This window comes from Elioraea thermophila (ex Habib et al. 2022), from assembly GCF_003336755.1.
GTDB lineage: Bacteria > Pseudomonadota > Alphaproteobacteria > Acetobacterales > Acetobacteraceae > Elioraea > Elioraea thermophila.
Genome location: NZ_QMDI01000005.1, coordinates 170,716 through 227,312 on the forward strand (window position 1 = coordinate 170,716; position 56,597 = coordinate 227,312).

General features: G+C 70.5%; 51 protein-coding genes, 2 tRNA genes and 3 pseudogenes (1 of these 56 running past the window's edge). 30 read left to right on the forward strand and 26 right to left on the reverse strand.

The genetic code is table 11. The annotated features are described in order from the left end of the window. Positions 1-76: 76 nt before the first annotated feature. Positions 77-163, forward strand: a tRNA-Leu gene (locus DWB05_RS08950). A 25-nt stretch (positions 164-188) separates the two neighbouring features. After that, entirely contained in the window at positions 189-839 is a 651-nt protein-coding gene (locus DWB05_RS08955; protein WP_114376857.1) for a ribonuclease D, read from the forward strand. A gap of 15 nt (positions 840-854) precedes the next feature. Here DWB05_RS08955 and DWB05_RS08960 read toward each other — a convergent pair whose 3' ends face one another. The 4 genes from DWB05_RS08960 to secD all read right to left on the reverse strand — a co-directional run bounded on the left by DWB05_RS08960 (position 855) and on the right by secD (position 4,747). Beyond that, positions 855-1,874, reverse strand: coding sequence for a YeiH family protein (locus tag DWB05_RS08960; protein ID WP_114376858.1), 1,020 nt, complete (start codon positions 1,872-1,874; stop codon positions 855-857). Positions 1,875-2,013: 139 nt separating this feature from the next. Further along, positions 2,014-2,103: transfer RNA gene (locus DWB05_RS08965), tRNA-Ser, on the reverse strand. An 84-nt stretch (positions 2,104-2,187) separates the two neighbouring features. Then, on the reverse strand, positions 2,188-3,132 hold the full coding sequence (secF, locus tag DWB05_RS08970) for a protein translocase subunit SecF (protein WP_114376859.1): 945 nt from the start codon (positions 3,130-3,132) through the stop codon (positions 2,188-2,190). A gap of 13 nt (positions 3,133-3,145) precedes the next feature. Beyond that, entirely contained in the window at positions 3,146-4,747 is a 1,602-nt protein-coding gene (secD, locus tag DWB05_RS08975) for a protein translocase subunit SecD (protein WP_114376860.1), read from the reverse strand. Between the two features lie 160 nt (positions 4,748-4,907). Here secD and DWB05_RS08980 point away from each other — a divergent pair, with 160 nt between their 5' ends. Continuing rightward, entirely contained in the window at positions 4,908-6,149 is a 1,242-nt protein-coding gene (locus DWB05_RS08980; protein ID WP_114376861.1) for a Coenzyme F420 hydrogenase/dehydrogenase, beta subunit C-terminal domain, read from the forward strand. Between the two features lie 9 nt (positions 6,150-6,158). Here the strand turns inward: DWB05_RS08980 and DWB05_RS08985 are convergent, their stop codons facing one another. After that, positions 6,159-7,943: a patatin-like phospholipase family protein gene (locus tag DWB05_RS08985; RefSeq protein ID WP_114376862.1), complete on the reverse strand. Its 1,785-nt coding sequence runs from the start codon at positions 7,941-7,943 to the stop codon at positions 6,159-6,161. Between the two features lie 89 nt (positions 7,944-8,032). Next, the gene (locus DWB05_RS08990) at positions 8,033-8,677 is read right to left on the reverse strand and encodes a glutathione S-transferase family protein (protein WP_114376863.1); all 645 of its coding nucleotides are present in this window, start codon (positions 8,675-8,677) and stop codon (positions 8,033-8,035) included. Positions 8,678-8,775: 98 nt separating this feature from the next. On the opposite strand from DWB05_RS08990, the gene DWB05_RS08995 reads away from it, so the two are divergent. Continuing rightward, positions 8,776-10,299, forward strand: a complete 1,524-nt coding sequence (locus DWB05_RS08995; protein ID WP_114376864.1) for a protein adenylyltransferase SelO family protein — start codon at positions 8,776-8,778, stop codon at positions 10,297-10,299. Between the two features lie 27 nt (positions 10,300-10,326). On the opposite strand, the gene DWB05_RS09000 is transcribed toward DWB05_RS08995, so the two are convergent. After that, the gene (locus tag DWB05_RS09000; protein WP_114376865.1) at positions 10,327-11,052 is read right to left on the reverse strand and encodes a response regulator transcription factor; all 726 of its coding nucleotides are present in this window, start codon (positions 11,050-11,052) and stop codon (positions 10,327-10,329) included. Positions 11,053-11,299: 247 nt separating this feature from the next. On the opposite strand from DWB05_RS09000, the gene ribA reads away from it, so the two are divergent. Both ribA and DWB05_RS09010 read left to right on the forward strand, forming a co-directional pair. Next, positions 11,300-12,463: a GTP cyclohydrolase II gene (gene ribA / locus DWB05_RS09005; RefSeq protein ID WP_114376866.1), complete on the forward strand. Its 1,164-nt coding sequence runs from the start codon at positions 11,300-11,302 to the stop codon at positions 12,461-12,463. Between the two features lie 136 nt (positions 12,464-12,599). Continuing rightward, positions 12,600-13,217, forward strand: coding sequence for a hypothetical protein (locus tag DWB05_RS09010; RefSeq protein WP_114376867.1), 618 nt, complete (start codon positions 12,600-12,602; stop codon positions 13,215-13,217). Between the two features lie 10 nt (positions 13,218-13,227). Here the strand turns inward: DWB05_RS09010 and DWB05_RS09015 are convergent, their stop codons facing one another. Both DWB05_RS09015 and hemF read right to left on the reverse strand, forming a co-directional pair. Beyond that, entirely contained in the window at positions 13,228-13,629 is a 402-nt protein-coding gene (locus DWB05_RS09015; RefSeq protein ID WP_114376868.1) for an OsmC family protein, read from the reverse strand. 66 nt (positions 13,630-13,695) lie between these two features. Then, positions 13,696-14,562 (reverse strand): oxygen-dependent coproporphyrinogen oxidase, encoded by an 867-nt coding sequence (gene hemF, locus DWB05_RS09020; protein ID WP_114376869.1) that lies wholly within the window; start codon positions 14,560-14,562, stop codon positions 13,696-13,698. A gap of 284 nt (positions 14,563-14,846) precedes the next feature. Between hemF and petA the strand changes: the two genes are divergently transcribed. The 6 genes from petA (at position 14,847) to DWB05_RS09050 (ending at position 19,660) form a co-directional block, all read left to right on the forward strand. Next, on the forward strand, positions 14,847-15,398 hold the full coding sequence (petA, locus tag DWB05_RS09025; RefSeq protein ID WP_114376870.1) for a ubiquinol-cytochrome c reductase iron-sulfur subunit: 552 nt from the start codon (positions 14,847-14,849) through the stop codon (positions 15,396-15,398). A 12-nt stretch (positions 15,399-15,410) separates the two neighbouring features. Continuing rightward, positions 15,411-16,676 (forward strand): cytochrome b, encoded by a 1,266-nt coding sequence (locus DWB05_RS09030; protein WP_114376871.1) that lies wholly within the window; start codon positions 15,411-15,413, stop codon positions 16,674-16,676. Further along, the gene (locus tag DWB05_RS09035) at positions 16,676-17,455 is read left to right on the forward strand and encodes a cytochrome c1 (RefSeq protein WP_114376872.1); all 780 of its coding nucleotides are present in this window, start codon (positions 16,676-16,678) and stop codon (positions 17,453-17,455) included. Before DWB05_RS09030 ends, DWB05_RS09035 begins: the two co-directional genes overlap by 1 nt. Before the next feature lie 88 nt (positions 17,456-17,543). Further along, entirely contained in the window at positions 17,544-18,452 is a 909-nt protein-coding gene (locus DWB05_RS09040; RefSeq protein ID WP_114376873.1) for an S-methyl-5'-thioadenosine phosphorylase, read from the forward strand. A gap of 3 nt (positions 18,453-18,455) precedes the next feature. Beyond that, entirely contained in the window at positions 18,456-19,364 is a 909-nt protein-coding gene (locus DWB05_RS09045) for a DnaJ C-terminal domain-containing protein (RefSeq protein WP_114376874.1), read from the forward strand. Then, positions 19,364-19,660 (forward strand): chaperone modulator CbpM, encoded by a 297-nt coding sequence (locus tag DWB05_RS09050; protein WP_114376875.1) that lies wholly within the window; start codon positions 19,364-19,366, stop codon positions 19,658-19,660. The genes DWB05_RS09045 and DWB05_RS09050 overlap by 1 nt, the downstream gene beginning before the upstream one ends. A 4-nt stretch (positions 19,661-19,664) precedes the next feature. Here DWB05_RS09050 and DWB05_RS09055 read toward each other — a convergent pair whose 3' ends face one another. Genes DWB05_RS09055 through DWB05_RS09065 form a run of 3 tightly spaced genes read right to left on the reverse strand, consistent with a single transcriptional unit; the run spans position 19,665 to position 23,485 of the window. Next, on the reverse strand, positions 19,665-20,198 hold the full coding sequence (locus DWB05_RS09055) for a YqhA family protein (protein WP_114376876.1): 534 nt from the start codon (positions 20,196-20,198) through the stop codon (positions 19,665-19,667). Positions 20,199-20,213: 15 nt separating this feature from the next. After that, positions 20,214-20,837, reverse strand: a complete 624-nt coding sequence (locus DWB05_RS09060) for an HAD family hydrolase (RefSeq protein ID WP_114376877.1) — start codon at positions 20,835-20,837, stop codon at positions 20,214-20,216. Positions 20,838-20,887: 50 nt separating this feature from the next. Then, the gene (locus DWB05_RS09065; protein ID WP_114376878.1) at positions 20,888-23,485 is read right to left on the reverse strand and encodes an AMP-binding protein; all 2,598 of its coding nucleotides are present in this window, start codon (positions 23,483-23,485) and stop codon (positions 20,888-20,890) included. A gap of 104 nt (positions 23,486-23,589) precedes the next feature. Between DWB05_RS09065 and DWB05_RS09070 the strand changes: the two genes are divergently transcribed. From DWB05_RS09070 to DWB05_RS09080, 3 genes are read left to right on the forward strand one after another with little or no spacing between them, the layout of a single operon-like run. After that, complete coding sequence (locus DWB05_RS09070) at positions 23,590-25,260, forward strand: cation:proton antiporter (protein WP_114376879.1); 1,671 nt, start codon at positions 23,590-23,592, stop codon at positions 25,258-25,260. A gap of 58 nt (positions 25,261-25,318) precedes the next feature. Beyond that, positions 25,319-26,290 carry an NAD-dependent epimerase/dehydratase family protein gene (locus DWB05_RS09075; protein WP_114376880.1) on the forward strand — a complete coding sequence of 324 codons (972 nt, stop codon included), beginning with the start codon at positions 25,319-25,321 and terminating at the stop codon, positions 26,288-26,290. Next, positions 26,287-27,426 carry a DegT/DnrJ/EryC1/StrS family aminotransferase gene (locus DWB05_RS09080; RefSeq protein ID WP_114376881.1) on the forward strand — a complete coding sequence of 380 codons (1,140 nt, stop codon included), beginning with the start codon at positions 26,287-26,289 and terminating at the stop codon, positions 27,424-27,426. Before DWB05_RS09075 ends, DWB05_RS09080 begins: the two co-directional genes overlap by 4 nt. Positions 27,427-27,432: 6 nt before the next feature. On the opposite strand, the gene DWB05_RS15080 is transcribed toward DWB05_RS09080, so the two are convergent. The 4 genes and pseudogenes from DWB05_RS15080 to DWB05_RS15240 form a co-directional block, all read right to left on the reverse strand. Beyond that, positions 27,433-27,831, reverse strand: a complete 399-nt coding sequence (locus tag DWB05_RS15080) for a GMC oxidoreductase (RefSeq protein WP_232818477.1) — start codon at positions 27,829-27,831, stop codon at positions 27,433-27,435. A 376-nt stretch (positions 27,832-28,207) separates the two neighbouring features. Next, a pseudogene (locus DWB05_RS15230) lies at positions 28,208-28,306 on the reverse strand (GMC family oxidoreductase N-terminal domain-containing protein); the annotation flags it as partial. Between the two features lie 134 nt (positions 28,307-28,440). Further along, positions 28,441-28,605, reverse strand: a pseudogene (locus DWB05_RS15235) (GMC family oxidoreductase); the annotation flags it as partial. A 103-nt stretch (positions 28,606-28,708) separates the two neighbouring features. Further along, a pseudogene (locus tag DWB05_RS15240) lies at positions 28,709-29,014 on the reverse strand (GMC family oxidoreductase N-terminal domain-containing protein); the annotation flags it as partial. Between the two features lie 142 nt (positions 29,015-29,156). On the opposite strand from DWB05_RS15240, the gene DWB05_RS09095 reads away from it, so the two are divergent. Next, complete coding sequence (locus DWB05_RS09095) at positions 29,157-31,940, forward strand: phosphoenolpyruvate carboxylase (RefSeq protein WP_114376884.1); 2,784 nt, start codon at positions 29,157-29,159, stop codon at positions 31,938-31,940. Between the two features lie 41 nt (positions 31,941-31,981). Here DWB05_RS09095 and DWB05_RS09100 read toward each other — a convergent pair whose 3' ends face one another. The 5 genes from DWB05_RS09100 to DWB05_RS09120 form a co-directional block, all read right to left on the reverse strand. Further along, on the reverse strand, positions 31,982-33,265 hold the full coding sequence (locus tag DWB05_RS09100; protein WP_114376885.1) for a hypothetical protein: 1,284 nt from the start codon (positions 33,263-33,265) through the stop codon (positions 31,982-31,984). Next, positions 33,262-34,371 (reverse strand): hypothetical protein, encoded by a 1,110-nt coding sequence (locus DWB05_RS09105; RefSeq protein ID WP_114376886.1) that lies wholly within the window; start codon positions 34,369-34,371, stop codon positions 33,262-33,264. The genes DWB05_RS09100 and DWB05_RS09105 overlap by 4 nt, the downstream gene beginning before the upstream one ends. A 104-nt stretch (positions 34,372-34,475) precedes the next feature. Then, positions 34,476-35,282 (reverse strand): enoyl-CoA hydratase/isomerase family protein, encoded by an 807-nt coding sequence (locus tag DWB05_RS09110; RefSeq protein WP_114376887.1) that lies wholly within the window; start codon positions 35,280-35,282, stop codon positions 34,476-34,478. Further along, entirely contained in the window at positions 35,279-35,944 is a 666-nt protein-coding gene (locus DWB05_RS09115) for a DNA-3-methyladenine glycosylase family protein (protein ID WP_198669122.1), read from the reverse strand. The genes DWB05_RS09110 and DWB05_RS09115 overlap by 4 nt, the downstream gene beginning before the upstream one ends. 47 nt (positions 35,945-35,991) lie before the next feature. After that, positions 35,992-36,456: a hypothetical protein gene (locus DWB05_RS09120; protein ID WP_157967143.1), complete on the reverse strand. Its 465-nt coding sequence runs from the start codon at positions 36,454-36,456 to the stop codon at positions 35,992-35,994. Between the two features lie 197 nt (positions 36,457-36,653). On the opposite strand from DWB05_RS09120, the gene DWB05_RS09125 reads away from it, so the two are divergent. Both DWB05_RS09125 and DWB05_RS09130 read left to right on the forward strand, forming a co-directional pair. Further along, a complete protein-coding gene (locus DWB05_RS09125; RefSeq protein WP_114376889.1) occupies positions 36,654-37,376 on the forward strand; it encodes a response regulator in 723 nt (240 codons plus the stop codon). Further along, a complete protein-coding gene (locus DWB05_RS09130) occupies positions 37,373-38,704 on the forward strand; it encodes an ATP-binding protein (RefSeq protein ID WP_114376890.1) in 1,332 nt (443 codons plus the stop codon). Before DWB05_RS09125 ends, DWB05_RS09130 begins: the two co-directional genes overlap by 4 nt. Positions 38,705-38,707: 3 nt before the next feature. Here the strand turns inward: DWB05_RS09130 and DWB05_RS09135 are convergent, their stop codons facing one another. After that, positions 38,708-39,142: a hypothetical protein gene (locus DWB05_RS09135; protein ID WP_157967144.1), complete on the reverse strand. Its 435-nt coding sequence runs from the start codon at positions 39,140-39,142 to the stop codon at positions 38,708-38,710. A 151-nt stretch (positions 39,143-39,293) separates the two neighbouring features. Here DWB05_RS09135 and DWB05_RS09140 point away from each other — a divergent pair, with 151 nt between their 5' ends. Next, positions 39,294-39,884 (forward strand): YqaA family protein, encoded by a 591-nt coding sequence (locus DWB05_RS09140; protein ID WP_114376892.1) that lies wholly within the window; start codon positions 39,294-39,296, stop codon positions 39,882-39,884. 3 nt (positions 39,885-39,887) lie between these two features. Here DWB05_RS09140 and DWB05_RS09145 read toward each other — a convergent pair whose 3' ends face one another. The 4 genes from DWB05_RS09145 to DWB05_RS09160 all read right to left on the reverse strand — a co-directional run bounded on the left by DWB05_RS09145 (position 39,888) and on the right by DWB05_RS09160 (position 44,101). After that, the gene (locus tag DWB05_RS09145; RefSeq protein ID WP_114376893.1) at positions 39,888-40,217 is read right to left on the reverse strand and encodes a hypothetical protein; all 330 of its coding nucleotides are present in this window, start codon (positions 40,215-40,217) and stop codon (positions 39,888-39,890) included. A gap of 219 nt (positions 40,218-40,436) precedes the next feature. Further along, a complete protein-coding gene (locus tag DWB05_RS09150; protein ID WP_232818478.1) occupies positions 40,437-41,105 on the reverse strand; it encodes a PEP-CTERM sorting domain-containing protein in 669 nt (222 codons plus the stop codon). Between the two features lie 227 nt (positions 41,106-41,332). Continuing rightward, on the reverse strand, positions 41,333-42,076 hold the full coding sequence (locus DWB05_RS09155) for a PEP-CTERM sorting domain-containing protein (RefSeq protein WP_157967145.1): 744 nt from the start codon (positions 42,074-42,076) through the stop codon (positions 41,333-41,335). A 141-nt stretch (positions 42,077-42,217) separates the two neighbouring features. Then, positions 42,218-44,101 (reverse strand): propionyl-CoA synthetase, encoded by a 1,884-nt coding sequence (locus tag DWB05_RS09160; protein WP_114376896.1) that lies wholly within the window; start codon positions 44,099-44,101, stop codon positions 42,218-42,220. Positions 44,102-44,274: 173 nt separating this feature from the next. Between DWB05_RS09160 and DWB05_RS09165 the strand changes: the two genes are divergently transcribed. From DWB05_RS09165 to DWB05_RS09220, 11 genes are all read left to right on the forward strand, one after another. After that, the gene (locus DWB05_RS09165) at positions 44,275-45,000 is read left to right on the forward strand and encodes a 3'-5' exonuclease (RefSeq protein ID WP_114376897.1); all 726 of its coding nucleotides are present in this window, start codon (positions 44,275-44,277) and stop codon (positions 44,998-45,000) included. A gap of 111 nt (positions 45,001-45,111) precedes the next feature. Continuing rightward, on the forward strand, positions 45,112-45,924 hold the full coding sequence (locus DWB05_RS09170; RefSeq protein ID WP_232818479.1) for an ABC transporter ATP-binding protein: 813 nt from the start codon (positions 45,112-45,114) through the stop codon (positions 45,922-45,924). Further along, positions 45,921-47,858 (forward strand): long-chain fatty acid--CoA ligase, encoded by a 1,938-nt coding sequence (locus tag DWB05_RS09175; protein WP_114376899.1) that lies wholly within the window; start codon positions 45,921-45,923, stop codon positions 47,856-47,858. Before DWB05_RS09170 ends, DWB05_RS09175 begins: the two co-directional genes overlap by 4 nt. Before the next feature lie 76 nt (positions 47,859-47,934). After that, positions 47,935-48,828, forward strand: coding sequence for a branched-chain amino acid ABC transporter permease (locus tag DWB05_RS09180; RefSeq protein WP_114376900.1), 894 nt, complete (start codon positions 47,935-47,937; stop codon positions 48,826-48,828). Positions 48,829-48,929: 101 nt separating this feature from the next. Further along, complete coding sequence (locus DWB05_RS09185; protein WP_114376901.1) at positions 48,930-50,000, forward strand: branched-chain amino acid ABC transporter permease; 1,071 nt, start codon at positions 48,930-48,932, stop codon at positions 49,998-50,000. 47 nt (positions 50,001-50,047) lie between these two features. Beyond that, entirely contained in the window at positions 50,048-51,538 is a 1,491-nt protein-coding gene (locus tag DWB05_RS15090) for an ABC transporter substrate-binding protein (protein ID WP_232818480.1), read from the forward strand. Between the two features lie 53 nt (positions 51,539-51,591). Next, a complete protein-coding gene (locus tag DWB05_RS09200) occupies positions 51,592-52,428 on the forward strand; it encodes an ABC transporter ATP-binding protein (RefSeq protein ID WP_114376902.1) in 837 nt (278 codons plus the stop codon). Between the two features lie 23 nt (positions 52,429-52,451). Further along, positions 52,452-53,687, forward strand: a complete 1,236-nt coding sequence (locus DWB05_RS09205; protein ID WP_114376903.1) for a phenylacetate--CoA ligase family protein — start codon at positions 52,452-52,454, stop codon at positions 53,685-53,687. Positions 53,688-53,720: 33 nt separating this feature from the next. Next, positions 53,721-54,896, forward strand: a complete 1,176-nt coding sequence (locus tag DWB05_RS09210) for an isovaleryl-CoA dehydrogenase (RefSeq protein ID WP_269815569.1) — start codon at positions 53,721-53,723, stop codon at positions 54,894-54,896. Continuing rightward, positions 54,893-56,500 carry a carboxyl transferase domain-containing protein gene (locus DWB05_RS09215; protein ID WP_114376904.1) on the forward strand — a complete coding sequence of 536 codons (1,608 nt, stop codon included), beginning with the start codon at positions 54,893-54,895 and terminating at the stop codon, positions 56,498-56,500. The genes DWB05_RS09210 and DWB05_RS09215 overlap by 4 nt, the downstream gene beginning before the upstream one ends. A gap of 8 nt (positions 56,501-56,508) precedes the next feature. Then, on the forward strand, positions 56,509-56,597 hold the 5' end (the start) of the coding sequence (locus DWB05_RS09220; RefSeq protein WP_114377010.1) for an ATP-binding protein. 1,930 nt of this gene lie beyond the right edge of the window; 89 of the gene's 2,019 nt are visible here — the first part of the coding sequence; the start codon lies at positions 56,509-56,511; its stop codon lies off the right edge, out of view.

Genomic DNA, 56,597 nt, shown 5'->3' on the forward strand with positions numbered 1-56,597 from the left:
CGGCGCGGCAAGGCCGCCTCGGGCCGTTGACGCCGCCGTCCCGGGGCTCTATGCACACGCGCTCGCCAGAGCCCGTGCCCAGGTGGCGGAACTGGTAGACGCGCAGGTTTCAGGTACCTGTGGCCGCGAGGCCGTGGAAGTTCGAGTCTTCTCCTGGGCACCAGGCGACCCTCCGCCGCGAGACCGGCATGGACACGCTCTTCCTCGGTGGCGCCACCGTCCACCTGCATCGGCACGACTTGCCGCCCGGTCTCGATCTCGGCCCCGTGATCGCCGTCGATACCGAGACGATGGGGCTCAACCCGCATCGCGACCGGCTCTGCCTCGTCCAGCTTTCCGCCGGCGACGGGGTGGCGCACCTCGTCCAGCTCATCCCGCCCGCCTTGGGCGGGCGAGGGGCGGACTGCCCGAACCTGAAGGCCCTGCTCGCCGACCCCACACGCCTCAAGCTGTTCCATTTCGCGCGCTTCGATCTCGCGATCCTGCGCCACGCCCTCGGCGTCGCCGCCGCGCCTTGCTGGTGCACCAAGGTGGCCGCCAAGCTCACCCGCACCTTCACCGACCGGCACGGACTGAAGGATCTCTGCCGCGACCTGTTGGGGATCGAACTCTCCAAGCAGCAGCAATCCTCCGACTGGGGAGCGGTCGATCTCTCGCCGGAACAGCTCGCTTATGCCGCCTCCGACGTGCTGCACCTGCATGCGTTGAAAGCCAGGCTCGAGGGCCTGCTCGAGCGGGAGGGACGGCTCGCGCTCGCCGAGGCGTGCTTCCGCTTCCTGCCCGCCCGCGCCGAACTCGATCTCTTGGGCTTCGACTCACCCGACCTGTTCGAACACTGAGCGCAGCGCCCTCGCTCAGGCCGCGACGAGGGCCATGCCGGCGAGGCCGATGAACGCCGTTTCGGCGACCATGAGCAGGATCGCCGGCCGCCCGACCTCGACGAGCGAGGCAAGCGACGTCTTCACCCCGAGCGCGGCGATGGAGACGACGATGCACCAGCGCGACGCATCGGCGAGCAGCGCCTGAACCGCGCGCGGCACGGCTCCAGCGCTGTTGGCCGCGACCAGAGCCAGGAAGACGAGCAGGAAGGCGGGCAGGAGCGGGGGGCGCTTCGTCCCCATCGTCGCCTCGCTCGTCACCCGTCGGCTGACCAGCGCGACGACGAACACCACCGGCACAAGCAGGGCGACGCGGAGCATCTTCACCACCGTCGCCGCCGTGCCGGCCTCGGCCGAGACGCTGAAGCCGGCGCCCACCACCTGTGCGACATCGTGGATGGTGGCGCCCAGAAACACGCCCGCCGTGCGGTCGTCGAAGCCGAGCACGCCGGTGAGCACGGGGTAGAGCACCATCGCCACGGTGGAGAGCGTGGTCACGCCCACGATGGTGAAGGCGGTGTCGCGCTCCGCCCCCGCGCGCGGCGGCAGCACGGAGGCGATCGCCACCGCCGCCGATGCGCCGCAGATGGCGACCGCCCCGGCGGTGAGGGTACCGAACGCGGCGCCGAGCCCCATCGCGCGCGCAAGCACGAGGCCGAACAGGATGGTCGCGGCAACGATCAGCGCGACCGACGCGAACGTGCCCCACCCGAGCCCCGCCACTTCGTCGAGCGTGATGCGCGCGCCGAGCAGCGCCACCCCGACCCGCAGCACGGCACGCGACGCGAAGCCAAGCCCCGGCGCGAACCATGCTTCGGCGCCGAGGAAGTTGAACGCCATGCCGATGAGGAGCGCGAACAGCACCACCGGCCCGCCATGGGTGCCCGAAATGAACGCGGCGGCGAGCGCGACGACCAGAGCGAAGGCCACGCCGGGCAGGAGGGGAGCCAAGCGGTTGACCAGGAGCGAGGAAGAGAGGTGCGGTCGGCGCAGCATGGTCGGGGCGCGGTTATGCACGAAGCGGCGGCCAGCAGGACCGCCTCACCCATTCCGCCGCGGCCGCAGCGAAACCCTCATCACGGGGCGAAAACGCCGTCGCTGCGACAGCAATCATTCACCGCAAGTCGCCGTGAGATGGCGGAGGGGGTGGGATTCGAACCCACGGTACGGAAACCCGTACACCGGTTTTCGAGACCGGCCCGTTCGACCGCTCCGGCACCCCTCCGAAACCCGCGCGCTCCTACACCGGCGCATCCGCCCGCGCAACGGAGCCCCTCGGCAGCCCAGCCCCGTCGCTTCCGTGCGACCGTCAGCCGGCCGACCCCGCCGGCGCCGCCGGCGCCTCGACCCCGCGGCGCAGCCTGTGCTCGCCCAACAGCAGCACGATCGGCGAGGCGATGAAGATCGAGGACGAGGTGCCGACCACGATGCCGAACAGCATCGTCCAGGCGAAGCCTTCGACCGAACCCGTGGTCAGCAGCGCGAGCGGCAGCACGGTGAGGAAGGTGGTGGCCGAGGTGCCGATGGTGCGCGACAGCGTCTCGTTGATCGACAGGTCCATCAGCTCGCGCAATGGCATCGTCTTGTACTTGCGGAGGTTCTCCCGCATGCGGTCGTACACGACGACCTTGTCGTTCACGCTGTAGCCGATGATGGTGAGCAGGGCGGCGACGGTGGCGAGGTCGAACTCGATCTGCGTCAGCGCGAGGAACCCGACCGCCTTGGTGACGTCGAGCACCAGCGTGACGACGGCACCGACCGCGAACTGCCATTCGAAGCGGAACCAGATGTAGAGCAGGATGGCGAGCAGCGCCATGCCGAGCGCGGTCATGCCGGCGACGAAAAGTTCGGCCGACACCCGGCTGCCCACCGCCTCGACGCGCACCACGCGCGCCCCCGGGATCGACTGTTCGAGGGCGGAACGGACGGCGGCGACCGCGCGCTGCTGTGCGGCTTCGTCCGGCTGCGCCTCCATCCGCACCAGCACCTCGGAGGGGCTGCCGAATTGCTGCAGCGAAGCACCTCCCACACCCGCTTCGGCGATCGCGGCGCGCATCGCCGGGAAATCAGCCGGGCCTTGCGTGCGCACCTCGAGCACGATGCCGCCCTTGAAGTCGATGCCCCAATTGAGCCCCGGCCAGACCGCCAGCACGAGCGAGGCAAGCGAAATCAGCGCGGACAGCGCGAGGCCCACATGGCGCCCCCGCATGAACGGGATCTTGGTACCGTCGGGAACCAGGCGAAGCAGCGGCATGGCCGGCCCTCCCTCAAACCGGCAGGGCGGCGGGCCTGCGCCCGCGATACCACTGCACCATCAGGAGACGGACGAACACCAGGGCGGAGAACATCGAACAGACGATGCCCACCGAGATGGTGACCGCGAAGCCGCGCACCGGCCCCGAACCGAAGGCGTAGAGCATCGCCATCGCGAACAGCGTGGTCAGGTTGCTGTCGAGGATGGTTGCGTAGGCGCGTTTGAACCCGGCCTCCATCGCATTGAGCGGCGTGCGTCCGCGCTTGACCTCCTCGCGGATGCGCTCGTTGATCAGGATGTTCGCATCCACCGCCATGCCGAGCGTGAGCAGGATGCCGGCGATACCCGGAAGAGTGAGTGTGGCCTCCATCAGCGACAGGGCGGCGAGCAGCAGGATCATGTTGACCACGAGCGCCACCACCGCGAAGGCGCCGAACAGGCCGTAGAACAGCAGCATCCAGGCGACGACGAGGACGAAACCGATGGCGAGCGCGATCATGCCGGCCCGGATCGCGTCCGCCCCCAGCTCAGGCCCCACCGTGCGTTCCTCCACCACCGTAAGCGGGGCCGGCAGCGCGCCGGCGCGCAGCAGGACCGCGAGGTCGTTGGCGGAGGCGGCGGTGAAGTTGCCGCTGATCTGACCCCGCCCGCCGGTGATCGGTTCGCGGATGACGGGGGCGGTGATCACCTTGTCGTCGAGCACGATGGCGAAGGGGCGCCCGACGTTGTTGCGCGTGACTTCGGCGAAGCGTCGCGTGCCGATCGAATCGAAGCTGAAATTGACCACCCACTCGCCGGTCTGCGGGTTCTGCCCCGCCCGTGCATCCGTCAGATTGGCGCCATCCACCTCGACCCGACGGCGCACGGCGTAGCGTTCGGGCGCACCACCGCGGCCGCGATCGCCCTCGAGGAACATCACCCCCGGCGGTGGCGTGCGCGCGGTGACGTCCGCCGTCTCGTCCAACAGGTGGAAGGTCATGCGGGCCGTCTTGCCGATCAGCTGCTTGATCCGCTCCGGGTCCTGCACGCCGGGGAGCTGGACGAGAATGCGGTTCGCACCCTGGCGCGCGATCAGCGGATCGACCACGCCCGTCTCGTCGATGCGGCGGCGAATGATCTCGATCGATTGCTGCACGGCTTGCGTCGCCTTCTCGCGCAACAACGGTTCGGAGAGGGCGAGGGTGACGAGGCCGTCGGGCGTGGCGGTGACCTCCAGGTCGGGCTGCTGCGCGCCCATCCCGGTGGTGATCGGGTTGGCGAGCTCGCGCAGGAGCCTGAGCGCCTCCGGCGCGCGGGAGGGGTCGGTGAGACGCAAGGTGACGGCGCGGTCGGCGGCGGCGAGGTTGGTGTAGCCGATGCCCGCACCGCGCAGCCGTGTGCGCGCCCCGTCCGCGATGTTGTCGAGGCGCTCGCGGATCACCGCAGCCATGTCGACCTCGAGGAGGAGGTAGGAGCCGCCCTTGAGGTCGAGCCCGAGGTGGATCTGTCGCCAGGGCAGCCACTCCGCGGCGGCCCCGAGCCGCGCCTTGTCCACGAAGGACGGCACGGCGAGCAGGGCGGCGAGCAGGATGCCGCCGACGATCGAGGCGATCTTCCACGGCGCGAAGTACATCATGGCGCGAGGCGCACTCCCGGTCGGGGGCCGGGCGAGAGGGCCCGCCCGGCACGTGCGCGTGGTATGCCCCCGGGGGCGGGGCGAGGCAACGCCGCTCGCCCACGGGTGAAGGGCGCGGCGACGCTGGCCTTGAGCGCGAGTGTCAGGCTAGCCTGACAGAATGGACAGCCGCCCGCCGCGCGAGGGGCCCTGGGGCCCGGGGGTCGAAACCATACCCCTGCGCGCCGCCCCGTATCGCGACCTCTGCACCGACTGCGGGGTGTCGCGGCTTGCCGACGCCAAGGCCTGCGGGACCGCCTGCCAGTTCATCCGTCCCGACTATGCGGGGCTCGAGGCGGCAGTGCATGGCCGAGCGCGCGATCCGGCACGGGCGGATGAAGACCATTTCGGCGTCTTCCTTCGCCTCGTGCGGGCCCGCCTGCGCGCGCCCCGCCCGGGCGCGCAGTGGACGGGCATCGCGACCCGGCTGGCCGAACGCCTGCTCGAGACGGGGATGGTCGAGGCGGTGCTCACCGTCGCCCCCGACCCGGATGACCGCTGGCGCCCCGTGCCGGTGCTGGTGACGCGGGCCGAGGGCATGGCCGCCTGCCGCGGCATGCGCATGGGCTATGCGCCGCTCCTTGCCCTGCTCGAACCCGCTCTCGCGCGCGGCCATCGCCGCCTCGCCGTCATCGGCATTCCCTGCCAGGTCTACGCCCTGCGCGCGCTGGAACGGCGCCTCGGGCTCGAGCGTCTCTATGTCATCGGCACGCCCTGTTCGGACAATACGACGACGGAGAACTTCCACCGCTTCCTCGCCAACCTCGACGAGGACCCTTGTTCCATCACATACCTCGAGTTCCGCGCCGACATGCTGGTCGAGCTCCGTTACGCGGATGGGCGGGTGCGCACGATCCCGTTCCTGATGCTGCCGATCGCCGACCTGCCGGCCGATTTCTTCCCCCTCACCTGCCGCACCTGTGTCGATTACGTGAATGCGCTCGCCGATCTCGTCGTCGGCTACATGGGGGGAGAGGGGCGGCAGTGGCTGATCATGCGCAACGCACGCGGCGAGGCGTTGCTCGACTTGCTCGGCGACGAGGTGGAGCTCGGCGCCCCGACCGATCGCGGCAGGCGCGACGGCCCGGTGAAGGCGTTTCTCGAGAACACGCGCCGTGCGGCGGGGGGGCTTCCGTTGCGGCGGATGCCGAAGTGGCTCAGGCCCATCGTCGGCCGGATCATGCCCCTTGTGGCGCCGAAGGGGCTCGAGTTCGCGCGTGCGCGGGTGGAGATGAAGGCGATCGAGACGGCGCTCCTCGTGCCGCGCGCGCGGCCCAGGCGCGTGCGGCACATGGTGCCGCCGCATGTGTGGCGGCTGGTGGCGCGATACGGGATTCAACCGCCGGATCGGCCTTCGGGCTGAGGGAGGCCGTCAGCGGCGGGCTTCCAGTGACCTGATCGCCGCCTCGATGCGGGCGCGCGCGACGGCGCCGATGTGATCGGCCACGCCGTTGGAGAGGAGCCAGCCGCCGATCGGCAGCCGACCCAGCCCCAGACGATGCAAGACGCGGCGAAGACGCGGCGTTAGGTCACCGCCGAGCACACTCAGGTGCCGCAAGTCACGGGCGTCTCGCGGATCGTCGAATGGCCAGGGCGGCTGTTGGACGTGCCCAAGATGGTGCTGGACGATGGGAATGATCTGGACCCCCTGAACACCTTTGTAGTCTTCGATCTTTCGAGGAGGAAAATAATCGCGAACGAGGGGGTGGTTCACGGGCATGGTGAAGTGCCGGCGCAGCCATCCCCGCATGTTCCAGCGCCCAAGCAGAAAGTCGTGCAGGCGAAGCGCGGGGTGAAGAAAGCCGAGGAAGGCTTCGAGCCCAGAGCCGCAGAGCGCGTCCTCGCCCCAGTACTCGTGGTCTTGCCTCGCCGAGCTCTCGCGTTTTGGGAGAAAGAGATGACGGCTCGCGACGTCGTCCCGCGACGCCAGGAGGAGTTCCGAGGCGGAGTAGCGCCCGTGCGCCACCAGGGCGCCGATCAACCGCCCCCCAACCGAGATGACGTCCCCGGGCGGTGTCCAGGCCGGGGCAGCGGCACCGGCGGCGAGCGGGCTGATGATCACGATCGCCGCCTGGGCCTTGCTTTCGTCGCGCTCCAGCACCCCGCCCAACCCCGCCATGCGGTCGTGCACGAGCCGAAACGGACTGTTGTTCAAGGCACCGCCGTCGACGGCGACATACGTGTAGTCCTGGTCGAGTCGTTCGTCCGCGGGCCAATCCGGCTCGAGTAGGGCAGGCTCGAACACGCGCGCGCCGGCGGCACCATCCGCCGTTCTGGCCGATGGAACCATGACGGCGCGCCAATGGTAGTGCGCGTAGGGGCGGCTCAAGGTCACCGCCGGAAACACCACCGGAAACGCGCCGGAGGCGCGCGCATGGCGGGCGAGCGTGGTCCACCACCCGTTCGACGCGTAGGGCAGCCTCGCATCGATGAAAAACTCATCGGAGCGGGGACGATCACTGTCCTTACGCTCCTTACGCTGATCCTTGGGTGGATCCTTGCTACCCAACACGAAGGTGACGTGATCGGCGTGCGAGACGAAGCGTGTACTCCGCGGGTTGTTGTTGGCATCCGGCCGCAACGACAGTCGGTAGGGAACGCCGCGCAGGTTCGTTAGCGTCATCAGCACGCGAAACGGGTCGCGGATCCAGGGCCGCTCGACCTCCCCTGCGCCGTGCCAACGGAGCAAGGCGGCCATCGCGTTCTCGATCGCTTTCGCGGCCAGAATGCTCTCGACTGAGCGGCGGCTGTCGGCAAGGTCATCGCGGACCAGCATGTCACGCGCATCGAGCGCGTTGACCCAGAGATCGAAGAACGGATTGCCGGGCGTCGCGCCGTAGGGAAACTTCCGGCGTGCGGCGCGCATCATCAGCGCGGCGCACACCGCGCCGCCCGAGGCCCCGCCGGCGATCTCGATGACGACGCGATGTCGGGGCACCGCCTCGCCGGCGTCCTTCGCGGCCTGCCAAGCGTCCAGCACCTCGAACAGCGCATCGAGCGCTCCGGCCGTCCAGGCGCCAGCGGAGACGGTGCCGTCCAGCACCAGACCGAGCCGAAAGAGATCCGGTTCAGGTCGTTCGACGAGCGGCCTGCGGAGTTCGTCTAGAATGTCCCGCCGGTCCGCTTCTGAAAGCCGACGCTCCGCCGATCCGACCATCGCCGACCCTCCCCCAAGCCATCGGGCAGCGAGGCTAGGAAAGCGGCGGACCGTCCTTCAACCCGAACCACATTGCGGAGAACCGATGCTCAAGCCGCCTCGGCTCGGCGCAGCGGCACCGCGAAGCCGCGCTGCACCGCGGGCCGCCCCATCATCCGCTGATACCACGCCTGCACGTTCGGATAGTCCTCCAGGCTCACCCGGTGCCGCTCGTGCCGCCACGCCCAGCCGAGGATGGCGAAATCGGCGATCGAAGGCTCGCCCTCCGTCGCCACGAACTCCCGCCCCGCCAGCCGCCGATCAATCACGCCGTAGAGCCGATTGGTCTCCTTCTGATAGCGCTCGAGCGGGTGACGCCGGTCGGCCTCGTTCTCCACCAGGAGGTAGGCGTGCACCTGGCCCGGCATCGGGCCGAATCCGCCCACCTGCCACATCAGCCACTCCCACACCGGCACCCGCGCGCGCAGCTCCTTGGGCAGGAACCTGCCGGTCTTCTCGGCAAGATAAAGCAGGATCGCCCCGCTCTCGAACACGCTGATCGGCGCTCCCCCGGGCCCGTCGTGGTCGACGATGGCGGGGATCTTGTTGTTCGGGCTGATCTTCAGGAACTCGGGCGCGAACTGCTCGCCTTTGGTGATGTCGACGATGTGCACGCGGTAGGGCAGGCCCATCTCCTCGAGCGCAACGGTGATCTTGCGGCCGTTCGGGGTGTCGAAGGCGTAGAGGTCGATCATCGTGGTCTCCGGGGGTCGAAGCGCGACGCACCCTAACCAAGGCCACGCATGGGACAAGCCCTTGCGGCGGAAATCCCGAGTGCCATAGTCGGATAGCCATGGACGCCTCGGCCGCCCCGCCCCTCACCCAGCCGCGCAAGGCGGACCCAGGGATTTCGTTCGACAACACCTATGCCCGCCTGCCCGCGCGCTTCTATGCCCGCCTTCCCCCCACCCCGGTCGCCGAACCCACGCTGATCGCGCTGAACGAGGGCCTCTGCCGCAGCTTGGGCATCGACCCCGAGGCGGTGGACGAGACGACCTGGGCGGCGATCCTCGCCGGCAATCGCCTGCCCGCCGGGGCTGAGCCGCTCGCCCAGGCCTATGCCGGGCATCAGTTCGGCGTCTTCGTCCCCTCGCTCGGCGACGGGCGGGCGATCCTGCTCGGCGAGGTGGTGGGCACGGACGGCGTGCGGCGCGACCTCCAGCTGAAGGGCTCGGGCCGCACCCCCTTCTCGCGCATGGGCGACGGCCGTGCGCCGTTGGGCCCCGTGCTGCGGGAGTTCCTGGTTTCCGAAGCCATGGCCGCCCTCGGCATCCCCACCACGCGCAGCCTCGCCGCGGTCGCTTCCGGCGAGGCGGTCTATCGCGACCGCGTGCTGCCCGGGGGGGTGCTGACGCGCGTCGCCTCCTCCCACCTCCGGGTCGGCACGTTCCAGTACTTCGCCGCGCGGAACGATATCGAGGCGGTGCGACTCCTCGCCGATTACGCGATCGCCCGCCACGACCCAGACCTGGCGGACATGCCCGCCCCGGAACGCTACCGCGCCTTCCTCGAGCGCGTCGCGCTCCGCCAGGCCGACCTCGTCGCCGCTTGGCTGATGGTCGGCTTCGTGCACGGGGTGATGAACACCGACAACTGCGCGATCTCCGGCGAAACGATCGATTTCGGCCCCTGCGCCTTCCTCGACGCCTATGAGCCGGGCGCGGTGTTTTCCTCGATCGACCATGGCGGGCGCTACGCCTACGCCAACCAGCCGCGGATCGCGGCTTGGAACCTCGCCCGGCTCGCCGACTGTTTGCTTCCCCTGCTCGCCGAGCCACAGGAGGAGGCGATCGCGATCGCCGAGGACGCCCTCGCCGCCTTCGGCGAACGCTTCCGCACCGCATATCGTGCGGGAATCGTGCGCAAGATCGGGATTGCGCGCCCGCGCGAGGGCGACGCCGAACTCGCCGCCGATCTGCTGGCACGAATGGCGGAGAACGGGGCGGATTTCACCCTCACCTTCCGCCGCCTGGCCGAGGCCGTAGGCGACCCGGCGGCCGACGGAGCGATCCGCCCGCTGTTCGCCGACCCTGCGGCCTTCGATTCTTGGGCAGAACGGTGGCGGGCGCGGCTTGTCGAGGAGGGCCCAGCGGAGGAGGTGGCGGCGCGGATGAAGCGCACCAACCCCGCGGTGATCCCGCGCAATCACCTGGTCGAGGGGGCGATCGCGGCGGCGGTGGAGCGCGGCGACCTCGGCCCCTTCGCTTGCCTGCACGCGGCGCTGATCGACCCTTACGCCGACCGCACGCCGGACGACCGCTACACCCTGCCGCCCGCGCCGCACGAACGCGTCACGGTCACCTTCTGTGGCACCTGACGACCGTGGCGGCAGATGCCCTCGCGGTCAACCCGCTTGCGCCGGGGCAGGGCTCCACTGCGCGTTCAGCTTGTAACCCCCGCCCTCGGTGACGAGCAGGCGCACGTTGGACGGATCGGGCTCGATCTTCTGACGCAGACGATAGATGTGCGTCTCCAGCGTGTGCGTCGTGACGTTGGCGTTGTAGCCCCACACCTCGTTCAGCAGCACCTGGCGCTGCACCGGCTTGTTGTTGGCGCGATAGAGATATTTCAGGATCGCGGCCTCCTTCTCGGTCAGCCGGATCTTGCGGTTCTTCGTCGGCTCGATCAGCAGCTTGGCGGCCGGGCGGAAGGTGTAGGGCCCGATCGAGAACACCGCATCGTCGGAGTTGTCGAAGATCGCGAGGTGCCGGCGCAGCCGCGCGAGCAGCTCGCCGTAGCGGAACGGCTTGACGATGTAGTCGTTGGCGCCTGCGGTGAGCCCCTTGATCGTGTCGGCCTCGGTGTCCGCCCCCGTCAGCATGATGATCGGCACCTTGATGCCGGCCTTGCGCACCTTCTCGGTGAACTCCCGCCCATCGCCGTCCGGCAGGCCGACGTCGAGCAGGATCGCATCCACCCGCGCGTCCTTGCCGGTGAGGATCGCCTCCGCCTCGGCGAGCGAGCCGGCCTCCAGGGGTTCGAACTCGCCCTCGCCCTTCAATTGTTCGGCAAGGGTGGCGCGCAGGGCGCGGTCGTCGTCGACGATCAGGATGGGTCTGGCGAGCGCCATGGCTCAGCATGTCCTCCGGCTTGAGATGCGGCAGAATGCCAGCGCATGGGCGAGGGCGGCAAGGAAGGGCTCCCCTCGCCCGCGCGCCACGCCCCCTGGCGAGGTGCGCAGCTTCCCCCGATATCTGAGCACGGAGCACGTTCGGCGCTCCGTTCCGACGGTTTTTCGCAACTGTCTCCGGCCTGCCATGATGGCGCCCCTTTCGCGGCGCCGTCTTGGTGGCTGACAGCAGACGGACTGGAGGGTCATGCGCACCATCTCGCCGCTCGCCGCCTCTCCCGCCGCCGCCACCACCGCCCAGTGCGCCGGGGAACGCCGCCTCAGGCAGGTGCATCGTGCTGTGGCGGAACTGCGCCGCGGCGCGCCGGCTCTTCTGGCGACGGCCGACGGCGGCTGGCTCGTCGCAGCTGCCGAACTCGCCGGCCTGGCGGCGCTCGACTGCCTGGCCCGGCTGGGGCGCGAGCCGGCAGTGCTGCTGCTTGCCCCGACGCGGGCGGCGGCGGTGCTGCACCGCCCCGCCCCCGGGGCGGCGGATGATCCCGCCGTCGCGCTCCGTCTCCCCGCCGGCGTCACGCCGGCCGTGCTGCGCTCCCTGGCCGACCCGACCGCCGAGCCCGTGCCGTTCCGTCCCGAACCCGTGTCGCCGCCGCCGCAGCCGGTCGGGGCGGCGGCGATCGCGCTCGCCAAGCTCGCCCGCCTGTTGCCCGCCGTACTGGTCGCCCCGGCCGCGGCCGACGGCGACCTCGGTCGTTTCGCGCAATCGCACGACCTCGTCGTCGTGCCGGGCGAGGACGTGCTCGGCTACCCGGACACGGTGGCCGCCACCCTCACGCGGGTGGCGGAGGCGCGCGTGCCGACAGAGGATGCGCGGGAACTCCGCATCATCGCCTTCCGCCCGGCCGACGGCGGCACCGAACACCTCGCCATGGTGGTGGGCGACCCTTGGGCCGACGGTCAGGCCCCGCTCATACGCCTGCACAGCGAGTGCTTCACCGGCGACCTGCTCGGGTCGCTCCGCTGCGATTGCGGGCCACAGTTGCGCGGTGCCCTCGCCCGCATGCAGGAGGAAGGGGCGGGGGTGCTGCTCTATCTCGCGCAGGAGGGGCGGGGGATCGGCCTCGTCAACAAGCTGCGCGCCTACACGCTGCAGGATCAGGGGGCGGATACGCTCGAGGCCAACACCCGCCTCGGCTACGGGCCGGACGAGCGCAACTTCCTCATCGCCACCGCCATGCTGCGCGAACTGGGCCTCTCGCGCGTCCGCCTGCTCACCAACAACCCGGACAAGGTCGAGGCGCTGGCCGCCTGCGGGGTCGAGGTGGTGGCGCGGGTGCCGCACGCCTTCCCGGCCAACGAGCACAACGTGCGCTACCTTGCCACCAAGGCGGAGCGGTTCGGCCACCTGTTCTGATGCGCTGACGGCGCCAATCCGTTCCGCCGGGAAGGATTTGCCCGGCAGGAGCGGGCGAGCGCGCCGGTGCGCCGGCAGACGAACCGCAGTCGCCTGGGATCGAGGCACCGGCACGACAGTTGCTGCCCATCAGGGCATGAGCATCGAGGCAGCCTGGTCGCGCTTCACGCCGGCGCACGCCATCTCGCCGCCCGGGCTTCGCCCGGCGCCGGACGGCGGCCCCCCCTTGCGCGAGGACGAGGCGGTGCCGATGCCGGCCGAGCTCTCCTTCGGCGCCTTCCTCGCCAACCTCAACCCGCTGCATCACATCCCGGTGGTGGGCTGGATTTACCGCGCGGTCACGGGCGAGACCGCGCACCCGGCGTTTCGCGGCCTCGGCGGCTTCCTGTTCGGCGGGCCGATCGGCGCGATCGTCTCCGCCGTCACGGCCATGGTCGAGACGATCGTCTCCGGCCGGACCGAGGCAGGCGGCGTGGTGGCGAAGGCGGAACCGACTGCCCCCGGCCCGATCGCCTCCCCATCGCCGGATGCAGCACCGGCGGGGCCGCTTGCCGCCCGGCTCGGCGCCCGCGCGCACCCTGCCCCTGCCCAGGCTGCGCTGCCGACGCTGGCGGCCGCCAAATCTCCTGCCCCGGCCGCCGGCGACCCCGAGTTCGCGCAGAAGATGCTGCGCGGGCTCGAGGCTTACGAGCGCACCTTGCGCGCCCGCCAGGGTCTGCCGCCGCCCGAGCCCGCGCGGCCGGCCGGCTCCTGAGCCGGCGCGCTCAGGCCAAGCGCTTGCTCACGTTCGCCCCCTCGGACAGCGCCCGGTTCACCGGGCAGCGACCGGCGATCTCGAGGATGCGCGCCCTCTGCTCGTCGTCGAGCGCGCCCTCGAGCGCGATCGCCACCTCGAAGGAGTGCTTCGGGTGCTCCTCGCGAAAACTGACGGTCACGCTCACGCGCGCCAGCGGCCAGCCCTTGCGCTGCACGTACATGCGGATCGTCTGCGCGGTGCAGGAGGCGAGCGCCGCGGCGAGGATCTGGAACGGCGTGGGGCCGGTGTCCTTGCCGCCGAGCGCCTCCGGCTGATCCGCCGTCAGCACGTGCCGCTCCGCAACGATGATCTGGCCGAAGGGGCCGAGCCCGGATTCGCCGCTGACCACCGTTCCCGTCTTGCCGCTCATGCGCCCTTTCCTTCGCGGTTGCGAAGGCAGCGTTAGCCGGCCGCACCGCCGGCGGCAAGCGGGGGCTCAGGGCCAGCGCACCTCGGGCGGCAGGCTCATCAGGATCGCCTCCGGGTTGCCGCCGGTCTTCAGCCCGAACACCGTGCCGCGATCGTAGAGCAGGTTGAACTCGACGTAGCGTCCGCGCCGGACGAGCTGGCGTTCGCGTTCCTCCGCCGTCCAGGGCTCGTGCATGCGCCGGCGCACGATCGCCGGATAGACTTCGAGGAAGGCAAGCCCGACGTCGCGGGTGAAGGCGAAGTCCCGCGCCCAGTCGCCGCTATCGAGGTAGTCGTAGAAGATGCCCCCCACGCCGCGCGGTTCGTTGCGGTGTGGCAGGAAGAAGTAGCGATCGCACCACTCCTTGAACTTCGGATAGTAGCTGGGGTCGTGGCGATCGCAGGCTTGGCGGTAGGCGGCGTGGAAGGTCTCCTTGTCCTCGGCCGTCTCGGGCGTCTCGAGCAGCATCGGGGTGAGATCGCCGCCGCCGCCGAACCACGATTTGGTGGTCACGATCATCCGCGTGTTCATATGCGCGGCCGGCACGCGCGGGCTGCGCAGATGGGCGACAAGCGAGATGCCCGACGCCCAGAACCGCCCGTCCTCCTCCGCCCCCGGGATCTGGCGACGGAACTCCTCCGAGAACTCGCCCCAGACGGTGGAGACGTTCACCCCCACCTTCTCGAACACCCGCCCGCGCATCACGCTCATCACCCCGCCGCCGCCGCCCGGCCTGTCCCAAGCGGTGCGGACGAACCGACCCGGCGGCAGATCGGCGTGCGGGCCGGCGGCGAGTTCGTCCTCGATCGCCTCGAAGGCGGCGCAGATGCGGTCGCGCAGCTCCTCGAACCAAGCGCGGGCGGCCTCCTTGCGGGCATCGAGCACGGGCGTCATGCGGCGACGATCCCTCGCGCCCCGGCGAGCGTCAACCGCCTTGCCCCCTTGCGAAGCGGCGGAGCGCGCCCAGGCTTAGGAGTGGCGCGCGTCGGCAGGGCGTTGCCGGCCGGCGGCCCGCTGGTATATGGCGAGGCTGGCAGACGGGGCGGGTCCTCTCTGTACGGCCGGCGAAGGGGAGAGCGCGGGGCTGCAGCGCAAACGCGCTCGTTTCGGCTTGCCTCGCCACGCGTTACGTTCCCGGCCGCCTGCCGGCCGGGACAACCGAGGAGCGACAGGGAACGATGGCAGACACTCTCCCCCAGAGCGGCGCCGCCGCCGAAGAGGCGACCCGCCGCGACTTCCTCTCCCTCACCACCACCGCCGTCGCTGCGGTCGGCGTTGCGGCCTTCGCCTGGCCGTTCATCGACAGCATGAATCCGGCCGCCGACACCCTCGCCGTCGCCTCGACCGAGGTCGATCTCGCCCCCATCGCCGAGGGCATGGCGATCACCGTCATGTGGCGCGGCAAGCCGATCTTCATCCGCCACCGCACGGCGGAGGACATTCGGCTCGCCCGCGAAACCCCGCTTTCCGCCTTGCCCGATCCGCAGCGCGACCAGGATCGGGTGCAGAAGGACCAGTGGCTGATCATGGTCGGCATCTGCACGCATCTCGGCTGCGTGCCGCTCGGCCAGCGCCCGACCGACAACAAGGGCGAGTATGGTGGCTGGTTCTGCGTCTGCCACGGCAGCCACTACGACACCTCGGGCAGGATCAGGAAGGGCCCCGCCCCGCGGAACCTTGAGATTCCGCCCTACACCTTCACATCCGACACCACGATCCGGATCGGCTGAGGAGCACGCTCCATGGTCGGACTGCACAAGAGCGAGATGAAGAACCCGGTGGTGCGCTGGATCGACGAGCGCCTGCCGGTGTTCACCCTGATGGACAAGGAATATTCGAAGTTCCCGGTGCCGCGGAACCTCACCTACATGTGGAGCTTCGGCGGCATGGCGATGGTCATCCTGATGATGATGATCGTCACCGGCATCTTCCTCGCCATGTTCTACATTCCGCACACCGCGCACGCCTTCGACTCGGTCGAGCGCATCATGCGGGACGTGAATTACGGCTGGCTGATCCGCTACCTGCACTCGAACGGGGCCAGCATGTTCTTCATCGTGGTCTACATCCACACCTTCCGCGGCCTCTACTACGGGTCCTACAAGCATCCGCGCGAACTGCTGTGGATCCTCGGCGTCGTCATCCTGCTCCTGATGATGGGCACGGCCTTCATGGGCTACGTGCTGCCCTGGGGGCAGATGAGCTTCTGGGGTGCCACCGTGATCACCAACATGGTGAGCGCGGTGCCGTGGGTGGGTGATGCGCTGGTGGTGTGGCTCTGGGGCGGCTTCGCGGTCGACAACCCGACTCTGACCCGCTTCTACAGCCTGCACTATCTGCTGCCGTTCGCGATCGTCGGCGTGGTGTTCCTGCACATCGTCGCCCTGCACATCACCTCGTCGAACAATCCGCTCGGGGTCGAGCCGAAGGGCCCGCAGGACACCATCCCCTTCCACCCCTACATGACGATCAAGGACAGCTTCGCGATCCTGCTGTTCTTCATCTTCTACTTCGTCTTCGTCTTCTTCTACCCGAATTACCTCGGGCACCCGGACAACTACATTCCGGCCGACCCGCTGGTGACGCCGCCGCACATCGTGCCGGAGTGGTACTTCCTGCCCTTCTACGCGATCCTGCGCGCGGTGCCGGACAAGCTGGGCGGTGTGGTGCTGATGTTCGCCTCGATCGCCATCCTGTTCGTGCTGCCCTGGCTCGACACCAGCCCCGTGCGGTCGATGAAGTTCCGCCCGCTGGCGCGCCCCTTCTTCTGGGCCTTCGTCGGCTCCTGCCTGCTGCTCGGCTACGTCGGGGCGCAGCCGGCGGAAGGGATCTGGGTGCCGCTCGCCCGCGTCGGCACGGCGTACTACTTCGCCTACTTCCTCGTCATCCTGCCCCTCCTCGGCAAGCTCGAGACGCCGCTGCCGCTGCCCACCTCCATCTCCGAGCGCGTGCTGGGTGGCGGCCCCGTGCCGGCGGCGGTGGCGGCGAAGCCGATGGAGAAGGCCTGATGCGCAGCTTGCGTTCCCTCCTCGGCGGGCTCTTCGGCGCGGCACTCGCCGCGGGGCTCGCCGCTTCGGCCTTCGCCGCCGGCGAGGCGCCGACCCCGCCGCGGCAGAACTGGTCGTTCAGCGGGGTGTTCGGCACCTTCGACCGGGCCGCGGCGCAGCGGGGCTTGCTCGTCTACAAGCAGGTCTGCGCCTCGTGCCACGGGCTGAAGCGGGTGGCGTATCGCAACCTCGCCGCGATCGGGCTGTCCGAGGAGGAGATCCGCGCTCTGGCGGCCGAGATCATGGTCGTCGACGGGCCGAACGACGAGGGCCAGATGTTCGAGCGGCCCGGCCGCCCGTCCGATCGGTTCCGCTCGCCCTTCCCGAACGAGCAGGCGGCGCGGGCGGCGAACAACGGCGCCTATCCGGTCGACCTGTCCTTGATCACCAAGGCGCGTCTCGGTGGCGCGGACTACCTTTATGCCCTGCTCACCGGCTATCGCGATGAACCCCCGCCGGGGGTTGCGGTGCTCGAGGGTCTGCACTGGAACGACTACTTCCCGGGGCATTGGATCGCCATGGCTCGCCCGCTCTATGACGACATGGTGGAGTACCCCGACGGGACGAAGGCGACCACCGAGCAGATGGCCTGGGACGTCACAACCTTCCTCGCCTGGGCGTCCCAGCCCTATTTGGAGGAGCAGCGGCAGATCGGCGTGCGCGCCATCCTGTTCCTGATCGTGCTCGCGGGTCTCACCTATGCGGTGAAACGGCGCGTCTGGGCCGACCTGAAGCACTGAGCGCGAGGGGGGCCGACGCCGCCCCCTTGCCAAACGACATGAGGCCGCCCCACTACGGGGCGGCCTTTCGTTTTCGAGGATGCACGGGATGGCGGAAGATGCGGTTCCCTCGCCGGTGATCGGCATCATCGGTGGGTCGGGGATCTACGACATCGACGGGCTCGAGGACGCGGAGTGGCGCGAGGTGCGCACGCCCTGGGGCCTGCCGTCGGGGCAGCTCCTGTTCGGCCGGCTCGCGGGCGTGCCATGCGTCTTCCTGCCGCGGCACGACCGCGGCCATCGCCTGTCGCCGACCGACCTGCCGTACCGCGCCAACATCGACGCGCTGAAGCGCGCCGGCTGCACGGAGATCCTCTCCCTCTCCGCCGTCGGTTCGCTGCGCGCGGACCTCCCGCCCGGCACCTTCGTCATCGTCGACCAGTTCATCGACCGCACCTTCGCCCGCCAGAAATCCTTCTTCGGTGCGGGCTGTGTGGCCCACGTGTCGATGGCCGACCCGGTCTGTCGGCGCCTGGGCGACATCCTGGAGGACGGGTGTCGCGCCTTGGGGCTGCCGCACAGGCGCGGCGGCACCTATCTCGTCATGGAAGGGCCGCAGTTCTCCACTCGGGCGGAGAGCGAGCTCTACCGCGCCTGGGGCTGCGACGTGATCGGCATGACCAACATGCCGGAAGCCAAGCTCGCGCGCGAAGCCGAGCTCTGTTACGCCACCGTCGCGATGGTGACGGACTACGACTGCTGGCACCCGGAACACGACCACGTCACCGTCGAGCTCGTGGTCAAGGTGCTGTTCGAGAACGCGGCGAAGGCGCGCGCCCTGCTCAAAGAGGTGATCCCCAAGCTCGGCGAACGGAAGGCGCTCTGCCACGCCGGTTGCCACACCGCGCTGGAGAACGCGATCATCACCGCGCCCGACAAGCGCGACCCCAGCTTGCTCGATCGGCTCGACGTCATCGCCGGCCGCGTCTTGCGCGCCGAACGGGAAGGCGAAGGCTGAGCGGTGGCCAAGGACCCCTACGCCATCCTCGGCGTGCCGAGGACCGCCTCGGCCGAGGAGATCAAGGCCGCCTATCGCAAGCTCGCGAAGAAGCTGCACCCGGACCTCAATCCGGGCGACCGTTCGGCGGAGGCGCGCTTCAAGGAGGTGTCGGCGGCCTACGATCTCCTCTCCGACCCCGAGAAGCGTCGACGCTACGACGCGGGCGAGATCGACGCCGAGGGCCAGGAGAAGCCGCGCGGGCCTTTCTTCCGCGACCGTCCCGAGGCCGGCACGTTCCGCTGGCGAAGCGGGCCTCGCGCCGGGCCCTCCGGGCTCGAGGACCTGTTCGAGGACCTGTTCGGGGGCGAGGCGGGCGAGGTCCGCTTCGCCTTCCCCGGCGAGGACATCCGCCTCCGCCTCACCGTGCCGTTCCTCGAGGCGGTGAACGGCGGCAAGGCGCGCGTCACCCTGCCCTCGGGCGACGTGATCGATCTGACCATCCCGCCCGGGGCGGAGGACGGCACCATCCTCCGCCTGCGCGGCAAGGGACTGCCCGGCATCGGTGGCGGCCCGCCCGGCGATGCCCTGGTCGAACTCGCGGTCGAGCCCCACCCGCTCTTTCGCCGCGAGGGCGAGACGATCCGCTACGACCTGCCGGTCAGCCTCGCCGAAGCCGTGCTGGGCGCGAAGGTCGAGGCACCGACGCCCGCAGGCCCCGTGATGCTGACCATCCCGCCCGGCTCCAACACCGGCACCGTGCTTCGCCTGCGCGGCCGCGGCGTGGCACGGGCGGACGGGTCGCGCGGCGACTGTCTCGTCACCCTCAAGGTGGTTCTGCCACCGAAACCCGATCGCGAGCTCGAGGAGTTCCTCCGCCGCTGGGAAGCGGGCAAGCGGTACGATCCGCGCGCCGGGCTCGGAGGTGCGTGATGGACATCGAGACCTTCTGCCTGCGTGCCCGCCTCGAGATCGAAACGGTCCGCTCCTGGATCGAAGCCGGCTTCGTGCGCGCCGAACTCTCGGAGGCCGATCTCGCCCGGGCGGCGCTGATCCGCGACCTGATCGAGGACCTCGGCGTCAATCTCGAAGGGGTCGAGGTGGTGCTCGATCTGCTCGATCAGCTGCACGAGGCGCGCGCCGCGCTGCGCCGCGTGCTCGCCGCGCTGGCCGACGCCGACCCCGCCGTCCGCGCGCGCGTCGCCGCCGCCCTGCGCGATCGCCCCTGAGCCGTCAGCCGGCGTCCCGCGGCGCGCCCGTCCCGTCGCGCCGCGCGCTCACCCGATCGAGGAAGGCGAGCGCGACCGCGGTCGCGATCAGCACCACGTGCACGATCACCTTCCAGGTCAGCGCCTCACCCGAGTAGCGCTCGGAGTTGAGGTGGACCTGCAGCATGTGCACGAGGCTGATCGCAGCGATGGAGGAGGCGACCGTCACCTTCAGCGTCGCCGCATCGAGGGTGACCAGCCAGCCCGGCCGGCGCGCATCGTCGCGCGCCACCGCCACCCGGCGGATGTAGTGCGAGAAGAGCGAGACGGCGACGGTGAAGATCAACCCCGCGATCAGAGCGAGGTCGATGAGGTCGAGCACCGCGACGATGACGGGCGCCTTGTCGGGAGCCGGAAAGGCGAGCGCGAAACGCGCGAGTGCGACCAGGAACTGGGCGGCGAACAGCGCGAGCGTGACGACGAGACCGAGGATGAAGGCCAACAGGAGCCAGCGGCTGCCGACGACGAGGCGGGCGGCGAGATGCTCGAGCCGGTCCATCGCCCACAGGTCCGCTCAGACGGGAAGACCGAGCCTCGCGAGGTCGCGGGCGAGCGCCTCGGCGCCCGCGAAGCGGAGCGCATGGAGCCCCACCGCGCGCGCGCCTTCGACGTTCTTTGCCGAATCGTCGATGAACAGGGTCCGCTCCGGGGCAAGACCGAACCGCGCGAGCGCATGGCGATAGATGGCGGGTTCGGGCTTCACCAGGCCGATGCGCCCCGAGACGACGATGGCGCGGAAGCGGGCGAGGAACGGATACAGTCGTTCCGCATACGGCCAGGTTTCGGCCGACCAGTTGGTGAGCGCATAGAGCGGCACGCCCGCGTCATCCAGGCGCTCCAGCAGGGCGACGGTACCGGCGATCGCGCCGTTCAGCATCTCCGGCCAACGCCCGCGATAGGCGGCGATCAGCTCAGCCTGGTCGGGGTGACAGGCGGACAGTTCCGCGATCGCCTGCGCCCAGGGCCGGCCGCGGTCCTGCTCCAGGTTCCACGCCGGGGTGCAGACCTCGGCGAGGAAGCGCTCCATCTCCGCCTCGTCCGCGAACAGCTTGCGATAGAGGTGGCGCGGGTTCCAGTCGATCAGCACGCCGCCCAGGTCGAAGATGACGGCATCGATGGCAGGAGTGTCGGTGCTCATGCCGGGCACGGATCACGGGACGGGGCGCGCGTCAACCGAAGAGCGCGCGCTCAAGCAGGCAGGGCAGCCACCGCCTCGCGCACGCGATCGGCGATCATCTGCGCATCCGCCGCCCCGGCGGTGAGTTCGGCGGCGGAGAGCGGGGCGCCGAAGACGACGCGGACGGGATGGGGTTTCGGAAAGCGCGCCGTGCGCGGCATCGCCTCGAAGGTGCCGACGATGCGGGCCGGCACTACGGGTGCTCCGGTCGCGCGCACGAGCTCGCCGATGCCAGGGAGGAAACGCTGGATCGCGCCGTCGGGGCTGCGCCAGGACTCCGGAAACCAGACCAGGCACTCGCCGCGGGCAAGCGATTCCTTCGCGTAGGCGAGGGTGGTCGCAGGCGCGCGCTCCTCGACCGGGAAGATCCGTGCCGCGCGGGCGAGGAAACGCCCCGCGCGCGTGCGAAAGAGGCGCGAGGCTTCGCCCGACCAGCGCACACGCGCGAGCGCCTCGCCGGGCAGGGCAGCGGCCATGATCGCGGGATCGAGGTCGGAGAGGTGGTTCGCCGCGATGATCACGGGGCCGGGGGGGATGTTGGTGCGCCCCTCGGTGCGCAGCCGGAACATCGCCGCGCAGAGCGCCTGGTTGAGGATGGCGAGCGCGCGCCCCGCCAAGCGATACGGCCAGGGTGGCGGATCGAGCCAACGCAGATCGGGGGCGGCGGGCTTCACCGGAGCAGGACCGCCGGAGCGGGCAACGGCGAGGGCGAGGATGTCGCGCACCGTCGTCACCCCCGCCCAGTCCTCCTCGGTGAAGGCAAGCCCGAGGCGGCTTTCCGCCTCGAGCGAGATCTCCACCCAGCCGAGGCTGTCGATGCCGAGATCGAGCTGCGGCGACTGCGCGGGCGAAACGAGCCGGTCGGGGAAGCGCGCACGCAGGAGCTCCCACATCGCCTTCGCCGCGGGCTCTGCGAGCAGGCGATGATCCTCGTCCGTCATTGTCGCTGCGGGCGAAGTGCGGCCGGCACGGGCGGCGTCGTACAGCGCGGGCAGGCGGAAGCGCTGGATCTTGCCGAGGCGGGTGCGCGGCAGCGCCTCGCGCGTGATGGCGAAGCCGGCGAGCCTCTGCCACGAAGGGAGACCCTGCTGCGCGGTCGCCAGCGCCACGCGCACCGCGTCCTCGATGCGCGGCGAGCCCGAAGCCGCAATCGCTCCTTCGTCGGGTACGACGAGGGCGACGAGCTTGCCCTCGCGCTCCAGCACGGCGATCTCCTTGATCGCGGGGTCGGCACCGAGGCGCTTCTCCAGCTCCTCGGGGAGGACGTTCTTGCCGCCGCCGAGCACGATCATTTCCTTCACGCGCCCGACGATGTGCACGTAGCCGTCCCGGTCGATGAAGCCCAAGTCGCCGGTGCGGAACCAGCCGTCCGCCGTGAAGGCCGCTTCGTTCGCCTCCCTGTCGTTCCGATAGCCGGAGAAGACGGACGGTCCGCGGCACTGCAGTTCGCCCACCCCGTGCTCGTCGGCGTCGGCGACGCGCAGCTCGACTCCGGGCAGCGGCCAGCCCTCCGAGCCGATGCGCGCCTTGTCCTTGTGGTTGTTGGTGAGGATGGAGGCCGTCTCGGCGAGCCCCCAGCCGGAGAGCACCTGCCAGCCCAACGCCTCGAGCGGCCAGATGACGGAGGCCTCGAACGCGGCCCCACCGGAGGCCATCAGCCACAGATCGGGTGCCAACTGGGCATGCAGCGAGCGGAACAGATGCCGCCCGGCGCGAATGCCGAAGCGGCGGCGCAGCAGCATGGAGAGCGAAAAGAGGGCGCGGAAGGCCGCCCGCTTGACGAGCGGCTGCGCGCGCACGCGCGCCATCAGCCCATCGAGCAGCGCGGCGTAGAGCCGGGGAACCGCCACCATCACCGTGCAGCGGCCCTCCTTGAGCGCGGCGACGAGATGCGGCCCGGTCACGCTTTCGGGCAACACCACGGTCGTTCCGATGGTGAACGGGGTGAGGATGCCGACCGTCAGCGGATAGACGTGGTGCAAGGGAAGCGGGAGCAGCGCGCGGTCGGCTTCCGTCACGATGCCCTGTGCGGCAAGCGCGCGCACGTTGTGCAGGACGTTGGCGTGGGTAAGCAGGAAGGTCTTCGGCCGCCCTGTGGTGCCGGAGGTGGCGACCAGCATCATCGGATCATCCGCTGCGATCGGCGGCAGGGCGGCCTTCGGTCCGGCAGCGAGCTCGGACCAATGCGTCAGTCCCTCGGCCCGCTCGAGCGCGACCAGCGCGAGGTCGGGGGCGAGGGCGCGCACGGTGGCGGCATGGGCGGCGGAGGCGAAGGCGAGTTTGGGCGCGATGTCGGCGACGAGGACGCGTGCCTCCTCCTCCGTCGTCAGATCGTCGAGGGCGGCGGCGATGGCGCCGAGCGCGCCGAGAGCAAGCCGCACGATCACCCAGTCGACGGAGTTGGGGCCCCACAGCAGCACCATGTCGCCGCGGCCGAAGCCCCGCGCGGCAAGCGCGCCGGCAAGCAACAAGGCCGCCTCGCCGATGGCGGCGAAGCCCGTTTCTTCGCCCTTGCCGCCGCGCACGTGCACGAGTGCGGGCTTGTCGCCGAAGCGGGCGAGGTCGGACACGAGGTCACGCAGCGTGGCGGGGGCGACGGGCGCGCGCATGCGCGGAATGTGGGGAGAGCCCGCCCGGGCCCCAAGCGCGGGCGGCGGTTTCCGTGCGCGGCGGAACCTGCCTAGTCTCACCGCATCAGGGAGGAGGGCCGGCCGTGTCGGTGTTCGAGGAAGTGGCGGTGCTGCTGGCGATCGCTTCGGCGGTCGGCTTCCTCGGCGTGGCCGCGCGTCAGCCGCTCATCGTCTCCTTCATCGCGGTCGGCATCCTCGCCGGCCCCTCGGGGCTCGCGCTCGTGCGCACCGGCGAGGTGGTGGAGACGCTCGCTCGCCTCGGCGTCTCCCTCCTCCTCTTCCTCGTCGGGCTGAAGCTGGAGCTCGGGCTGATCCGGCGCTTCGGCCGAGTCGCCGTCGCCACCGGGCTCGGCCAGGTGGTGTTCACGTCCTTGGGCGGCTTCGCCCTCTGCCTCGCCCTCGGCATGGAGGCGGTGGAGAGCCTCTACGTCGCGGTCGCACTCACCTTCTCCTCCACCATCATCATCGTGAAGCTGCTGTCCGACAAGCGCGAGATCGACTCGTTGCACGGCCGCATCGCCTTGGGCTTCCTCATCGTGCAGGACCTCTGCGTGGTGGTGGCGATGATCGTTCTGTCGGCCTACGGCGCGGCGACCGGCGAGGACGGCGCGGCGGCGCTTGGCCGCGCTCTCGGGGGCGGGATCGCGCTGATCGCGCTCACCGCCCTCTTCATGCGCTTCGTTGCCGAACCGCTGCTCGTTCGCCTTGCGCGCGAGCCCGAACTCCTCGTCGTCTTCGCCATCGGCTGGGCGGCGGCAGGGGCGGCGGCGGCGGATGCCGTGGGGCTGTCGAAGGAGCTGGGCGGGCTGCTCGCCGGGGTGAGCCTCGGCTCGACCTCGGTGCGCGAAACCATCGCCGCCCGTCTCGCCCCCCTGCGCGACTTCCTGCTGCTGTTCTTCTTCCTCCAGCTCGGCGCGTTGTTCGACTTCTCGACGGTGGGCGGCGAGGTCGTGCGCGCGGCGGTGCTGTCGCTGTTCGTACTGATCGGCAACCCGCTGATCGTGATGGTGATCATGGGCGTGATGGGCTACCGCAAACGCACGAGCTTCCTCGCCGGGCTGACGGTGGCGCAGATCAGCGAGTTCTCGCTCGTCTTCATCGCGCTCGGTCACGACCTCGGGCATGTCGGGCTCGAGGCGGTGGGGCTCACCACCTTGGTGGGCATCGTCACCATCGGGCTTTCCACCTACATGATCGTCTACTCTGGATCGCTCTACGCCCGGCTCGAGCGCTTCCTCGGCCCGTTCGAGCGCAAGAGCGGGTTGCGCGAGGATCATCTCGCCGAGAAGGCGGAGGCGCCTGCGCGCCCCGTCGTGCTCTGCGGCCTCGGCCGCTACGGCACCGCCATCGCCGAGCGGCTGTGCGAACGCGGCGTGGGTTTCCTCGGCGTCGATTTCGACCCCGAGGCGGTGCGCACCTTCCAGCGCCGCGGCTGGCCGGCGATCTACGGCGACATCACCGATCCGGTCTTCGTCTCCCACCTGCCGATCGATCAGGCCGAATGGGTGGTGGTGGCGGTGCCGCACCTCGTCGGCGTGCTCGGGCATGCCGACACGGCGGACGCGCTCGTCTCCGCCCTGCGCCATGCCGGGTTTCGCGGCAAGGTGGCGCTGACCGCGACCTACCCGGACCAGCAGGCGCGGCTGCGCGCGCTCGGGGCAGACCTCATCCTCTCCCCCTTCACGGACGCCGCCCGCGAGGCGGTGGACCGGATCCTCGCCGGTCGCACCGCGGCCGTGGCCGAAGCGGCGTGATCGTGCCACGCTTCCGCCACCTCGCCGTGGTTCCTGCGCGCGCGACGAGGAGCACGCGGTGGATTGGCGCGACAAGACCCTGGTGGTGACGGGAGGCGCGGGCTTCCTCGGCTCCACCATCGCTCGTCTTGCCGCCGCCCGTGGCGCGCGCGTGCGCATCATCGACGCCTTCCTGCCCGAAACGGGGGCGAATGCGGCCAACCTCGAGGGGGTAGCGGCGGAGATACATCGCCTGGACCTCAGGCATGACCCGCTGGAGACCGCTCTCGCGGGGGCGGAGGCGATCGTGCACTGCGCTGCCCAGATCTCGCATGCGGGCAGCGAGGCCGACCCGCTCGGCGACCTCGGCCACAACGCGGTGGGTACGCTGCGTCTCATCCTCGCCGCGCGTGAAGCCGCCCCCGACGCGGCGGTGGTGCACGCCTCGACGCGGCAGATGTACGGCCGCGCCCGGTCGCTTCCCGTCGCCGAAGACCATCCGATCGAACCGCCCGACGCCAATGCCGTGTCGAAATGGGCGGCCGAGCAGTACTGGCTGCTCGAGCACCGGCTGCGCGGCCGCCCGGTCGTCTCGCTCCGACTCACCAATTGTTACGGACCGGGGCTCAGGGTGAAGGACGCGCGTCAGACCTTCCTCGGCATCTGGATTCGCCGCGTACTGGAGGGCGAACCGTTCGAGGTCTGGGGTGGCGAACAGACGCGCGATCTCGCCTACGGCGAGGACGTGGCGGAGGCCTTCCTCGCCGCCTTCTCCGCGCCCTCCGGCATCTACAACCTCGGCGGCTCTCCCCCCGTCAGCCTGCGCGCGCTGGCCGACCTGCTGGTCGCGGTGCACGGCGGCGGGCGATACCAGGTGAAGGAGATGCCGCCCGAACGGGCGAAGATCGACATCGGTTCGTATGTGGCGGACGATTCCCGCTTCCGCGCCGCCACCGGCTGGGCGCCGCGCGTGCCGCTCGAGGAGGGGCTTGCCCGCACCCTCGCGTGGTATCGTGACCGCCTCCCGCTCTATCTGCGAGGCCAGCCATGAACGCGCCTCCCCCGCCCCTCCTCGTGCCGCAGGCCGACCCCGGCGCCTCCTATCGCGCCCAGGCGGCGGAGATCGACCGGGCGGTGGGGCGCGTGCTCGCCTCCGGCTGGTACATTCTGGGAGGGGAATGTGCCGCCTTCGAACGGGAATTCGCCCTCTGGCAAGGGCAGAAACGGGCGGTGGGTGTCGCCAACGGCACCGATGCGCTGGCCCTGATCCTGCGGGGCCTCGGTCTCGGGCCGGGGGCGTCCGTCGTCACCGTCTCGCACACCGCGGTCGCCACCGTGGCCGCGATCGAGATGGTGGGGGCGACTCCGATCCTGATCGACATCGACCCGCTGCACTACACGATCGATCCGCAGGAACTCGAGGCGGTGCTCGCCGACCCCCCACCCGGCCTGCCGCCCATCCGCGCGGTGATCGCCGTGCATCTCTACGGCGGGATGGCGGAGATCGATGCGATCGTCGCGATCGCAGATCGTTTCGGTGTCGCGGTGATCGAGGACTGCTCGCAAAGCCACGGCGCGATGTGGCGCGGCCGCAAGTGCGGCAGCTTCGGCACGGCCGCCGCGTTCTCGCTCTATCCGACGAAGAACCTCGGCGCGCTCGGCGACGGCGGCGTGCTCACCACCGACGACGAGGCGCTCGCCGAGCGGATCGCGGCACTCCGCCAGTACGGCTGGCGCGAGCGTTACGTCAGCGATCTCGCGGGGGTGAATTCCCGCCTCGACGAACTCCAGGCCGCGATCCTGCGCGTGAAGCTCACGGGCCTCGATGCGGCGAACGAACGGCGCCGGGCGATCGCTGCCGCCTATGACGAGGCGCTGGCCGCCACCCCCTTCGCCCCGCCGGCGCGGCGCCCCGGCAGCACGCACGTCTTCCACCAGTACGTGATCCGGTGCACCGACAGGGCAGGCGTGCAGGCGCGACTGCGCGCGGAGGGGATCGGCACCGGCGTGCACTACCCTGTGCCGGTGCACCTGCAGCCCGCCTATCGCGGCCGCATCGCGCTCGGCCCCTCCGCCTGCCGCGAGACGGAACGCGCCGCCCGGGAGGTGCTCTCCCTGCCGATGTTTCCCGAGCTCACCGATGCCCAGGTCGAGCGGGTCGTGATCGCCCTGCGTGCCCTGCGCTGAGCCCAATCACCCGCGGCTGTCCTCGCGGATCATCGCCGCCGCGCGTTCGGCGAGCATGATCACCGCCGCCTGGATGGTGGAGGACCGCACGAGAGGGAATGCCGACGCGTCCGCCACCCAAAGCCGCTCCAGCCCCTTGACGCGCAGCCTGGGGTCGAGCGGGGCGAGCGGATCCTCTCCCACCCGCACCGATCCGCAGGGGTGGTAGACGGTGGAGGCGGCCTCCCGCACCCAGGCCGCGATCGCCTCATCGGACGCGAGCGCCGGACCGGGCGCCAGGTCCTTCTCGATCAAGTCGGCAAGCGGCCGCTGCGCCACGATCCGGCGCGCGAGTTTCACCCCCTCCACCATCAGGAACAGGTCGTTCGGGGCGGAGAGGTAGTTCGGGCGGATCGCTAGCGGCAAATGGGGATATTCCGAGGTAAGCCGGATCTCGCCGCGGCTGTCGGGCCGGCAGGGGCCGACGACGAAGGTGAAGCCCGGATGGCGGTGCAGCCCTTCCGCCGTCGCGGTGAAGCTGAAGTTGATGAACTGGATCTGGATTTCGGGTTCCTCCGCCGCCCGGCGTGACGCGAGCGAACAGCGAGGCCTCGGAGGCGCCGACGGCGAGAGGGCCGCGCCGGTGGAACAGCCACCTCGCCGCCATGGGGGCGTAGCCCAGCGGCCCCGCCGTCCATTCGTTCATCGTCCCGCAGGGCCGCGTGCGGAATGGCATCCGTACTACGAGATGGTCCTGCAGGTTCTGGCCGACGCCGGGCAGATCGAGGCGCGGGATGACCCCGAGCTTGTGCAGGTGCCGCGCCGGCCCGATGCCCGACAGCATCAGGACTTTCGGCGTCTCGAGCACGCCGGCGCACAGCACGACGCCGCGTCTGACCATCCACCTGACCGCCCCTTGCCCGTCACGTCCCGCCACCCCGAGAGCCCGACCCCGATGATGGACGACGGATTCCCCCGGGCTCCGGTCAACACCCGCAAGTTCGGCCGAGTGCGGGCCGGGTGGAGATAGGCCCTGGCCGTGGACATCCTGAGCCCGCGCGAGACGTTCAGCGGATTGGGCCCTGCGCCCTCGTACCACGCGCCGTTGAAGTCGGGGCAACGCGGGAAGCCCGCCGCCACGCAGGCCTCGATGAAGGCGCGCCCCACCGGCGAAAGGTCCGGGGTCGGCCGGTTCCGCATCGCCCCCCGTGCCGTGCCGGTCGTCAGCCTCTCCCTCCCAGCACTCCAGTGCTCGGGAGACGAGCAGGCACTCCTCCCACGACCAGCCTCGCGCCACGGCCTGAGCCCAGCGGTCGTGGTCGCGCGGCGAGCCGCGCAGGAAGACGAGGACGAGGCCGTTGACCGCGCCGGAGCCCCCGAGCACGCGACCGCGTGGCCAGCGGATGCGACGGCCGTTCAGTTCGGGTTCCGGCTCAGTCTCGTAGTTCCAGTCGAAGGCACCGGAGCGAAAGAAACGGGCATAGCCGGCAGGCAGATGTAGGTAGGGGTGACGGTCCTCCGGGCCGGCTTCCAGCAGGGTCACCGTCGCCGTCGGATCCTCCGAAAGCCGGGCGGCGACGACACAACCCGCGCTGCCGCCGCCCACCACCCCGTAGTCGGCCGTCTCCTTCCGTCACCTGAACACCGTCACACCGTCACGCAGATTCTCCCGTGATCGACGCTTCGCTTGGCGGCACGCCGGTCAACCGCCCCCTGGCCCGCACGGCCTTCGCAGGTGCACACTCAGCTGCATGCACGATCTCGCTGCCACCCCCTTCCTCGACGCCGCGATCGAGGACCTGCTGGGCCTGATCGCGCGCGCCCGCGCAGGCGCAGAGCGGGATCCGTTCGGCAACCCGGTGCTGTCGGTCGCCCTCGCGATCAGCCGCCGCATCGACGACGGCGTGCTCGACGAGCGGAGTTTCGGCGCCATTGTCGGGGCACTCGCCGACCAGGCGTTCCGCGACCGGGCAGCACGGCTCGCGGCCTATGTCGGCGACCCCGATCCCGCCGCCTTCGACCGGCTCGCGGCGCGCTTGATCCGCCCCGACCCTGCCGACAGCCCCGTTCCTTGGGCCACCTTCGCCGCCGCGGTGTCGCGCCCGCGCTTCGCCGCCGTGTTCACCGCCCACCCCACCTTTTCCATGCCCTTCGCCACTGCCGCGCTGCTCGCCCGCGCCGCGCACGACCCCGAGGCGCGGCGGATGATGCCGCCCGGACATCGGCCGGGGCCGATCACGCTCGAGGAGGAGTTCGCCCAGGCCGCCGGCGCGATCGCCCACGCGCGCGATGCGATCGACGCCTTCGTCGCCGCCCTTCTCCGCGCCGCCCGCGCCACTTGGCCGGACCGCTGGACGAGGCTCGACCCGGCGCCGCTGCTCGTCGCCTCCTGGGTCGGCTACGACACCGACGGCCGGACCGACATCGGCTGGGCCGACACCATCCGCTTTCGTCTGCGCATGAAGGCGATGGGGCTCGCCCGCCTCGCCTCTCGCCTACCGCCGGGCCCGCTCGCCGACCGCCTGGCGGCGGCGCTGGCCGAGACCGACCGCCAGCACGCCCTCTGCCCGGCCGGCACCGCGCCGGAGCCCGAGGCCGTGCAGCGCTTCGCCCACGCGCTGATCGAGGGCAAGGCGAGGGCGCTGACCGACATCGACGAACTGCGCGCGCTGTTCGACCAGGCGATCGCCGCAAGCGCGGACGAGGAGGCGCGGCTTGCGCTCGTGGTGGCGCGCGCCTCGCTTGTCTCGCACGGCCTTTCGCTCGCCCACACCCATGTGCGGCTGAACGCGCAGCAGGTGCACAACGCCCTGCGCCATCGCCTCGGCTTCGACGCGACCCCGGAGGACCGCGCACGGCGTCGCGGCCTGATCGCCGCGATCAACGCCGCGCTCGACACGGTGGAGCCGATCCCGGTCGATTTCGGCGCCATCCTGGCCGAACAGTCCTCGGCCACACGGCTGATGATGACGGTCGCCCAGATCCTCAAGCACATCGACGGCTCGCAGCCGATCCGCTTCCTGATCGCCGAGACCGAGACGGGCTACACGCTGCTCGCCGCGCTGTGGCTCGCCCGCCGCTTCGGCGTGGCGGATCGGCTGGAGATCAGCCCCCTGTTCGAGACCGCGGAGGGGCTCGAGCACGGCGCCCGCGTGCTGGAAGAGGCGCTGCGCAGCCCGCATTTCCGCGAGCACCTGCGGCGCGCGGGGCGGCTTTGCCTGCAGTTCGGCTACTCGGATTCGGGTCGCTTCGTCGGCCAGCCCGCCGCCTCCTACCTCGTGGAGCGGCTCAGGCTGAAACTGGCCGAGACACTGCGACGGTTCTCGCTCGGCGGCCTCGAACTCGTCCTGTTCAACACCCATGGGGAATCGATCGGCCGTGGCGCGCACCCAGGCACGCTCGCCGACCGGCTCGAATACCTCGCCCCTGCGCAGTCGCGTGCGCGTTTCGCGGAAGCGGGGCTCGCCGTGCGCGAGGAATCGTCCTTCCAGGGCTCTGACGGCTACCTGCTGTTCGGGACGCCTGCACTCGCCACCGCGACCGTCGCGCGCATCGCCGAACACGCCTTCAGCACGCCCGCAGTGGAAGAGGATCCGATCTACCTCGAGGCCGACTTCGCCGCCGAGTTCTTCGGCTCGTTGCGCGCAGCGATGGAGAGCCTGGTCGAAGATCCGGGCTATGCCGCCCTGCTCGGTGCCTTCGGTCCCGCCTTGCTCGACCCGACGGGGTCGCGCCCGGCGAAGCGGCAGACCGACGGCATGGGCGGGCCGGCCGTCATTGCGAACCCGCGCGAATTGCGGGCAATCCCGAATAACGCGATCCTTCACCAGCTGGGCTGGCTCGCCAACACGCTGCACGGGCTCGGCCAGGCCATCGCGCGCGCGCCCGAGACGTTTGCCGAACTCGTGCAGAGGAGCCCGCGTTTCGGGCGGGCGATGGCGATGGCGGCGGCGGCGCGCACCAAGGGCGACATCGACATCCTGCGCGGCTACGTCGCCACCCTCGACCCGGGCACTTGGCTCGATCGGGCGCAGCGATCGACGCGCCAGGGCCGGCGCGAGGAGCTGATCGCGGTGGCGGACGCGCTGGAGGCGCTCGGTTTCGCCGCCCCGGTGCGCAGGCTGTTCCGCCGCCTGCAGCGGGACGGGCTTCTGCTCGATGCGGTCTGGCCCGGGCCGCAGGGATCGGATCGGCTGTTCGCGCTGCATGCGCTGCGCATCGCCGCCATTCACCGCATCTGGCTGCTCGCCGCCCGGATCCCGGACTTCTCCCCGCGCCACGGCATCACCCGGGCGGGCGTGCTCGCGCGCCTCCTGCGGCTCGATGTGCCGGCCGCGGTCGACATCCTGGAGGAGGTGTTCCCCCGCCGGCCCGATCCTGCCGCCAGCATGGACTTCGGCGAACCGGCCGGCCCGCGCGCGGCGGCGACCTACGAGCGCGAGCACGAGGAGCTGTTCGCTCCGATGCGGACCTGGTTCGCGCTGGTACGCGAAGGCTCGGCCGCGATCGCGCACGAGGTCGGCTCCTTCGGCTGAGCGGTCGGCGGCACGGCTCGGCTCCCCTGATCCCGCGCCACTCACGCAAGGAGCGGCATGGCGCGCTCCGGCCCGGCCAGGATTTCGACCAGGCGGGCCAGATCGACCTTGCCGGGACGGTCCGGCGGCAGACCGGGGGGGCAGTGTCGGCCGAGGTCGAGAAACGCCTCGGCGGCGCGGCGCAGCACGGCATCCGGCCAGCCGGCGCGGGGGGCCAGCCTCTGGGCGGCGGCGGCCAGCTCGCTCGCCGCACGGGCGGAGGTCTCAAGTCGCTCGAAGGCGGAGACGGGCCCGCCCTGCTCGATCACCGCGAGCGCGGCGCGCACGAGCGTTTCGCCGACGGCCTTGGTCAGCACCTCCTCGAGCATCGCCTCGCAGGCGCGGCCGAGAGCGGAAATCGCGTCGCGCCGCGTATCGTTCCGCATCTGCAGCCGATCGTCGAGCAGGGCGGCGAGACGTTCCACCAGCGCGACGGCACCACGCACATCGCCGAGGGGGGCGGCGAGCAGCGCTTCGCGCTCCTGCGCGACCGCCCGCTCCAGCGTGGCGACCGTCGCGTCGAGCGCCTGGCCGATCGCCTCCTCGACATCGCCGAGCCCGGCGTTGCGGGCGTGATCGCGCACGAGCAGAGGCACGCCGGGCAGGTGGCCGAAGCGCACGAGCGCGATCAACGCCACCCGGCGATAGAGGGCGGGACTGGTGGGTGCCGCGGCCGCGTCCAGGGCGCGGCGCACGGCCTGCCACGGGTCGCTCGCGGTCAAGGCAGGGTTCAACGCGATCAGTTCCCGCCCGATGCGGAGCAGGTCGGCGACCGCGGCGCAGAAGCTGCGAAACAGCGGCTCCACCATCGGGATCGCGCCGGCTGTCGCGGGCAGCGGTGCCGTGCCGCCGAACGGACGCAGGATGTCCGCCGCCGCCACCCACAGTTTCGGCCCCGTTTCGTTCACCACCTCGGGATCGGCGAGCAGGCGCCCTTTGAGATCGGCGGCCAGGGCGGACAAGGGACCGGCGGCGAGGCGCTCCGTCACGATGGCGATCATCGGCCTGAGCGCGCTGCGCGGGATGGTGAGATCCCCACGCTGCCAATCGGCGGGGTGCACCAGCAGCGGCTCGAACGGCAGGGCGAAGAGACGGCCGAGCGAAGCCGGGCGTGGGCAGGCGACGACGCCTGAGCGCATCGCTGGCCGGAACGGGGCGATCAGCGCGTCCACGTCCCCCCGTTCCGCCAGGCGGTCCACCAGCGCCACGACGGCGCCGAGACGATCGGCCGGCCGGTCGGCGAGCGCGGCGCGCAGGCCGGCGAGGGTGGCGCGATCGAGGGTCATTCGGCCTCGCCCAGCAGGCGCTCGAGCAGGGCTTGCCGCAGCACCGTGCCGCGCCCGCTGAGGCGCGCCGGCGTATCGGGCCACCGGTCGCGCGCGGTGGCGGAGACGGCTGCCCCGGGAAGCGCGTGCTCGAGTTCGCGCGGCAGCGGAGGCAGCGACCGCCCGATCAGCCACAGCGCCGCCAGCCGCCCCGCCGCACTGTCGCTGGCCGCCTCCCAGACGGAGAGCAGGAGAGGCCAGCCGTCGAGGACCCAAGCGGCGAGATCGAGCGGCGTACGCCAAGCAACCGCAGCAGAGGCTGCCGCGCGGATGGTGCGCATCGGCGACAGGGCGGCGTCCATGAACCTGGCATGGAGCGCCGAGGCGGCCTCTGCAGTGGCCGAGGCCGCGCCCGAGACGAAGCGCAAGGCCACCTCCTCGCCCTCGCAGAGGGGATCGAGGTCGGCGAGGGTGGCGGTGAAGGCGCGCAGGCGCTGCAGGATCGCCTCCAGCCGCCGTGCGAGGGCGATCGCGGAGGCGAGGGCGTGCAGGGCGGAAACGAAAGCCTGGGTATCGAGGGCCGCTGCGCGAGCGACCTGGTCGAGCAGCACACGGTTGTCCTGCACGAACGCGACGAGCGCGTCCGCGCCCAGGGGGCAGCGGGCCACCGCCTCCTCATCGCGGTCGCCGAGACGCGCGACGAGAGCGACCAGGGCAGCAGCGAGCTCGGCCTGCTCGCGTCTGTGCCGTTCGGCCTCCCGTGCGGCCACGCGGCGCCCGGCCAGACCCTGCAGGGCAGCCGTGCGGCGGGCGGCGGCGACCGCCTCGGGCGACGGCGTGCCGGCGGCCGAGAGGGCAGCGAGCACGGTCCGGTCGAACAGCGAGGGAGCGGCGAAGTCCGCCACCGAAGCGAGCGGGATCGCGTACCAGCCCCGCGTGCCGTCCGGCCCGCGCAGGACGAGGTCGGGCGGGTGGGTGCCGTGGCGGCGGAGCCTGGCGAAGGCCAAGGCCGGCGTGGTCAGCGGCAGCACGACCCCGCGTTCCGCCCAGGTTTCCGGCGTGGCGGAGGCCTGGCGGAAGGAGACGGGGACGGCCGGCGGGGCGGCTTCGGTCAACGCGGCGAGCATGAGGGCACGCCACTGTCGCGCCGAGTCGTGAACACGCCGTTACGAAACAGGGGGCGGTCCCGCTGCGATGGCGCAACACGGCGGATTGTCGGGTTCTGCTCCCGTCAGCACCCCTCGAACTTCGGCGCCCGCTTCTCGAGGAAGGCGCGGAAGGCGTTCCGGAAGTCCTCCGTCAGCACGAAGTCGTTCACCGCGGCTTCCTCCTCCGGCGTGATCGGCAGCGGGCCCCGCAGCTTCAGGATCGCCCGCTTGTGGAAGCGCGCCGAGAGGGGAGCACCATCGGCGATGCGGCGGGCAAGCGCCATCGCCTCCTCCTCGACGCGCTCGTCGGGCACGACTCGGGAAAGCAAGCCCTTCTCGTAGGCCTCGCGGCCCGAGAAGATCCGACCCTCGATGAACACCTCCGCTGCCACCCCGGTGCCGACCATCTGGATCACCGGGTCCATCTCGGCGTAGGGGTACCAGATGCCCAGGTTGCGGGCGGTGATGCCGAAGCGGATGCCCTCGCCGCCGACGCGGAAGTCGCACATGGTGGCGATCCCCGCCCCGCCGCCGAGACAAATGCCGCGGATCATCGCCACCGTCGGATGCAGGCAGGTGCGCACCGCCTGCAGGCTCTCGTGCAGCACCCGCCCGTAGACGTCCTCCTTCTCGCGCGTGCCGCGCTCCTCGGCGAAGGCCGCGATGTCGGCCCCGGCGCTGAACGCCTCCGCCCCCGCCCCGCGCAGCACGACGCAGCGGAGCGAGGTGTCGGCGGAGAGCCCCTCCATCACTGTCTTCAGCGCCCGCCACATGGCGAGATCGAAGGCGTTGCGCCGTTCGGGGCGGTCGAACAGGACGACGGCGATGTGCGGGTCGGGCCGTTCGAGGCGGATTCGCGGGTCTGGGCTCTGCACGGGGAGGGCGCTCATTGCGGGTCGAAGGCGGGACGGGCGGTGACGAACCGCCAGTGATGCCAAAGAAGCCGCGCCGCAAGCCCCCTTGCCGGCGCCCACGGTTCGGCAAGCGCACGCAGGGCCCGCTCCGAGGGTCGCGCGGGAAGCCCCTTCAGCGCCGCCGTCGCGGCGGCGAGGGCGAGGTCGGCGGCGGGAAAGACGTCGCGGCGTTCAAGCGCGAACAGGAGGTAGATCTCCGCCGTCCAGCGCCCGAAGCCGGGCAGGGCGGTGAGCGCGGCGATCGCCTCCTCATCGGCCATCCGTTCGAGCGAGTCGGGGTCGAATCGGCCCGACGCGACGGCCGCGGCGAGCGCGCGCGCGTAGCCGATCTTCGGCCGCGACAGCCCGGCGGCGCGCAGGGCGTCCTCGGACAGGCGAAGCAGGCGCTCGGCGTCGGGGGCGGGCGGGGCGAGGGCAACGAGGCGGGACCAGATCGCCGCCGCCGCCGCATTGCTGATCTGCTGGCCGACGATGGCGGCGAGCAGCCCCGCGAAGCCCTTCGGCCGACGCCGCCAGGGCAGCGGGCCGGCCGCGGCCTCGATCGCCGCCAGATCGGGGTCGCGGGCGCACAGCGCATCGAGGGCCTTGCGTTCCGCCGGCGGAACGGAAAGCTCTGGCGGGATGGGCGCGTCGGGCACGAGGCGAGACTGTCGCGCCCCGTGCCCGCGCGGTCAAACGGCGGGCCTCAGCCGATGCGGCGCACCCGGCCCGTGTCGCGGTCCATCACGAAGCGGGCGATCACGCCCCCCTCCGCGGTGGTGACGGCGATCTCCGCTTCGCGCGCGCCGAGCGCCTTGACCTCGCCGATTCGCCAGTTGCGCTCGCCGAGCCACAGGAGGGCGGCTTCGGCGATCTTCCGCACCTCCTCGTCGGAGAGGTTCTTGTTGTCCCGGTTGATGAAGAAGCCGCGCAGCAGGCCGCGCTCGCCGCGCGCCTCGCCGCGATGATGGCCGCGCCCCCACTCGCCGCGCGGCCCGTCCCAGCGGGCCCCTGGGCCGCGTTCGGTCATCATGCCCGGGCCCTGGCCGGGCCCCATCCCCGGCCCCATGCCGGGCTGGGCCCAGGCCCCCATCCGGCCCGCGCCGTAACCGACCAGCCCGGCCGAGGCGAGCCCCCCCGCCAGCAACACCACCTTCACGATCCGGCTCATCGCATCCTCCGTCATGGTTCCTCCCCGGCTTGTCGCCGGGAACGCCGGCACCGTGGGCGAACCGCATTGCGGGCGGATGGCAGGGCTTCGACGAAGTGCAGGAAACCGTAACGGCGTGTGACGGGCCGGGCGGTTTGCAACATGCCGTCACCTGTGCGGCGTTGCCGCGCACGCCACCCCGCGCAAAAACCCGCGCCATGAGCGAGCGGGAGCCGCACATCCTGGTCGTCGATGACGATCGCGAGATCCGCGCCCTCCTTGCCCGCTTCCTCGAGGGGCATGGGTTTCGCGTCTCCACCGCGCGCGATGGGCGGGAGATGCGCCGCGCACTCGCCCATGGTGCGCATGCGCTGATCGTGCTCGACCTGATGCTGCCCGGCGAGGACGGGCTGTCCTTGCTGCGTGCCTTGCGCGCCGAGGGCCTGCGCACGCCGGTGATCATGCTCACCGCGATGGGCGAGGAGACCGACCGCATCGTCGGGCTCGAACTCGGTGCCGACGATTACGTGCCGAAACCCTTCAACCCGCGCGAGCTGCTCGCGCGCATTCGCGCCGTGCTGCGCCGCGCGGCGGAGGCGCGCGCGGGGGCGGCGGTGGCGGGGACGGTGTTCCGCTTCGCCGGCTGGACCCTCGACACCGCGCGCCGTCGCCTGACCGACCCGAACGGGGTCGAGGTCGCGCTGACGGGTGGCGAGTTCGATCTCCTGCGCATCCTGGCCGAGCGGCCCGGGCGGGTGCTGACGCGCGATGCGCTGATGGACCTGCTGCACGGGCGCGCCGCCGGCGTGTTCGACCGCACGATCGACGTCGCGATCAGCCGGCTTCGCCGCAAGCTCGACGACGACGGCAAGAACCCCTCGCTGATCAAGACCGTGCGCGGCGGCGGGTACGTGCTGGCCGCCGCGGTGGAAACGTCGTGACGCCCTTCCTCTGGCCGCGCTCCATCGCGGGGCGAACTTTCCTCGTGCTGCTCCTCGGCCTGTTCGCCGCGCAGGTGATCGGGCTCACCATCCACGCGCTCGATCGCCTCGAGCTGCAGCGCAGCGCGGCGGCGCGCGAATCCATGCTGCGGCTCGCCGGGCTGTGGCGGGCGGCGGTGACCGCCCCGGCCGCGGCGCGCGGCGAGCTCGTCCGCCAAGCCGACCTGCCGGAGGGGTTCACGGTCACTTTCTCCGCCGAGCCCACCACGGTCGGCCTCGCGTTCGGCGGACGGGGCGAGCGGGCGGAGCGCCTGGCAGCCTGGCTCGGTCGGCTCGGCGGCCCTCCGCCTCTGCGCCCGCGCGAGGTCATCCTCGCCGACCTGCCCGGCGGCGGCTTCGCCGCCTCGCTGCGGCTGCCCGATCAGGGCTGGATGAACGTCACCGCCCGCCCGCCGCGCCCAGTCCCCTGGTCGTCGCCCACCTTCCTCGCCGCACTCGCGGTGATGACGGCGGCCGTCGCCGCCCTCTCCTTCTGGGCGGTGCGGCGGCTGACCGCGCCGATCCGCGACCTCGGCGCCGCCGCCGAGCGGCTGGGGCGGGACGTCAATGCGCCACCCTTGTCGACCGAGGGCCCGCGCGAGGTCGCCCAGGCGGCGGCGGCCTTCAACACCATGGCGGAGCGCATCCGCCGCTTCGTCGCCGACCGCACCACCATGCTCGCCGCGCTGAGCCACGACCTGCGCACGCCGATCACGCGGCTTCGCCTGCGCGCGGAGTTCATCGAGGACGAGGCGTTGCGCGAGAAGATCCTCGCCGATCTCGCCGAGATGGAGGCGATGGTCTCCGCCACGCTCGCGCTCGCCCGCGAGGATGCCGTGCGCGAGGCCGCAGCCGTGATCGACCTCGCGGCACTCGCGCGCACCGTGGCGGACGAGGCGAACGACCTCGCCGGGCGAGAGATCGTGCGGGTGGAGGCGCCGGCCACGCTGGCGGTTTCCGTCCGCCCCGTCTCGTTGAAGCGGGCGATCGGCAACCTGGTGCAGAACGCCCTCGCCTACGCCGGCGACTGCACGATCCGCCTCCTTCCACCCGAGGGCGGCGTGGTGCGGATCATGGTCGAAGACGAGGGACCGGGCATCCCGGAGGGCGAGATCGAGCGGCTGATGCAGCCCTTTCAGAGGGGCGAGCCGTCGCGGTCGCGCGAGACGGGGGGAGCGGGGCTCGGGCTTGCCATCGCGCGCAGCGTGGCGCGCGCGCATGGTGGCGAGCTCGTGCTGGAGAACCGCTCGCCGCGGGGCTTGCGCGCCACCCTCAGCCTGCCCGCCTGAATCTCACTTCGCGAGGCAGGAGACGAGCGGGGCCGGAAAGCCGAGGCAGCCTGGGAAGGAGATCGACCCGTCCGCCTCGCGCTTGACGCGCAGCACGTTGGGGTCGGCGCAGCCGAAGCCCGCCTGCGGCGCGCCGGCCGGGCGGGGCGGGACGGGGCGAAGGCGGATCTCCACCCCTTCGGGCACCGCGCGCACGGTCTCGACGATCCTCTGCTGGTAGGAGGGATCGAGCAGGGTCTGGTGCAGGATGATGTCGCGGGTGACGATGACGGTCGGCGCCGCGAGGCACGCGGTGCGGCCCTGCCGCGGGTCGGGTGGGGCGATGCCGCCGGTCCAGGCGCCGTAGAGCCAAGCGTGGGGTTCGCCCTGCGCAGGGGCGTCGGCCGGCATGGCGAAGGCGACGGCGATGGCGGCGAGCATGACGGAACGGCGCGGCACGGGGCTCCCTCGTTCGGCAAGGCCTGGGACACTAGCCGAGGCCGCCTCGGCGGGGGAGGCGGGGCGCGCTGCGCGCCTGCCCCGCGCCTTGCCGATGCCATGCTCGCATGGCACCGGGGCGCGCTTGCCGTCATCCCGAGGTGCCACTGCCGTGGAACTTCCCGGCCTTCGCCGTCTCTACGACGCCGTGCTCCGGCTCGCCGCCCACCCGCAGGCGCGGGTGTGGCTGTTCCTCGTCGCTTTCGCCGAATCCTCGGTGTTCCCGATCCCGCCCGACGTCATCCTGGCGCCGATGGCGGTGGCGCGGCCTGACCGATGGCTCTCGTCGGCGCTGACCTGCACCGCGGGCTCCACCCTCGGGGGGGTGGCGGGTTACCTCATCGGCTGGGGGCTCTACGAGGCGCTGGCGGTGCCGATCATCGAGCTCTACCGCCTGCACGAGGCGGATGCGCGGTTTCGCGAGCTCTACCTCGCCTACGACTGGTTGGTGGTGGCGATCGCCGGCTTCACGCCCATCCCGTACAAGCTCGCCACCATCGCTTCCGGCGCGGTGGGGATGGGCCTCCTGCCGTTCATCGTCGCCTCGGCGGCCTCGCGCGGGGCGCGGTTCGTGATGGTGGCGCTGATCGCGGCGAAGTTCGGCCCGCCCGTGCTGGCGGTGGTGGAGAAGCGGTTGACCCTGTTCACCCTGGTGTTTCTGGCGTTGCTCGCCGGCGGCTTTGTGCTGGTGCGCTGGCTGTGAGCCTCAGCGCGCGGCGGCGGTGACGCCGTGGCGGGCGAGGAAGTCGCGAATGGTCATCATCTCCGCATCGGCGAGACACGCGGTGTCATCGGGCCCAGTCTCGAAGCGGTAGATCGTGATCTGCTGGCCCAGGATCTGGGCGCGGCAGAATTCCCCCTGGCGCTGCGGCCGGCCGGGGCAGGCGGCGAGATCGACGTGCGGAACGGCCGGTTCAAACTCGGCATAGGTGATTCGGCAGGCCGCTTCGGCGGCGAGGGCGCTCGCCGTGCCGAGGGGGACGGCGGCGAGAGCGGGAAGAAGGGCGAGGGCGGCGTGCCGAGTGCGCTCTGCCATGGGTGGTCCTTCCGGTGGCCGCATGGGTTTGCTGCCTGTTATGATAATGAGAGTCACTCGCATTTGCAACCGGCGCGACAAGCGGCACGCACTTGCCCGATCGCAGACCCCCTTCTCTGCGGCCGCCGTTCCGCCCGTTGCGGACCCCGACGCAGGAAAAGCCCCGGGGAGGGTGTCCCCGGGGCCCTCGTTCAACGCGGGTTGGGCGCGGCTTGTCGGTCAGCACACCGTCGGGCGGCGGCGGGCGGCGAAGCCGAGGCCCAGCAGACCCGCGCCGAGGACCGCGAGCGAGGCGGGTTCAGGGATCGGGTTGCCGACAACGAGGCTCTGACGGGGAATGGCCAGCCCCTGCGCATCCACCGCGGTGAGGCCGATCGGGATCGGCATCGCGGACAGGTTCGCTGCGGAGAGGGCGTTGGAGATCGCCGTCAGTTCGGGGGTGATGGTCGACGCGGCGGTCGAGCTCCAGGAGAAGGCGGAGCCGTAGGCGACCTCCCACACGTCGAGCTGGTAGGCGGCGGAGCGGATCGCGGTCAGTGTGGCGGCCTCGGCCTGGGCGGCCAGGGTCAGCCAGTTGATCTGCTGCAGCTGCGTGGTGTTGAGCGGGAAGTCCACCGGCGCGCCACCGGGCGTCGGGTCACCCGCGGCGGCGACGGGCGCGACGGTGTAGGTCGTCGGCACCTGGATCGGATGGAACAGGTCGACGCAAAACCCGTAGAGAGTGCCGGCGGTGGTATTGAGCTGGAAGAGACCGGCCAACACGTTGATCGGACCGAGCGATGGTGTCCCGCTCAGCTGAACCGTGACCGTCGGATTGGACCCCGTCCCGACCAGCGAGTACGCGGTCATGGTGATGGTGGAAGCCGCCCCCGGCTTGGGTGGGGCCACGACCGCAACCACGACGGCGACGGCGGCAATGAACGTTTTGAGTCCAATGATGAAGCCCCCTGTGCAGCGACGAACGAACGGTCGTCGTTCGGAGGCTGCCAGACCCTTCATAAGAATGCACCATTTTGCAATGCGGCTGTGTGTTTTTTTGGCCTAGGCTGGCGGAAAAGCGAAGGCCCCGAGGGCGCGAACCCTCGGGGCCCTCCCGGCAGGTTGCCCGGGGACGATCAGTGCACGGAGTGACGCCGCCGCGCCATCGCGCCGAGGCCCAAGAGGCCCGCGCCGAGGAGGGCGAGCGAGGCCGGCTCGGGCACGCCGATCACCAGCATCTGGCGCTCGCCGAGGATCGTTTCTCCGTTTGGCCCGGTCTGCACCGAGATCAGCGCGGTCGGGATCGCGATCGACGACAGGTCGGCCGCGGAGAGGGCCGCCGAGATGCCGGTGAGCGCCGTGAGCACGGCGGCGGGAGCGCTGCCGTAGGAGAAGGCGCTGCCGTAGGCGACCTCCCAGACCTTCAGCTGGTAGGCGGCGGAGCGGGCGGCGGTCAGAGTGCTGGCGGCAAGCTCGCTCACCGCCTGCAGGGTGAGCCAGTTGATCTGCTTCGCCTGGGTCGTGGTCAGCGGGAAGATGTCCGGTGCGGAACCGGATGAACCGGGCGGGCTGTTGTCGCCGGCGAAGGTCAGCGGCGCGGTCTGATAGACAGTGTTGTTCTGGATGGTGTGGAAGAGGTCGACGCAGAACCCGTACAGCGTGCCGGCCGTGGTGTTGAGCTGAAAGAGCCCGGCGTTGAGACTGCCCCAACTGATGCTGTTGCCCGGCACGGAACTGGTCACTGAGACGTTGCTGATCACCTGCGAGCCGGCGGCGAACGAATAGCTCGTCATGGTGATGGTGGAGGCCGACCCCGTCTGCGGGGCGGCGAGTACCGCGGCCGAGACGGCGGCGGCGGCGAGAGCGTTTCTGAGCCACATGGCGTGTGTTCCCCTGGCTGCGCGGTGGACCAACCCACCGCACGGCAGCGTTACCATGTCAACCAGAAACGATCAAGGAATCTTATTTTTTCGACGCCCAAAAATACAACTGCATGATAAAGAATGCGACGACACTCGGGCTCAGCCCGGGGGCGGCGCTACCACCGCCTTGATCTCCTCGAGCGACGCGGGGTCGTCGATGGTCGGCGGCACCACGTAGTCCTGCCCGTCCGCGATCCGGCGGATGGTCGCCCGCAGCACCTTGCCCGACCGCGTCTTCGGCAACCGCGGCACCACCCGCACGCGGCGGAACGCCGCCACGGGGCCGATCCGGTCGCGCACCATCGCCACCAGTTCCGCCTCCAGCACGGCCTCCGCCTTCGCCACGCCGGCCTTCAGCACGACGAGCCCCAAGGGCACCTGGCCCTTCAGCGAATCCCGCACCCCCACCACCGCGCACTCGGCGACGTCGGGGTGCGCGGCCAGCACCTCCTCCATCGCCCCCGTCGAGAGCCGGTGTCCGGCGACATTGATGATGTCGTCGGTGCGGCTCATCACCCACACATAGCCCTCGTCGTCGATCATCCCGGCATCCGCCGTGGTGTAGAAACCGGGGTGACGGGCGAGATAGGCCTCGCGGAAGCCCTCGTCGTTCTGCCACAGCGTGGGCAGGCAGGAGGGGGGCAGGGGGAGTTTCACCACCAGGTCGCCGATGGTGCCGGGCGGCACCTGCTGCCCCGCCTCGTCGAGCACGCGCAGATCGAACCCAGGCGAAGGCTTGCCGCCCGATCCGGGCTTGGTGGGAAAGAGGCCCAAGCCCCGGAAGTTGCCGGTGATCGCCCAGCCGGTCTCCGTCTGCCACCAGTGGTCGATCACCGGCCGGTTCAGGAGGCGCTGCGCCCAGACGACCGTGTCGGGATCGCATCGTTCGCCGGCGAGGTAGAGGGCCTCGAAGCGCGCGAGATCGTACGCCGCGAGCAGCCTGCCTTCCGGATCCTCGCGCTTGATGGCGCGGATCGCGGTGGGCGCGGTGAACAGCGCCTTCACGCCGTGCTGGCTGCACACGCGCCAGAACGCCCCCGCATCCGGCGTGCCGACGGGCTTGCCTTCGTAGACGATGGTGGTGCAGCCGGCGAGCAAGGGCCCGTACACGATGTAGGAGTGGCCGACCACCCAGCCCACGTCCGAAGCGGCCCAGAACACGTCCCCCGCGCCGACGCCGTACAGCATGCCCATCGAGTTCGCGAGGGCGACGGCGTGGCCTCCGTTGTCGCGCACCACGCCCTTCGGCCGGCCGGTCGTGCCCGAGGTATAGAGGATGTAGAGCGGATCGAGCGCCGAAACCGGCACGCAGGGGATGGGTTCGCCGCGCGCTTCGGCCTCGGCCCAGTCCTCGTCCCGCCCCTCCGTCAGCTCCGCCTCGCGTTCGGGCCGCTGCAGGATCAGACAGAACTCGGGCGCATGGGGTGACAGCCCGATCGCGGCATCGAGCAAGGGCTTGTAGGGAACGACACGCCCCGGCTCGAGCCCGCAGGAGGCGGAGAGGATGGCGCGCGGCTTGGCATCCGCGATGCGCGAGGCGAGTTCGGCCGCGGCGAAGCCGCCGAAGACGACCGAATGGATGGCGCCGATGCGCGCGCAGGCGAGCATGGCGATCACCGCCTCCGGCACCATCGGCATGTAGATCAGCACCCGATCGCCCTTCTTCACGCCGCGCGCGGCGAGCGCCCCCGCCACCTTGGCCACGCGGACGAGGAGCTGCGTGTAGGTGAAGGTCGCGATCTGGCCGGTCATCGCGGAATCCCAGATCAGCGCCGGCTGATCGCCCCGCCCAGCGGCAACGTGGCGGTCGAGCGCGTTGTGGCAGGTGTTGAGCACGCCGTCGGGGAACCAGCGGCCATAGACGCCCCGCTTCGGGTCGAACGCCCGCTTGGGCGGCGTGTCCCAGTCGATCAGGCCGGCGCGTTCGAGCCACCAGCCCTCAGGGTCGCGCCGCCACGCGGCATAGGTGGCCTCGTAGGACATCGTCCGTTTCCTCCTGGAATCGATCTGCCGTTGGCGGAAGCCTGCGTCAGCGCTGGCCGCCGCGCAACCGACCCCCCGACCGCCCGGCCGCACCGCCCGCCCCGGGGCACCGGCGCGAAATCCTTGCGCCGCGCCGCGCCGACGCGCCAGGATGGCGCGGGAAGGAAACGTCCATGCTGGGGAGCCTGACGCACCGGGTCGGGCGGTTCTTCGCTGCCCTCGGCGGCCGGCTGATCGCGCCGAATGGCGAGGAGCGGTCGCGCCGCTTCACCGAGCCGCTCCGCCTTCCCGAGGGGCCGCTTGCCAGCTTGCGCTACGTCGTGTTCGACCTCGAAACGACCGGGCTCGAGCCCACGCGCGGGGATCGCATCATCGCCATCGGCGCGGTGCGGGTGATCGGTGGCCAGGTGGACGAACTTGACCGCTTCGAATCGTTCTGCCAGCCCGGCCGGCCGATTCCGCCCGCCTCGACCGCGATCCACGGCATCACCGACGCCATGGTCGCGCACGCGCGGCCCTGGCCGCACGTGGTGGCCGACTTCCATGCCTGGGTCGGCCAGGACGTTCTGGTCGCGCACAACGCCGCTTTCGACCTCTCTTGCCTGCATGCGGCCGAGGCCCAGGCCGGCGTGCGCTTCGACAACCCCGCCCTCTGCACCATGGTGCTGTCGCGCTGGCTCGATCCCCACGAGCGCGATCACAGTTTGGATGCGATCGCCGCCCGGCACGGCATCGTCATCGCCTCGCGCCACGACGCGCTCGGCGATGCCGTCGCCACCGCCCATCTCTTCGTCGACATGCTGCGCCGGGCGGAGGACCGCGGCATCGCGAGCCTCGAGGACCTCGCGCATGCGAGCCGCATGCGCGCGGCCATCGCCGCCGCGGCGATGGCGTTCTGAGCGGTCGCACGACCCTTTGTCGTTGCCGCGGCGGGGCTGCTCCGCGTATGTTCCGCCGCAATGCGCCCGGCAAAACGAACCACCGGGCTGAGTGAAGGGAGCGTCCAAGGGGTGAAGCAGGACACGCCGATCCTGGAGGCCGAGCACGTCTCGCTCCGCTTCGGCGGCGTGCGCGCGCTGACCGACGTCTCGTTCTCCGTCCGGCGCGGCGAACTCTTCTCCATCATCGGCCCCAACGGCGCCGGCAAGACCTCGATGGTGAACTGCATCTCGGGCCGCTACCGGCCGACCGAGGGCAGGATCCTGTTCGACGGGCAGGACATCACCGCGCTCGGACCGAACAAGCGGGCGGGCCTCGGCATCGGGCGCACCTTCCAGAACCTCGCCCTGTTCGGGCACATGAGCGTGCTCGACAACATCCTGGTGGGCCGCCATCACCTGATGCGGCACGGTTTCCTCACCGGCATGGTCTACTGGCTCTTCGGCGCACAGAAGGAGGAGCTCGAGCACCGCCGCGCCGTCGAGGACATCATCGACTTCCTCGAGATCCAGCACATCCGCAAGGCCCCCGCCGGCACGCTGCCCTACGGGCTGCGCAAGCGGGTGGAACTCGCGCGCGCCATCGCACTCCGCCCGCGCCTGATCCTGCTCGACGAGCCGATGGCGGGGATGAACCTCGAGGAAAAGGAGGACATGGCGCGCTTCATCGTCGACCTCAACGAGGAGTGGGGGATGACGGTGATCATGATCGAGCACGACATGGGGGTGGTGATGGACATCAGCCACCGCGTCATCGTGCTCGACTTCGGCAAGAAGATCGCGGAAGGAACCCCCGACCAGGTGCTCGCCGACCCGCACGTCAAGCGCGCCTATCTCGGCGAGGAGGACGAGGTCCTGGTCGACGAGACGGAGCGGGTGGAATGACGCCGCTGCCCGATCTCGACCGTTACGACACGCTGCCGAAACTCCTTGCGCTCAACGCGCGCGAATGGGGGCGCGAGGTCGCACTGCGCGAGAAGGACTTCGGAATCTGGCGGAGCATCACCTGGGCCGAGTATCAGGAACGCGTGCGCTCCTTCGCGCTGGGGCTCGCTTCGCTCGGGGTCGGGCGCGGCGACGTGGTGGGCCTGATCGGCGACAATCGGCCCGACTGGGTGATGGGCGAGATCGCCGCGCATGCCACGGGCGCGATGTCGATGGGCATCTACCGCGACGCGCTCGACGACGAGGTCGCCTATCTCCTCGCTTATGCCGAGGCGAAGGTGGTGTTCGCCGAGGATGAGGAGCAGGTCGACAAGCTGCTGGCCTTGGGCGAGCGCGCGCCCTCCTTGCGCCACATCGTCTATTCCGATCCGCGCGGGATGCGCAAATACGACGACCCGCGGCTGATGTCGGTCTCCGAGCTCGTCAAGCGCGGCGAGGATCTCCGTCTCGCCGAGCCCGACCGCTACGAGCGCATGGTCGCGGCGACACGCGGCGAGGACGTTGCCATCCTCTGCACCACCTCGGGTACGACGGCGCGCCCCAAACTCGCCATGCTGCCCGCGCGCGCCCTCATTCGCCACTGCGCGGCCTATCTCGCGGCCGACCCGCGCCGGCCGGACGACGAGTACGTCTCGGTGCTGCCTCTGCCCTGGATCATGGAGCAGGTCTACGTGCTGGGGTGGGGGTTGCTTGCGCGGATGAAGGTCAACTTCGTCGAGGAGCCGGAGACGATGCTGGCCGATTTCCGCGAGATCGGGCCCCATTTCGTGCTGTTCGCGCCGCGCATGTGGGAGGCGATCGCGGCGGACGTGCGGGCGCGGATGATGGATTCCACTCCCTTCAAGCGCTGGATGTTCGACCGCGCGATGGCGATGGGGCTGAAGGCGCTCGAGAAGGGGCGCCGCTCCCGCCTCGCCGATCTCCTGCTCTTTCGCGCGCTGCGCGACCGGTTGGGCTTCTCGCGCATCCGCTCCGCCGCCACCGGTGGTGCCGCGCTCGGGCCCGACACCTTCCGCTTCTTCCAGGCGATGGGCATTCCGCTGCGCCAGCTCTACGGCCAGACGGAGCTCCTCGGCGCCTACACCCTGCACCGCGCGGGCGAGGTCGACTTCAACACGGTCGGCGTGCCGTTCGTGCCGGAGATCGAGGTCCGCATCGACAACCCCGACGCCAACGGCGTGGGCGAGATCGTCACCCGCCACCCCAACATGTTCGCCGGCTACTTCAGGAATGAGGAGGCGACACGGGCCGACCTGCGCGATGGCTGGATGCACACCGGCGACGCCGGCTACTTCGACGCCAAGGGCCACCTCGTCGTCATCGACCGCATCAAGGACATCGCAACCACCGCGCGCGGCGACCGCTTCAGCCCGCAATTCATCGAGAACAAGCTCAAGTTCTCGCCCTACGTCGCCGAAGCCGTCATCCTCGGCCACGGTCGCGACTTCCTCTCGGCGATCGTCTGCATTCGCTACGCCATCGTCTCGAAATGGGCGGAGAAGAACCGCATCGCCTTCACCACCTATTCCGATCTCGCCGCCAAACCCGAGGTGGCCGAGATCCTCAAGCGCGAGATCGAGGCGGTGAACGCTGAACTGCCCGAACCGCAGCGGATCCGCAAGTTCGTGCTCCTCTACAAGGAGCTCGATGCCGACGACGATGAACTGACGCGCACCCGCAAAGTGCGCCGCGGCGTCATCGCGCAGAAATACGCCGACATCATCGAGGCGATCTATGAGGGGCGGAGCGAGATCCCGGTCGATACGGTGATCAAGTTCCAGGACGGCACCACGCAGCGCATCCGCACCACCTTGCGCGTGATCGACCTGCTGCCGGTGCCGAGCCGCGCACGGGAGAGGGCGGAGGCGGCATGAGCGTGGGCGTGGTGCGGCAACTGGGGCGCGGCAACGGCGCTCGTGGCGGCCGCTGCCGCAGCGGAGCGTGAGCGCAATGCAGTGGGATCTCCTCCTTCAGCTCACCCTCAACGGACTGATCGTCGGCACGCTCTACGGCGTGGTCGCGATGAGCTTCGTGCTGATCTACAAGGCCTCGCAGGTGGTGAACTTCGCGCAGGGCGAGTTCCTGCTCATCGGCGCCTGGGCGTGCTGGTGGCTGCTCACCGAGTTCCAGCTCCCCTTCGTGTGGGGCTTCCTTCTCACCCTCGTCTTCATGACCGTCTTCGGGGTGCTGCTGCAGGTCATCGTGCTGCGGCCCATGATCGGCGAGCCGGTGATCAGCGTGATCATGGTCACGATCGGGCTCTCCATCTTCTTCCAGGCGCTGATGAAGTGGATGTTCGGCGTGTTCGCCCAGCCCTTCCCGCCGATCTTCGAGACCCAGGCCGTGCGCATCGCCGGGCTCGAGGTGCAATCGGTCTACCTCCTGTCGCTCGTCATCAGCCTCGCCATCATGGCGGCCTTCGCCTGGTTCTTCACCGCCTCGAAGTACGGGCTTGCGATGCGCGCCACCGCCTTCGACCAGCAGGTGGCGCAGTCCCTGGGCATCTCGGTGCGCATGGTGTTCGCCATGGCCTGGGCGATCTCGGCCGTCGTCTCGGCGGTCGCGGGCGTGGTGGTCGGGGTGGTGAACGGCGTCTCCTCGGGGCTCTCCTTCTACGGCATCAAGGTGTTCCCGGCCGTCATCCTGGGCGGGCTCGACTCCGTGCTCGGCGCCGTGCTGGGCGGCATCATCATCGGGCTGCTCGAGAACATCGCCCACTTCTTCGACAGCACGATCCTGCACTGGGGCAACATGTTCCAGATCGCGCCGTTCTACGTCCTGATCGTCATCCTGATGATCAAGCCCTACGGGCTGTTCGGCACCAAGAACATCGAGCGCGTGTGACGGGAGGGGTGCAGGGCGCGATGCGGCTGGCGCGGGGTGAGGAGGCCGGGAGGAGCGCGACGGTGAGTGGCGCAAGGGCAGCCGGCTGAGGAAGCGGCATCATGGCGACCCTTGCGCTCACCCCCTGCGGCGACTTCCGCACGAGCTACCGGGAAGATACCACCATCTTCCCCACGCGCACCTCGCGCAACGTCGCCATCGCCTCCGTCGCCCTCCTCTGCCTCGTGCCACTGACCGGCGACCGCTACGTGCTGTCGCTCATGATCCAGATGGGCTACCTCGGCATCGCCGCCCTGGGGCTCAACATCCTGGTCGGCTTCACCGGGCAGATCTCGATCGGACACGCCGCCTTCTTCGGCTTCGGCGCGTTCTCTTCCGCCTGGCTCGTCGACCAAGGCGTGCCGGTGGTGGCCGCGATGCCGCTCGCCGGCGTGATGACGACCGCCGTCGGCATGGTGTTCGGTATCCCGGCGGCACGTCTGAAGGGACTGTATCTCGCCATCGCGACCCTCGCCGCCCAGTTCATCATCGAGGACTTCTTCGCCCGTGCCCGCTGGTTCACTGGCGGTGTGGCGGGGCGGGTGACGGAGCCGCTCACGCTCTTCGGGCTCAGGTTCGATACCAACGAGAGCTACTTCTACGTCGTGCTGTTCTACGTGGTGGTGATGTTCGTCGCCGCGTCGAACCTGATGCGCACGCGCGACGGGAGGGCCCTGGTCGCGGTGCGCGACCACTACCTCTCCGCGGAGATGATGGGGATCAACCTCACCTACTACCGCACCCTGTCCTTCGGCATCTCCTCCTTCTACGCCGGCATCGGTGGCGCGCTCTACGCGCACTACCTGCTGTTCGTCTCGGTGGAGGCGTTCAACATCCTGTTTTCCATCCAGTTCCTCGGCATGATCATCATCGGCGGGCTCGGCTCCGTGATGGGGTCGATGATGGGTGCGGTGTTCATGACCATGCTGCCGGAGGTGGTGCAGTGGTTCGCCGCCGCCCTGTCGGGCAGCGCGATCGACCGCGCCTTGGGGCTCGGTGCGGCGGTGAGCTACCTGCGCGAGATGACCATCGGGGCGGTGATCATCCTGTTCCTGATCTTCGAACCCGACGGGCTCGCGCACCGCTGGCGTCTGATCAAGGCTTATTGGAAACTCTATCCGTTCTCCCATTGAGGGGCGAGCAAGACCCACAGGGAGGCAACGTCGAAGGAGGAAACGCGATGTCGATGCGAACCATTCTGCTCACGGCAGTGGCCGCGGTTGCGCTCGGAAGTGCGGCGAGCGCGCAACAGAGAATTCCCGTCGGTCACCTGATGGACAACTCGGGGCCGACATCGGATGTCGGGGTGCCCTACGGCCAGGGCGTGGCGGACGCGCTCGCCTGGGTGAACCGCACGCGCGGTGGCGTGGGCGGCCGGCAACTCGCCGTTTCGGGCTTCGACTACGGCTACCAGGCGCCGCGCGCGATCGCGCAGTATCAGGCCTGGGTGCAGCGCGAACGCGTGGTCGCCATCCAGGGCTGGGGCACGGTGGATACGGAGGCGTTGATCACTTTCGTCACGCGCGACCGCATCCCCTACATCTCCGGCTCCTACTCCGCCGCGCTGACCGACCCCACGGGGCGTGCGCCGCGCGCCGACAAGGCCGCACCCTTCAACTTCTTCTACGGCCCGTCCTACTCGGACGCGCTGCGCGCGATGATCAAATGGGCAGCCGAGGATTGGAAGGCGCGCGGCGGCCAGGGCCGGCCCAAATACGTGCACATGGGCGCGAACCACCCTTACCCGAATTCACCCAAGGCGGCCGGTGAGGCGCTCGCCGCCGAGCTCGGCTTCGAGGTTCTGCCGGCGATCCAATTCACCCTCACGCCCGGCGACTTCACCGCGCAGTGCCTCTCCTTGCGCAACTCCGGCGCCCACTACGCCTATCTCGGCAACACCGCCGGATCGAACATCTCTCTCCTGCGCGCCTGTCAGACGGTCGGCGTGAACGTGCAGTTCCTCGGCAATGTGTGGGGCATGGACGAGAACGCGATGAAAGCGGCCGGCACGGCGGCGAACGGTGTGGTGTTCCCGCTGCGCACCGCGCGCGCCTGGACCGATGTGATCGCTGCGGAAACATTCGAGCCCGATCCGGGCGCGGAACAGGTGGCGGCAGCGCGCGAGGCGCTCGCCACGGCGGTCGCCGCCATGCGCGAGGCGGCAGGCGCGGCGCGCCAGTCGGATGCGGTGCGCGATCGGCTCGACGGTCTTGCCGCGCAGCTTGGCGTTCTCGTCGCCGACCTGCCGCAGCTGCGCGCGGCCCCGCCGCCGGGCCTCGCCACAGTGCGTGAGATCAGCCGCACCGGCGCGACGCCGCAGACCGAATACCGCACCGTGCACTACCTCGCCGGCATCTGCTCGGCGATGCTGATGGTGGAGGCGATGGAGTGGGCGCACGCCAATGGCGGCCAGGTCACCGGCGAGCGCATCCGTGACGGCTTCTACGCCCGGCGCGACTGGGTACCGCGCGGTCTCGAGGGCGTGTGCAACCCTTCCACCTTCACCAACGAGGACCATCGCGGCCAGATGACCGTCTCGCTCTACCGTGCGGTGGTGACCGGCGACACCACCCAGGGGTCGGTCGCGGAACTGATGCGCAACGGCACCATGCGGCTCGAGCGCGTCACCGACATCACCCTCGAACGCCGCCAAGACTGGCTCGGCTGGTGAGCGGCAGGGGCGGGCGGAGACCCGTCCGCCCCTCACTCGATCGGGATCGCACGATGGACGGCACCGTCGCGACCGCACCGAAACGCTGGGTGGATACGCTGCCCGCCCTGCTCGAGGTGAACAACATCGAGGTCGTCTACAACGACGTCATCCTCGTCCTGCGCGGTCTGTCGCTGAAGGTGCCCGAGGGCAAGATCGTCGCCCTGCTCGGCGCCAATGGGGCCGGCAAGTCGACCACGCTGAAGGCGATCTCGGGCCTGCTGAAGACCGAGGAGGGCGAGATCACGCGCGGCGAGATCCGATTCGCCGGCGAACGGATCGACGGCCTCGATCCCGATCGCATCGTGCGCAAGGGAATCTTCCAGGTGATGGAAGGACGCCGGATCGTCGCCGACATGACGCCGCACGAGAATCTCCGCCTCGGTGCCTTCACCCGTTCCGACTCCGAGGTGAAGGCGGACATCGAGCGTGTCTACGCGTATTTTCCGCGCCTGAAGGAACGCACCGGTCTCGCCGGCTACCTCTCAGGGGGCGAGCAGCAGATGCTGGCCATCGGCCGCGCGCTGATGGCGCGCCCGAAGCTCATCCTCATGGACGAACCCTCGATGGGCCTCTCGCCGCTGCTGGTGAAGGAGGTGTTCGGCATCATCCGTCGGCTGAACGAGGAGCTCGGCATCACCATCCTGCTCGTCGAGCAGAACGCGCGCATGGCCCTCTCCGTCGCCTCGTACGGTTACGTGATGGAACAGGGCAAGATCGTGCTCGACGGCACCGCGGAGGAGCTTTCCGCCAACGAGGATGTGAAGGAATTCTACCTCGGCGGCCACGGAACGGAGCGCAAGCGATTCAAGAACCTGAAGTCCTACAAGCGCCGCAAGCGCTGGCTGTGAGCGCGCCGGGAAGCAGGGCGGCGATGGCGGAACACTTCGACGCGCTCGAGACGCGTGACCCGGAGGAGCGCGAACGGGCGCTGATGCGCGCCCTCGCCGCCCAGGTCGCGCACGCCAAGGCGAACACGCCGCACTACGCGAGGCTGCTGGCCGAAGTCGATCCCGAAACGGTGCGCTCGCGCGAAGCGCTCGCCCGCCTGCCGCTGACCCGCAAGTCGGAGCTGATCGCGCTGCAGGCGCAACGCCCGCCCTTCGGTGGTCTCGCCGCGCTGCCGCCCTCCGGGCTCAAGCGGCTCTTCGTCTCCCCGGGCCCGATTTACGACCCCCAAGGCGACTCGCCCGACTATTTCCGCTTCGCCCGCGCCCTGTTCGCCTGCGGCATCCGGCGGGGGATGCTCGTGCACAACACCTTCGCCTATCACTTCACGCCGGCCGGCTTCATGTTCGACGAGGCGGCGCGGGCGCTCGGCTGCCCCGTCATTCCCGCCGGGCCCGGCAACACCGAACTGCAGGCGCGCGCCATCGCGCACTATCGCCCGGCGGCCTATGTCGGCACGCCCGACTTCCTGAAGACCATCCTCGAGAAGGCGGACGAGCTCGGCCTCGATGCCTCCTCGATCCGATACGGGCACGTCACGGCCGGGCCTTTCCTCCCGTCCTTGCGCGCTTGGTATGCCGAGCGCGGGCTGACCGTGCTGCAATCCTACGGCACGGCCGATCTCGGCCTCGTCGCCTACGAGACGGAGGCCCGCGAGGGCCTGATCCTCGACGAGCACGTCATTGTCGAGATCGTCCGCCCCGGCACCGGCGACCCGGTGCCGGAGGGCGAGGTCGGCGAAGTCGTGGTGACCTTGCTCTCCGAGGCCTATCCGCTGATCCGCTTCGCCACCGGCGACCTGTCGGCCATCCTCCCCGGCCTCTCCCCCTGCGGGCGAACCAACGCGCGCATCCGGGGATGGCTGGGACGCGCCGACCAGGCGACGAAGGTGAAGGGGCAGTTCGTCCGTCCCGAACAGGTGGCCGAACTCGCCCGCCGCTTCCCGGACCTCGGCCGGCTGCGCCTCGTCGTCGAGCACGCGAACGGCACGGACGCGATGACCCTGCATGCGGAGAGCCCCGCCCCTTCGCCCGACCTCGAGGCGCGGCTCGCCGAGGCGCTGCAGGCCGTGATGCGCCTGCGCGGCGGTGTTGCGCTGCACCCGCCCGGCACCCTGCCGAACGACGGCAAGGTGATCGACGATCGCCGCCCCCCGCCCTAAATCTTCGACCGCGACGCGACCAGGATCAGCCCCGTGACGATCCCCAACGCCCCGGCCTTCCTCGAGTTCGACCACGGCGAGGACATCGCCGCGCTGCGCGACACGGTGCGCCGCTTCGCCGACGACCGCATCGCGCCGATCGCGGCCGAGATCGACCGCAGCGACGAGTTCCCGCGCCACCTCTGGCCAGAGATGGGAGAGTTGGGCCTGCACGGTATCACCGTCGAGGAGGACTATGGTGGCGCGAACATGGGCTACCTCGCGCATTGCGTGGCGATGGAGGAGGTGAGCCGCGCCTCCGCCGCGGTCGGCCTCTCCTACGGTGCCCATTCCAACCTCTGCATCAACCAGATCCGACTCAACGGCACGGAGGAGCAGAAGCGGCGCTACCTGCCCAAGCTCGTCTCCGGCGAGCATCTCGGCGCACTGGCGATGAGCGAGCCGAACGCGGGCTCCGACGTGGTGTCGATGCGGTTGCGCGCCGACAAGCGCGGCGACCGCTACATCCTCAACGGCACCAAGCTGTGGATCACCAACGCGCACTACGCCGACGTGCTGGTCGTGTACGCCAAGACCGACCCGGCGGCCGGCAAGGACGGCATCACCGCCTTCATCGTCGAGCGCGGCTTCAAGGGCTTCCGCCCGGCGCAGAAGCTCGACAAGCTCGGCATGCGCGGCTCGCCGACGAGCGAGATCGTGTTCGAGGACTGCGAGGTGCCGGAGGAGAACGTGCTGGGTCGCGTCGGCGGCGGCGTGCGCGTCCTGATGAGCGGGCTCGATTACGAACGCGCGGTGCTCGCCGCAGGGCCCTTGGGAATCATGCAGGCCTGCCTCGACGTCGTGCTGCCTTACGTCCACCAGCGCGAGCAGTTCGGCAAGCCGATCGGCGAGTTCCAGCTGATCCAGGCCAAGCTCGCCGACATGTACACGACGTTCAGCGCGGCGCGGGCCTATGTCTACGCCGTCGCCCAGGCCTGCGACCGCGGCCGGGTGAGCCGCAAGGATGCCGCCGGCGCCATCCTGTTCGCCGCCGAGGCGGCGACCCGCATGGCGCTCGATGCGATCCAGATCCTCGGCGGCAACGGCTACATCAACGACTATCCGACGGGGCGTCTGCTGCGCGACGCCAAGCTCTACGAGATCGGCGCCGGCACCTCCGAGATCCGGCGCATGCTGATCGGGCGCGAGCTGTTCCGCGAGACCGCGTGACGCGCCTCCTCTCCTCCGTCTCCACGCGCGACGAGACCTTCCGCGCCTACGCGGCGCACAATCGCGCGCTGGTTGCAACCTTGCGCGAACGGCTCGCGACCGTCGCGCAAGGCGGGCCGCCGGCGGCACGGGAGCGGCACCGCGCGCGCGGCAAGCTGCTGGTGCGCGAGCGTATCGAACGTCTGGTCGATCCGGGCAGCGCCTTCCTCGAACTCTCCCCACTCGCCGCCTGGGGTCTCTATGGGGGCGAGATCCACGCCGCCGGCATCGTCACCGGCATCGGTCGGGTGGCGGGAAGGGAGTGCATGATCGTCGCCAACGACGCGACCGTGCAGGGCGGCACCTACTTCCCGCTCACCGTGAAGAAACACCTGCGCGCGCAGGAGATCGCGGAAGCGAACCGTCTCCCCTGTCTCTACCTCGTCGACTCCGGAGGGGCGCACCTGCCGCACCAGGACGAGATCTTTCCGGACCGCGATCATTTCGGTCGCATCTTCTACAACCAAGCGCGCATGTCCGCCCTCGGCATCCCCCAGCTCGCCGTGGTCATGGGCTCCTGCACCGCGGGCGGCGCCTACGTACCCGCGATGAGCGACGAGAGCATCATCGTCAAGGAACAGGGTACGATCTTCCTCGGCGGCCCGCCGCTGGTGAAGGCCGCGACGGGCGAGGTGGTGACGGCGGAGGAGTTGGGCGGGGCCGACGTGCACACGCGCCTCTCGGGGGTGGCGGATCATTTCGCGGAGAACGACGCGCACGCCCTCGCGCTTGCCCGCCGCCTCGTCTCACGGCTCGGTTCGCGCAAGGGCATCGCCCTCGACCTGCGCGACCCCACCCCACCGGCCTACGACCCGGAGGAGATCCTCGGCATCATCCCGCCCGACGTGCGCACCCCGTACGAGGTGCGCGAGGTGATCGCCCGCCTCGTCGATGCCTCCGAGTTCGACGAGTTCAAGGCGCGCTACGGCACCACCATCGTCTGCGGCTTCGCACGGATCTGGGGCTATCCCGTGGGCATCATCGCCAACAACGGCATCCTGTTCTCGGAATCCTCGCTGAAGGCGGCGCACTTCGTCGAACTCTGCAGCCAGCGCGGCATTCCGCTCCTCTTCCTGCAGAACATCGCGGGTTTCATGGTCGGCAAGACCTACGAGAACCGTGGCATCGCCAAGGACGGGGCGAAGCTCGTCACCGCGGTCGCCACCACGGCCGTGCCGAAGTTCACCGTGCTGATCGGCGGGTCGTTCGGCGCCGGCAACTACGGCATGTGCGGGCGGGCCTACGCGCCGCGCTTCCTGTTCACCTGGCCGAACAGCCGCATTTCGGTGATGGGCGGCGAACAGGCGGCCACCGTGCTCGCCACCATCCGCCGCGACAACCTCGCGCGTCAGGGCATCGCCTGGCCGGCCGAGGAGGAGGAGGCGTTCAAGGCACCGATCCGCGAGAAGTACGAACGCGAGGGCGACCCCTATTACGCCACCGCCCGGCTGTGGGACGACGGCATCATCGAACCGCCGCGCACACGCGAGGTGCTGGCACTCGCCCTTTCCGCCGCGCTGAACGCGCCGATCGAAGCCACGCGCTTCGGCGTCTTCCGCATGTGAGCGGTGCGATGTTCCGTTCCCTGCTGGTGGCGAACCGGGGCGAGATCGCGGTGCGCATCATGCGCACCGCGCGCCGCATGGGGCTGCGCTGCATCGC

Coding starts and splice junctions, on each gene's coding strand:
- DWB05_RS09160 (WP_114376896.1), bottom strand. CDS start 44,101: ATGTCCTACGAGGCCACCTATGCCGCGTGGCGGCGCGACCCTGAGGGC.
- DWB05_RS09165 (WP_114376897.1), top strand. CDS start 44,275: ATGCTGGGGAGCCTGACGCACCGGGTCGGGCGGTTCTTCGCTGCCCTC.
- DWB05_RS09055 (WP_114376876.1), bottom strand. CDS start 20,198: ATGGACCGGCTCGAGCATCTCGCCGCCCGCCTCGTCGTCGGCAGCCGC.
- hemF (WP_114376869.1), bottom strand. CDS start 14,562: ATGACGCCCGTGCTCGATGCCCGCAAGGAGGCCGCCCGCGCTTGGTTC.
- DWB05_RS09100 (WP_114376885.1), bottom strand. CDS start 33,265: ATGACCCTCGATCGCGCCACCCTCGCCGGCCTGCGCGCCGCGCTCGCC.
- DWB05_RS09105 (WP_114376886.1), bottom strand. CDS start 34,371: ATGCTCGCCGCGTTGACCGAAGCCGCCCCGCCGGCCGTCCCCGTCTCC.
- petA (WP_114376870.1), top strand. CDS start 14,847: ATGGCAGACACTCTCCCCCAGAGCGGCGCCGCCGCCGAAGAGGCGACC.
- DWB05_RS15090 (WP_232818480.1), top strand. CDS start 50,048: ATGTCGATGCGAACCATTCTGCTCACGGCAGTGGCCGCGGTTGCGCTC.
- DWB05_RS08990 (WP_114376863.1), bottom strand. CDS start 8,677: ATGATCGACCTCTACGCCTTCGACACCCCGAACGGCCGCAAGATCACC.
- DWB05_RS08995 (WP_114376864.1), top strand. CDS start 8,776: ATGGACGCCTCGGCCGCCCCGCCCCTCACCCAGCCGCGCAAGGCGGAC.
- secF (WP_114376859.1), bottom strand. CDS start 3,132: ATGCCGCTGCTTCGCCTGGTTCCCGACGGTACCAAGATCCCGTTCATG.
- DWB05_RS09050 (WP_114376875.1), top strand. CDS start 19,364: ATGGACATCGAGACCTTCTGCCTGCGTGCCCGCCTCGAGATCGAAACG.
- DWB05_RS09205 (WP_114376903.1), top strand. CDS start 52,452: ATGGCGGAACACTTCGACGCGCTCGAGACGCGTGACCCGGAGGAGCGC.
- DWB05_RS09080 (WP_114376881.1), top strand. CDS start 26,287: ATGAACGCGCCTCCCCCGCCCCTCCTCGTGCCGCAGGCCGACCCCGGC.
- DWB05_RS08955 (WP_114376857.1), top strand. CDS start 189: ATGGACACGCTCTTCCTCGGTGGCGCCACCGTCCACCTGCATCGGCAC.
- DWB05_RS09000 (WP_114376865.1), bottom strand. CDS start 11,052: ATGGCGCTCGCCAGACCCATCCTGATCGTCGACGACGACCGCGCCCTG.
- DWB05_RS09155 (WP_157967145.1), bottom strand. CDS start 42,076: ATGTGGCTCAGAAACGCTCTCGCCGCCGCCGCCGTCTCGGCCGCGGTA.
- DWB05_RS09180 (WP_114376900.1), top strand. CDS start 47,935: ATGCAGTGGGATCTCCTCCTTCAGCTCACCCTCAACGGACTGATCGTC.
- DWB05_RS09120 (WP_157967143.1), bottom strand. CDS start 36,456: ATGAGCCGGATCGTGAAGGTGGTGTTGCTGGCGGGGGGGCTCGCCTCG.
- DWB05_RS09095 (WP_114376884.1), top strand. CDS start 29,157: ATGCACGATCTCGCTGCCACCCCCTTCCTCGACGCCGCGATCGAGGAC.
- DWB05_RS09200 (WP_114376902.1), top strand. CDS start 51,592: ATGGACGGCACCGTCGCGACCGCACCGAAACGCTGGGTGGATACGCTG.
- DWB05_RS09145 (WP_114376893.1), bottom strand. CDS start 40,217: ATGGCAGAGCGCACTCGGCACGCCGCCCTCGCCCTTCTTCCCGCTCTC.
- DWB05_RS09065 (WP_114376878.1), bottom strand. CDS start 23,485: ATGCGCGCGCCCGTCGCCCCCGCCACGCTGCGTGACCTCGTGTCCGAC.
- DWB05_RS09060 (WP_114376877.1), bottom strand. CDS start 20,837: ATGAGCACCGACACTCCTGCCATCGATGCCGTCATCTTCGACCTGGGC.
- DWB05_RS09125 (WP_114376889.1), top strand. CDS start 36,654: ATGAGCGAGCGGGAGCCGCACATCCTGGTCGTCGATGACGATCGCGAG.
- DWB05_RS08960 (WP_114376858.1), bottom strand. CDS start 1,874: ATGCTGCGCCGACCGCACCTCTCTTCCTCGCTCCTGGTCAACCGCTTG.
- DWB05_RS08980 (WP_114376861.1), top strand. CDS start 4,908: ATGGACAGCCGCCCGCCGCGCGAGGGGCCCTGGGGCCCGGGGGTCGAA.
- DWB05_RS09175 (WP_114376899.1), top strand. CDS start 45,921: ATGACGCCGCTGCCCGATCTCGACCGTTACGACACGCTGCCGAAACTC.
- DWB05_RS09040 (WP_114376873.1), top strand. CDS start 17,544: ATGGCGGAAGATGCGGTTCCCTCGCCGGTGATCGGCATCATCGGTGGG.
- DWB05_RS09030 (WP_114376871.1), top strand. CDS start 15,411: ATGGTCGGACTGCACAAGAGCGAGATGAAGAACCCGGTGGTGCGCTGG.
- ribA (WP_114376866.1), top strand. CDS start 11,300: ATGCGCACCATCTCGCCGCTCGCCGCCTCTCCCGCCGCCGCCACCACC.
- DWB05_RS09110 (WP_114376887.1), bottom strand. CDS start 35,282: ATGAGCGCCCTCCCCGTGCAGAGCCCAGACCCGCGAATCCGCCTCGAA.
- DWB05_RS09015 (WP_114376868.1), bottom strand. CDS start 13,629: ATGAGCGGCAAGACGGGAACGGTGGTCAGCGGCGAATCCGGGCTCGGC.
- DWB05_RS09035 (WP_114376872.1), top strand. CDS start 16,676: ATGCGCAGCTTGCGTTCCCTCCTCGGCGGGCTCTTCGGCGCGGCACTC.
- DWB05_RS08985 (WP_114376862.1), bottom strand. CDS start 7,943: ATGGTCGGATCGGCGGAGCGTCGGCTTTCAGAAGCGGACCGGCGGGAC.
- DWB05_RS09185 (WP_114376901.1), top strand. CDS start 48,930: ATGGCGACCCTTGCGCTCACCCCCTGCGGCGACTTCCGCACGAGCTAC.
- secD (WP_114376860.1), bottom strand. CDS start 4,747: ATGATGTACTTCGCGCCGTGGAAGATCGCCTCGATCGTCGGCGGCATC.
- DWB05_RS09010 (WP_114376867.1), top strand. CDS start 12,600: ATGAGCATCGAGGCAGCCTGGTCGCGCTTCACGCCGGCGCACGCCATC.